This window comes from Kushneria aurantia DSM 21353 (genome assembly GCF_000382245.1).
Lineage (GTDB): Bacteria > Pseudomonadota > Gammaproteobacteria > Pseudomonadales > Halomonadaceae > Kushneria > Kushneria aurantia.
In genome coordinates, this window is the sequence record NZ_KB907891.1 from 1 (window position 1) to 42,005 (window position 42,005).

General features: G+C 61.5%; 47 protein-coding genes, 4 tRNA genes and 1 pseudogene. 23 read left to right on the plus strand and 29 right to left on the minus strand.

Features of this window, described 5'->3' with window-relative positions; all coding sequences use genetic code 11:
- Positions 1 to 400 precede the first annotated feature (400 nt).
- The 9 genes from H146_RS0115855 to H146_RS0115900 form a co-directional block, all read right to left on the minus strand.
- The gene (locus H146_RS0115855) at positions 401 to 1,507 is read right to left on the minus strand and encodes a YncE family protein (RefSeq protein WP_019952872.1); all 1,107 of its coding nucleotides are present in this window, start codon (positions 1,505 to 1,507) and stop codon (positions 401 to 403) included.
- A 215-nt stretch (positions 1,508 to 1,722) separates the two neighbouring features.
- The gene (locus H146_RS19655) at positions 1,723 to 2,772 is read right to left on the minus strand and encodes a YncE family protein (protein ID WP_019952873.1); all 1,050 of its coding nucleotides are present in this window, start codon (positions 2,770 to 2,772) and stop codon (positions 1,723 to 1,725) included.
- Positions 2,773 to 2,998: 226 nt separating this feature from the next.
- Positions 2,999 to 3,565, minus strand: a complete 567-nt coding sequence (gene dcd, locus H146_RS0115865; RefSeq protein WP_026352048.1) for a dCTP deaminase — start codon at positions 3,563 to 3,565, stop codon at positions 2,999 to 3,001.
- Between the two features lie 116 nt (positions 3,566 to 3,681).
- Positions 3,682 to 4,488: an iron-sulfur cluster carrier protein ApbC gene (gene apbC, locus H146_RS19660; protein WP_019952875.1), complete on the minus strand. Its 807-nt coding sequence runs from the start codon at positions 4,486 to 4,488 to the stop codon at positions 3,682 to 3,684.
- A 150-nt stretch (positions 4,489 to 4,638) separates the two neighbouring features.
- Positions 4,639 to 5,049 (minus strand): alternative ribosome rescue aminoacyl-tRNA hydrolase ArfB, encoded by a 411-nt coding sequence (arfB, locus tag H146_RS0115875; protein WP_019952876.1) that lies wholly within the window; start codon positions 5,047 to 5,049, stop codon positions 4,639 to 4,641.
- Between the two features lie 15 nt (positions 5,050 to 5,064).
- On the minus strand, positions 5,065 to 5,526 hold the full coding sequence (locus H146_RS0115880; RefSeq protein ID WP_019952877.1) for a tellurite resistance TerB family protein: 462 nt from the start codon (positions 5,524 to 5,526) through the stop codon (positions 5,065 to 5,067).
- Between the two features lie 478 nt (positions 5,527 to 6,004).
- On the minus strand, positions 6,005 to 6,328 hold the full coding sequence (locus H146_RS0115890) for a YkgJ family cysteine cluster protein (protein WP_033195809.1): 324 nt from the start codon (positions 6,326 to 6,328) through the stop codon (positions 6,005 to 6,007).
- A gap of 68 nt (positions 6,329 to 6,396) precedes the next feature.
- Positions 6,397 to 6,789, minus strand: a complete 393-nt coding sequence (locus tag H146_RS0115895) for a DoxX family protein (protein ID WP_156826865.1) — start codon at positions 6,787 to 6,789, stop codon at positions 6,397 to 6,399.
- 20 nt (positions 6,790 to 6,809) lie between these two features.
- Positions 6,810 to 7,274, minus strand: a complete 465-nt coding sequence (locus H146_RS0115900) for an ASCH domain-containing protein (protein WP_026352050.1) — start codon at positions 7,272 to 7,274, stop codon at positions 6,810 to 6,812.
- 116 nt (positions 7,275 to 7,390) lie between these two features.
- Here H146_RS0115900 and metG point away from each other — a divergent pair, with 116 nt between their 5' ends.
- From metG to nth, 4 genes are all read left to right on the plus strand, one after another.
- The gene (gene metG, locus H146_RS0115905) at positions 7,391 to 9,466 is read left to right on the plus strand and encodes a methionine--tRNA ligase (protein WP_019952882.1); all 2,076 of its coding nucleotides are present in this window, start codon (positions 7,391 to 7,393) and stop codon (positions 9,464 to 9,466) included.
- 75 nt (positions 9,467 to 9,541) lie between these two features.
- Positions 9,542 to 10,339 carry a hypothetical protein gene (locus H146_RS0115910; RefSeq protein ID WP_156826861.1) on the plus strand — a complete coding sequence of 266 codons (798 nt, stop codon included), beginning with the start codon at positions 9,542 to 9,544 and terminating at the stop codon, positions 10,337 to 10,339.
- A gap of 128 nt (positions 10,340 to 10,467) precedes the next feature.
- Positions 10,468 to 11,457 (plus strand): RnfABCDGE type electron transport complex subunit B, encoded by a 990-nt coding sequence (locus H146_RS0115915; protein WP_019952884.1) that lies wholly within the window; start codon positions 10,468 to 10,470, stop codon positions 11,455 to 11,457.
- Positions 11,458 to 11,491: 34 nt separating this feature from the next.
- Positions 11,492 to 12,127, plus strand: coding sequence for an endonuclease III (gene nth, locus H146_RS0115920; RefSeq protein ID WP_019952885.1), 636 nt, complete (start codon positions 11,492 to 11,494; stop codon positions 12,125 to 12,127).
- A gap of 46 nt (positions 12,128 to 12,173) precedes the next feature.
- On the opposite strand, the gene H146_RS0115925 is transcribed toward nth, so the two are convergent.
- From H146_RS0115925 to H146_RS0115935, 3 genes are all read right to left on the minus strand, one after another.
- Positions 12,174 to 13,889, minus strand: coding sequence for a SulP family inorganic anion transporter (locus tag H146_RS0115925; protein ID WP_019952886.1), 1,716 nt, complete (start codon positions 13,887 to 13,889; stop codon positions 12,174 to 12,176).
- A gap of 27 nt (positions 13,890 to 13,916) precedes the next feature.
- Positions 13,917 to 14,234 carry an HlyU family transcriptional regulator gene (locus tag H146_RS0115930; protein WP_019952887.1) on the minus strand — a complete coding sequence of 106 codons (318 nt, stop codon included), beginning with the start codon at positions 14,232 to 14,234 and terminating at the stop codon, positions 13,917 to 13,919.
- Between the two features lie 121 nt (positions 14,235 to 14,355).
- On the minus strand, positions 14,356 to 15,582 hold the full coding sequence (locus H146_RS0115935; protein WP_019952888.1) for an argininosuccinate synthase: 1,227 nt from the start codon (positions 15,580 to 15,582) through the stop codon (positions 14,356 to 14,358).
- A gap of 289 nt (positions 15,583 to 15,871) precedes the next feature.
- Between H146_RS0115935 and rnt the strand changes: the two genes are divergently transcribed.
- Positions 15,872 to 16,534, plus strand: coding sequence for a ribonuclease T (gene rnt, locus H146_RS0115940; RefSeq protein ID WP_026352051.1), 663 nt, complete (start codon positions 15,872 to 15,874; stop codon positions 16,532 to 16,534).
- An 83-nt stretch (positions 16,535 to 16,617) separates the two neighbouring features.
- Here rnt and grxD read toward each other — a convergent pair whose 3' ends face one another.
- Positions 16,618 to 16,962, minus strand: coding sequence for a Grx4 family monothiol glutaredoxin (gene grxD / locus H146_RS0115945; protein WP_019952890.1), 345 nt, complete (start codon positions 16,960 to 16,962; stop codon positions 16,618 to 16,620).
- Positions 16,963 to 17,309: 347 nt separating this feature from the next.
- Between grxD and argF the strand changes: the two genes are divergently transcribed.
- From argF to H146_RS0115960, 3 genes are all read left to right on the plus strand, one after another.
- Positions 17,310 to 18,227: an ornithine carbamoyltransferase gene (gene argF / locus H146_RS0115950; RefSeq protein WP_019952891.1), complete on the plus strand. Its 918-nt coding sequence runs from the start codon at positions 17,310 to 17,312 to the stop codon at positions 18,225 to 18,227.
- Positions 18,228 to 18,250: 23 nt separating this feature from the next.
- Complete coding sequence (locus H146_RS0115955; protein ID WP_019952892.1) at positions 18,251 to 18,445, plus strand: hypothetical protein; 195 nt, start codon at positions 18,251 to 18,253, stop codon at positions 18,443 to 18,445.
- A 207-nt stretch (positions 18,446 to 18,652) separates the two neighbouring features.
- Positions 18,653 to 18,856: a putative motility protein gene (locus H146_RS0115960; protein ID WP_019952893.1), complete on the plus strand. Its 204-nt coding sequence runs from the start codon at positions 18,653 to 18,655 to the stop codon at positions 18,854 to 18,856.
- A gap of 135 nt (positions 18,857 to 18,991) precedes the next feature.
- On the opposite strand, the gene H146_RS0115965 is transcribed toward H146_RS0115960, so the two are convergent.
- Positions 18,992 to 19,067, minus strand: a tRNA-Ala gene (locus H146_RS0115965).
- A 193-nt stretch (positions 19,068 to 19,260) separates the two neighbouring features.
- Here H146_RS0115965 and uvrC point away from each other — a divergent pair.
- The 5 genes from uvrC to H146_RS0115990 all read left to right on the plus strand — a co-directional run bounded on the left by uvrC (position 19,261) and on the right by H146_RS0115990 (position 22,135).
- The gene (uvrC, locus tag H146_RS0115970; RefSeq protein ID WP_026352052.1) at positions 19,261 to 21,078 is read left to right on the plus strand and encodes an excinuclease ABC subunit UvrC; all 1,818 of its coding nucleotides are present in this window, start codon (positions 19,261 to 19,263) and stop codon (positions 21,076 to 21,078) included.
- Between the two features lie 78 nt (positions 21,079 to 21,156).
- Positions 21,157 to 21,705: a CDP-diacylglycerol--glycerol-3-phosphate 3-phosphatidyltransferase gene (gene pgsA, locus H146_RS0115975; RefSeq protein WP_019952895.1), complete on the plus strand. Its 549-nt coding sequence runs from the start codon at positions 21,157 to 21,159 to the stop codon at positions 21,703 to 21,705.
- A gap of 52 nt (positions 21,706 to 21,757) precedes the next feature.
- Positions 21,758 to 21,832 (plus strand) — tRNA-Gly (locus H146_RS0115980).
- A 94-nt stretch (positions 21,833 to 21,926) separates the two neighbouring features.
- Positions 21,927 to 22,000: transfer RNA gene (locus H146_RS0115985), tRNA-Cys, on the plus strand.
- Between the two features lie 48 nt (positions 22,001 to 22,048).
- Positions 22,049 to 22,135: transfer RNA gene (locus H146_RS0115990), tRNA-Leu, on the plus strand.
- Positions 22,136 to 22,176: 41 nt separating this feature from the next.
- Here H146_RS0115990 and H146_RS0115995 read toward each other — a convergent pair.
- The 12 genes from H146_RS0115995 to H146_RS0116060 all read right to left on the minus strand — a co-directional run bounded on the left by H146_RS0115995 (position 22,177) and on the right by H146_RS0116060 (position 30,959).
- A complete protein-coding gene (locus tag H146_RS0115995; protein WP_019952896.1) occupies positions 22,177 to 23,196 on the minus strand; it encodes a phage integrase in 1,020 nt (339 codons plus the stop codon).
- Positions 23,193 to 24,455: a hypothetical protein gene (locus tag H146_RS0116000; RefSeq protein WP_245558767.1), complete on the minus strand. Its 1,263-nt coding sequence runs from the start codon at positions 24,453 to 24,455 to the stop codon at positions 23,193 to 23,195. Before H146_RS0116000 ends, H146_RS0115995 begins: the two co-directional genes overlap by 4 nt.
- 250 nt (positions 24,456 to 24,705) lie before the next feature.
- Positions 24,706 to 25,959 (minus strand): secretin N-terminal domain-containing protein, encoded by a 1,254-nt coding sequence (locus tag H146_RS0116005; protein ID WP_019952898.1) that lies wholly within the window; start codon positions 25,957 to 25,959, stop codon positions 24,706 to 24,708.
- Positions 25,940 to 27,007, minus strand: coding sequence for a zonular occludens toxin domain-containing protein (locus H146_RS0116010; RefSeq protein WP_019952899.1), 1,068 nt, complete (start codon positions 27,005 to 27,007; stop codon positions 25,940 to 25,942). The genes H146_RS0116005 and H146_RS0116010 overlap by 20 nt, the downstream gene beginning before the upstream one ends.
- Positions 27,007 to 27,366 (minus strand): DUF5455 family protein, encoded by a 360-nt coding sequence (locus tag H146_RS0116015; protein WP_019952900.1) that lies wholly within the window; start codon positions 27,364 to 27,366, stop codon positions 27,007 to 27,009. Before H146_RS0116015 ends, H146_RS0116010 begins: the two co-directional genes overlap by 1 nt.
- Positions 27,363 to 28,892: a hypothetical protein gene (locus H146_RS21945; RefSeq protein ID WP_211213353.1), complete on the minus strand. Its 1,530-nt coding sequence runs from the start codon at positions 28,890 to 28,892 to the stop codon at positions 27,363 to 27,365. Before H146_RS21945 ends, H146_RS0116015 begins: the two co-directional genes overlap by 4 nt.
- Before the next feature lie 134 nt (positions 28,893 to 29,026).
- The gene (locus H146_RS0116030; RefSeq protein ID WP_019952903.1) at positions 29,027 to 29,302 is read right to left on the minus strand and encodes a major coat protein; all 276 of its coding nucleotides are present in this window, start codon (positions 29,300 to 29,302) and stop codon (positions 29,027 to 29,029) included.
- A gap of 100 nt (positions 29,303 to 29,402) precedes the next feature.
- Positions 29,403 to 29,501: a tail virion protein G7P-2 gene (locus H146_RS22515; protein ID WP_019952904.1), complete on the minus strand. Its 99-nt coding sequence runs from the start codon at positions 29,499 to 29,501 to the stop codon at positions 29,403 to 29,405.
- Positions 29,502 to 29,513: 12 nt separating this feature from the next.
- Positions 29,514 to 29,861 (minus strand): hypothetical protein, encoded by a 348-nt coding sequence (locus tag H146_RS0116045; RefSeq protein WP_019952905.1) that lies wholly within the window; start codon positions 29,859 to 29,861, stop codon positions 29,514 to 29,516.
- Between the two features lies 1 nt (position 29,862).
- Complete coding sequence (locus H146_RS0116050) at positions 29,863 to 30,051, minus strand: hypothetical protein (RefSeq protein WP_019952906.1); 189 nt, start codon at positions 30,049 to 30,051, stop codon at positions 29,863 to 29,865.
- Positions 30,052 to 30,230: 179 nt separating this feature from the next.
- Positions 30,231 to 30,431 carry a hypothetical protein gene (locus tag H146_RS0116055; RefSeq protein ID WP_019952907.1) on the minus strand — a complete coding sequence of 67 codons (201 nt, stop codon included), beginning with the start codon at positions 30,429 to 30,431 and terminating at the stop codon, positions 30,231 to 30,233.
- A 363-nt stretch (positions 30,432 to 30,794) separates the two neighbouring features.
- Positions 30,795 to 30,959: a MerR family transcriptional regulator gene (locus tag H146_RS0116060; RefSeq protein WP_211213354.1), complete on the minus strand. Its 165-nt coding sequence runs from the start codon at positions 30,957 to 30,959 to the stop codon at positions 30,795 to 30,797.
- A gap of 183 nt (positions 30,960 to 31,142) precedes the next feature.
- Between H146_RS0116060 and H146_RS21505 the strand changes: the two genes are divergently transcribed.
- Both H146_RS21505 and H146_RS20375 read left to right on the plus strand, forming a co-directional pair.
- Positions 31,143 to 31,445, plus strand: coding sequence for a helix-turn-helix domain-containing protein (locus H146_RS21505; protein ID WP_169433494.1), 303 nt, complete (start codon positions 31,143 to 31,145; stop codon positions 31,443 to 31,445).
- A 60-nt stretch (positions 31,446 to 31,505) separates the two neighbouring features.
- Positions 31,506 to 32,399, plus strand: coding sequence for a DUF2726 domain-containing protein (locus H146_RS20375; protein ID WP_019952909.1), 894 nt, complete (start codon positions 31,506 to 31,508; stop codon positions 32,397 to 32,399).
- Here the strand turns inward: H146_RS20375 and H146_RS0116070 are convergent.
- Positions 32,371 to 32,703, minus strand: a complete 333-nt coding sequence (locus H146_RS0116070; protein ID WP_019950557.1) for a helix-turn-helix domain-containing protein — start codon at positions 32,701 to 32,703, stop codon at positions 32,371 to 32,373. The two genes, H146_RS20375 and H146_RS0116070, sit on opposite strands and share 29 nt — an antisense overlap.
- Positions 32,704 to 33,171: 468 nt before the next feature.
- Here H146_RS0116070 and H146_RS22520 point away from each other — a divergent pair.
- Positions 33,172 to 33,282, plus strand: a pseudogene (locus H146_RS22520) (IS481 family transposase); the annotation flags it as partial.
- 207 nt (positions 33,283 to 33,489) lie between these two features.
- Here the strand turns inward: H146_RS22520 and H146_RS0116080 are convergent.
- Positions 33,490 to 34,383, minus strand: a complete 894-nt coding sequence (locus tag H146_RS0116080) for a GntR family transcriptional regulator (protein ID WP_019952911.1) — start codon at positions 34,381 to 34,383, stop codon at positions 33,490 to 33,492.
- A gap of 182 nt (positions 34,384 to 34,565) precedes the next feature.
- Here H146_RS0116080 and H146_RS0116085 point away from each other — a divergent pair, with 182 nt between their 5' ends.
- The 7 genes from H146_RS0116085 to H146_RS20380 all read left to right on the plus strand — a co-directional run bounded on the left by H146_RS0116085 (position 34,566) and on the right by H146_RS20380 (position 41,754).
- Complete coding sequence (locus tag H146_RS0116085; RefSeq protein ID WP_019952912.1) at positions 34,566 to 35,402, plus strand: ABC transporter substrate-binding protein; 837 nt, start codon at positions 34,566 to 34,568, stop codon at positions 35,400 to 35,402.
- 12 nt (positions 35,403 to 35,414) lie between these two features.
- On the plus strand, positions 35,415 to 36,143 hold the full coding sequence (locus H146_RS0116090) for an amino acid ABC transporter permease (RefSeq protein ID WP_019952913.1): 729 nt from the start codon (positions 35,415 to 35,417) through the stop codon (positions 36,141 to 36,143).
- Positions 36,140 to 36,937 (plus strand): amino acid ABC transporter ATP-binding protein, encoded by a 798-nt coding sequence (locus tag H146_RS0116095; protein ID WP_019952914.1) that lies wholly within the window; start codon positions 36,140 to 36,142, stop codon positions 36,935 to 36,937. Before H146_RS0116090 ends, H146_RS0116095 begins: the two co-directional genes overlap by 4 nt.
- A 92-nt stretch (positions 36,938 to 37,029) precedes the next feature.
- Entirely contained in the window at positions 37,030 to 38,214 is a 1,185-nt protein-coding gene (locus tag H146_RS0116100) for a M20 family metallopeptidase (RefSeq protein ID WP_019952915.1), read from the plus strand.
- Complete coding sequence (locus H146_RS19675; RefSeq protein WP_019952916.1) at positions 38,211 to 39,347, plus strand: mandelate racemase/muconate lactonizing enzyme family protein; 1,137 nt, start codon at positions 38,211 to 38,213, stop codon at positions 39,345 to 39,347. Before H146_RS0116100 ends, H146_RS19675 begins: the two co-directional genes overlap by 4 nt.
- Positions 39,344 to 40,501 carry a M24 family metallopeptidase gene (locus tag H146_RS0116110; protein ID WP_019952917.1) on the plus strand — a complete coding sequence of 386 codons (1,158 nt, stop codon included), beginning with the start codon at positions 39,344 to 39,346 and terminating at the stop codon, positions 40,499 to 40,501. Before H146_RS19675 ends, H146_RS0116110 begins: the two co-directional genes overlap by 4 nt.
- Positions 40,498 to 41,754 (plus strand): glutamine amidotransferase-related protein, encoded by a 1,257-nt coding sequence (locus H146_RS20380; protein WP_051091038.1) that lies wholly within the window; start codon positions 40,498 to 40,500, stop codon positions 41,752 to 41,754. Before H146_RS0116110 ends, H146_RS20380 begins: the two co-directional genes overlap by 4 nt.
- On the opposite strand, the gene H146_RS20905 is transcribed toward H146_RS20380, so the two are convergent.
- On the minus strand, positions 41,741 to 42,005 hold a 265-nt coding region (locus tag H146_RS20905), incomplete at its 5' end, for an IS5/IS1182 family transposase (RefSeq protein ID WP_019952919.1). The genes H146_RS20380 and H146_RS20905 overlap by 14 nt on opposite strands.

Here is a 42,005-nt window from a genome sequence, read left to right on the forward strand (position 1 = left end):
TGTCGCCTTGGTTTTCACCTTGAGCCACAACCTCCGGCTTTGCCGGACTCGGTGCCAGGCTTCCCCGGTTACTGCACCGGCTCCCTGTTAACGATGCCACCCTCAAGCACAACACAGGTCTGACTGAGTATTGGGCGTCGCGCTATTTTGGACGCTTACCCACCTGTGCTGCCGAAGCAGGTTCACTTGCGTTGTGTACCGTTAACTTCCTATGGCTTCCTTTAGACCCCACCGTTGGCCAGTGACGCCCTTGCCAGTCGGATTGTCTTCCCCTCAGTCGGGGTGACGACACCTTCTTTCAGGTGTCCGGGTTTGCCGGCTTCGCCGGGCAAACAAAAAACCCACCTTGACAGGTGGGTTAATCACTAATGGCGGCTTCCACACCAGGCGTCGGATCGGTTCAGGGCACCAGATGGATCACCGCATCAGGACCGGGGGCCTTGAGCTCGTCATCCAGCGGCTGTTTGAGACTCAGGTACACGCCCGCCTCGTTGGGCACCTTCAGCAGGCTGTTGGGCATCGGATCGATGACAAAGGAAGCGGTTCGCTCATCGCTTTGCGTATCGAACAGCGTCACGCTGCTGGCGTCGCGGTTGGTCACCCACAGACGGTTGCCATCGAGCAGCAGGTCCAACGCGCCCTCGGCGCTGTCGAGGATAGCGACGATTTCGCCGCTGCGGGTGTCGAGCACGGCAACGTTGGCGCTTTTCTGGTTGGTGACGTAGAGACGCTGGCGATCGCTGTCCAGCGCCAGGTTGGTGGGCCAGTCGCCGCCACTCGGCCAGCGCGCCATGATCTGGTGGCTCTGCATGTCGATGGCGATAACTTCGCCGGCCTTGATGGTGGAGACGTAAACGCGCCCGGCATCCGGGTCGAGCGCCAGCCCGGTGGTCCACTCCCCCAGCCCTTCGACGGTATTTTCCAGCGTCAGGCTCTCACCGTCGATGATCCACAGTACGCTGTGGGTCGCCACGCCGGTGACATAAAGGGTATTGGTGGAAGCATCGACTCTCAGCTGTCGTGGATTGGGACCGTAGAGATCCTGCTCCTCGGCGCGCGCCTTCTCCTCTTCGCTGACCAGCGCCAGATGGCGCACCTCGCCGCTTTCCAGACTGACGGCACTGATGCTCTGATCCAGGGCGTGGCCAACAAAGAGCGTATGGGTCCGCGGATTGAGGGCAAGGCCGAAGGCCTTCTGCTCCAGGTCGATCTGCCCCTCGATCTCCAGCGTCTGCGGATCGAGCCGGTAGATCGTCCCCCCCGCTTCGTTTTTGAAGCCGTTGGCGGCGGCAACGTAAATTGCCTCCTGCGATGGGCTGAACGCCAGTTCGTAAAGCCCCACCGCCGGTTCGACGCGGGCGTCGACCGACTCGCGGTCGGGCGCTGGCTGAGCCGTGCTGTCACCCTCTTCGGCGGCCTGTAGCGGCGAGGCCATCAGCGCCGCCAGAGCCAGCGCGAGAAGCGTGCGGTGAACAAAACGAGGGGCATAAGAAAGCGTGCGAGTCATCCTGAGTCTCTTTCAGAGCGCCCGCTACGTGGCGCGCATGATTAGTGGCAATGATACAACAGCCTCCAATGTAAATAATTCTCAACATTATTCAAGCCTGACTCGTTGTTCATCCTCAGGCGAGATCACTGGCTGCCAACTCGCAGAGCGTCATCGCCAGCGCCCGGGCGCGCGGCACCATGCTGTCCAGCCGCCCCCGCCTGCATGCCGAGCGCTCAGCGAATCAGCGTTACGGTGTTGCCGTTTTCGGCGTCGGGGTTGTCGCGCGAGGCCTTGTTGGTGACCCAGGCGCGCCGGCTTTCAGGGTCGACCGCTACGCTGTTGGGGTGCAGCCCGGTCGCCAGTGTTTCCAGCGTCTCGTAGCTTTCGGCGTCGATCACGCTGACCGTACCGGCATTGCGGTTGGTGACATAGAGCAGGTCGGCCTGCGGGTCGATCGCCACATCCAGCGCGCCGTCGCCGGCGGCCACCATCTCCAAAAGCTCACCGCTGTCGGCATCCAGCACCGCCAGTTGAGCGCTGCCCTGGCCGGTGACCAGCAGCCGGTTGCGCTGCCGGTCCAGCCGGACGTTGATGGCACCCTCCACGCCGGTCTCGAAAGTATCGATGACCTCACCGCTGTCGGTATCGACCACCGCAACATGGTCGTTGCCCAGCAGGGTGGTATAGAGCCGCTGGCCGTCGTCGCTCAGCGCCAGCCCGGTAGGGCGTGGGCCGACGTTTTCGAAGGTATCCAAAAGCGTCATCTGCGCGCCGTCGACCACCCAGATCACTCCGGGGTCGCTCACGCCGGTGACATAGACCCGGCTGCGTTCGGCATCCACCGCCGCCAGCCGCGGCTGAGGCGAGCGGGCGTCACCCTCGGTCTCGCGCTCGAGCGACAGCGTGCCGAGCACCTCGCCGCTATTGGCGTCCATGGCGACAAGCGCCAGGCCACGGGTATCGACGATATAGAGCCGATCGTTCTGCGCATTAAAGGCAAGACCAAAGGCCTTGTCGTCAAGAGGGAAGGTATCCTTTATCTCCAGCGTCTGCCCGTCGAGGCTGAAAATGTTGCCATGGGCGCCGTCGCCGCGACCTCCGGCATCGGCCACCAGCACTCGATTGTCGTCGGCGTCAAAAACGATTTCATAGAGACTGCCACCCAGCTGAGCGCTTTCGGCGACGCTCGGCGCACTCTGCTCGGCCTGTACATTGCCGGCCAGAAGTGCCAGCGACACACCCGCTGCCAGCAGACTGCGCCGAAAAAGACGTCCTGAATTCATAGGGTTCCCCTGCCTGTGATCGCTTGCGGCTGTTTAACAAGTGCCTCGCAATGGCGCGAGGCGATCGACAGCATAATATAAATGAGAATTATTAACATTAATTCTCATTGAGGTTATGCTGCTCTCCGCGTGACGTCCGGGCGAGCGCTACTGATGCGTGGCGGTGCGGAGCTGAAAGGAGAAAGCGGCGGGCAGCAGAGCTGACGTTATCCCGCCGCGAAGGCGTTCAGGTACGTGGCAGGGTAACGCCGCGCTGCCCCATGTACTTGCCGCCGCGGTCCTTGTAGGAGGTGTCACACACCTCGTCGGACTCGAAAAAAAGCATCTGCGCGACGCCCTCGTTGGCATAGATACGCGCCGGCAGGTTGGTGGTGTTGGAGAACTCCAGCGTCACGTGGCCCTCCCACTCCGGCTCCAGCGGCGTGACGTTGACGATGATGCCGCAGCGGGCATAGGTCGACTTGCCAAGACAGACGGTAAGCACGTTGCGCGGAATACGGAAGTACTCCACCGTGCTGGCCAGCGCAAAGGAGTTGGGGGGAATCACGCAGGCGTCACCCTTCACATCGACGAAGCTCTTTTCATCGAATTTCTTGGGGTCGACGGTCGCCGAGTGGATGTTGGTGAAAACCTTGAACTCGTCGCTGCAGCGCACGTCATAGCCGTAGCTGGAAGTGCCGTAGGAGATCACACGCTGCTCGTTCACGTGGCGCACCTGATCGTGCTCGAAAGGCTCGATCATGCCGTGTTCCTGCGCCATGCGGCGAATCCATCTGTCTGCCTTGATGCTCACGGAGATGTCCTGGCTGTTGCGGGGGATGTGGAGGCGCCATGCGCCGTGACCCATGATAGCGGCCACGGCGCTCGGACCAAAGCAGCAGGCCGACGTTCGTCAGCGCTCGGGGGACCTTATTCGCCGAAGCTGATGCTCGGCCCGTCCTGACGCTGCTGGCCACCGAGCTGCTCGTCGATGCGTGCGGTGATTGCCATGAAGGCGCGCGCTGCCTCGCTGTCGGGATCGGCCACCACGGTGGGCCGGCCGCCATCGACCTGCTCACGAATGCTCATCGCCAGCGGCAGTCGGCCCAGCACCTCGGTATCATATTGGGAAGCGATGCGCGCACCGCCGCCCTCGCCAAAGATCGCCTCGGTGTGGCCACAGCTGGAGCAGACGTGGGTGCTCATGTTCTCGACCACGCCCAGCACCGGCACATTGACCTTGCGAAACATCTCGATGCCCTTGCGCGCGTCAAGCAGGGCGATGTCCTGCGGCGTCGTCACGATCACCGAGCCCGATACCGGTACCTGCTGCGACAGCGTCAGCTGAATATCGCCGGTGCCCGGCGGCATATCGATGAACAGATAGTCCAGCTCTCCCCAGCCGGTCTGGGTAAGCAGCTGCTGAAAAGCGCCGGAGACCATCGGGCCACGCCATACCATGGCGGTTTCGATATCCACCAGCACCGCCATCGACATCATCTTCAGGCCATGCGCCTCGATCGGCCGCATGGTCTTGTCATCCACCATGGTGGGCCGGGTGCCGGGTTCGATACCCAGCATCTGCGCCTGGCTGGGGCCGTAGATATCGGCATCCAGCAGCCCCACGCGGTGTCCCTGGGCGGCCATCGCCAGCGCCAGGTTGACCGTTACCGTCGACTTGCCGACGCCACCCTTGCCGGAGGCCACGGCAACCACATGCTTGACCGTTTCGAGCACTGTTCTCTCCTGCAAAAACGCTGTATGGGCGGCATTATAACGTGCCACCGCGGGTCAATCCCAGGTGAAACAGTCGGAATCAAGTCAGGATCAGTCGAGACGCCATCCGCATGCCGCGATGGCACAACCACAGCCGAATGCTCAAAGCCCTTATTCCCGCACGCGCCCGCGCAGCGCCTTCTTCTGCCCGCGCTGCTTCTTTCCCTCCAGCCGGCGCCGTTTGGCCGCCCGGCTGGGCGCCGTCTTTCTGCGCGCTTTCTGCACGTAGAGCGCATCGCGGATCAGTTGACGCAGCCGCGCCAGCGCCTGCTGGCGATTTTTCTCGCGAGTGCGATGCTCCTGCGCCTTGATGACCACGACACCGTCGCTGGTGATACGGCGGTCGTTGCGCGCCAGCAGGCGCGCCTTGCAGGCCTCGGGCAGGCTGGAGGCGTGGATATCGAAGCGCAGATGTACGGCGCTCTCCACCTTGTTGACGTTCTGGCCACCGGCACCGCCAGCGCGAATGGCATGCAGGTCGATCTCGCTGTTGTCGATCGACAGCCCGGGCTTGATCTCCATAAGTGGTATGGGCGGTTATGAAATTCCCATCTCCTTTTGAACTTCGAGCTTTTGCATAATGAAGTCGGCATGATCGACATAAAGCAGCTCGGCGAGTTTGCGTACCCTCGCCTCCTCATGAGGATCGAGTTCACCGTCGGCGTAGGCCACCCGCCACAGCCGCCCCACCAGCGCCACCTTGTGGTCATAGTCGTACTGATCGTTGATCAGACGCACGAACTGATAGTAATCGACCGACTCATCGACCTCGCGACGCGCCAGCTCGACCAGCTCATCAAGGGCGCTGTCGTCCAGGCGAAAGCGCTGGCGCAGCAGCTCACGCAGCGAGCGCTGCTCGCGTTCGTCGACATTGCCATCGGCACGTACGATCTCGCAGAGCAGCGCCGCCACCGCCAGCTCCAGCGTCATTTCGCGATTCTCGGCGCTCTCGGGACGGCCGATGACGCGCTCGAAAAATTGATTGAGCGATTCCAGCACCCTGCTCTCTCCTTGCCGGTACTTGCGGTGCACTTCGACTCGTAACAGCCTGGAAGACGAGGCGGCGCGGCGACCGTCTGACTCGCCGTCGAGTCCGAAGCGACAAGGGGCCGAATCGGCACTTTCCGATCCGGCCCCTGATAGTAACGCTGCAGTCGCCCACAGCTACAGTCTTCCTTCTCGCTCGGCGTCAGATCAGACCCAGCAGCGAGAGGATAAAGAAAATGACGACCGCCAGACCGATCAGATAGATAATGCTGCGCATGCCGACCCCCTGTTTCATCCATGAGTATCGGGCAACACGCCCGACGAGTTTACTACCACCTGAGCAGCAGTCTAGTTCGGGATCACAGCGCGGGCCAGTCGTGCGCCACAAAAGCCGCGGCCGCCCGCATTTGCCGGGAGTATCGGCGGTATCGATCGCGCCAGCCCCGGGCCATGGGACGCCTCTTGAGCAGGTCAGGGGCGTTGGCAGCCGTCACAAGTGAGCGGGCAGTCCGTAAAGCGCCCGCTCTTCCAGACATTCGACGCTGTCGGTTGTGAAGTCGCGACACGACTGCGGACGGCGCGAATAGATCGTGCAGAGCATGGTGTTGCGGTCCACCGCCGCACACCAGCCCTCTTCATCCTGGCGCATCACGGCGCCGCCCCACTCGTCCTCATCGATCAGATCGCAAGGCACCCCGCGGACCAGATCTTCATCATCGAGCATCACCAGCAGCCGGCAGCAGCACGCCTCGCAGTTGAAGCAGCTGACGCCATCAGGCGTCTCGATGGATTCAAGGGGGATATCACCGGACATGAACGCAGCCATCATCGATCACTATGGGCCGGCCATTGTACACACCGCCAGCCAGGGCGCGGTCCTGTTTACGACACGCCGTGATGCCGGTGACCGATCAGGCGAGAACTCCACGCGATGCAGGTGATCAGCAGCACCTGCAGCGGCAGGCGCAACAGCAGCAAAATCTCGGGCACGTGCGGGAAATCCTTGGCATGCCACCACATATAGACGTTGGCCGGCGTCACGCACAGCGTCAGTGCGATCAAACCAATACCGGCAGCGCGGCGATAGCGCGGCAGCAAAATACCGATGGCGCCCAGCAGCTCGAACGCCCCGGTAATGAAGACCGCGGGCATTTTGAAGGGCAGCGAGGGGGGAATGATCGAGGCAAACGCCGCCGGCCAGACAAAGTGGGCAATGCCCCCAAGACAGAACCAGCTGAAGACAACGGCCAGGCCAATGCGTTGCCCGCGGCTCATGACGGGAATCGCGTCATGCCTCATGGAAACACCTTTTCGAAATGCTCGAGCACCAGTTCGGAGGCATCAGTAAATTCAAGGCCCAGCTTGGCCGCTTCATTCCGGAAAAACCGCAGATGCTCGCGATGCCACCATGTAAGGCTGCCATCCCCTTCACCTTCAAGGGCAGCAAACGCTGGTGTTACCTCATCAAAACGGCAGGTCGTGACAGAGGTCAGCGCGACGATGCATACCGGCACATCAAAGCTGTCCAGTACGACGGTAAGCTGTCCCACTTTTGGCAGAGGCTCGCCTGCGGCAAGATACGATGCCATCCAGCCGCAGCTGGCCCGTTTGATGCCGCTGTTGATCAGACGAGCGCAGGTATCGATCACTTCGGGGGCATCGCCAAACGCCTCCGCAATCACCCGAGTTTGTCGGGATTGCTTATCGTGTCCGGAAATATCCCGGTAACGCTGGAAAAACCGCCACTGTGCCGGTGTCACGCTCAACGCCTCCAATGATCGATGCTACAATCGCCGGTCAAATTTACAGTCTATCCACCCTTGGGCGCAGTCGATACCGGCGCCCGCGGGTTCGTCACGGGAATCTTCCAGCCACCATGTCGAACAACGCCAAGCGCCAGATTCTGGTGACCAGCGCCCTGCCCTACGCCAACGGTTCGATCCACCTCGGCCATCTGCTCGAGTACATCCAGACCGATATCTGGGTGCGCTTTCAGAAAAGCCGCGGCCATGAGTGCTACTACGTCTGCGCCGACGACGCCCACGGCACCGCCATTATGCTGCGCGCCGAGCAGGAAGGCATCACTTCGCAGCAGCTGATCGACCGGGTCAACGCCGAACACCAGGCGGACTTCGCTCGCTTTGGCGTCGACTTCGACAACTACTACTCGACCCACTCCGAGGAGAATCGCCGCCACAGCGAGCACATCTACACCGCGCTGCGCGACAACGGCTATATCGCCAGCCGCGACATCGAGCAGATGTACGACCCACAGCGCGGCATGTTTCTCGCCGACCGCTTCATCAAGGGCACCTGCCCCAACTGCCACACCCCCGATCAGTACGGCGACAACTGCGAGGCGTGCGGCGCCGCCTATACACCGGCCGAACTGATCGATCCGGTATCGGCGATCTCCGGCGCCACCCCGGTGGTCAAAAGTTCGACCCACTACTTCTTCGAGCTGCCCAAATTCGAGGCCTTTCTCAAGGAGTGGACCCGCTCCGGTCGGCTCCAGCCGCAGATCGCCAACAAGCTGCAGGAGTGGTTCGAAGATGGCCTCAACGACTGGGACATCTCCCGCGATGCCCCCTACTTCGGCTTCGAAATTCCCGACGCCCCGGGCAAGTATTTCTATGTCTGGGTGGACGCGCCGATCGGCTACATGGCGAGTTTCCAGCAGCTTTGTGAACGCGAAGGGATCGACTTCGAACACTTCTGGCAGCGCGACAGCGACACCGAGCTGTACCACTTTATCGGCAAGGATATCGTTTACTTTCACGCCCTGTTCTGGCCGGCCATGCTGGAGGGTGCCGGGCTACGCACGCCGACCGCCGTCAACTGCCACGGCTTCGTCACCGTCAATGGCGCCAAGATGTCGAAATCACGCGGCACCTTCATCAAGGCGGAGACCTTCGAGCAGTATCTCGAGCCGGAAACGCTGCGCTACTACTTCGCTTCGCGGCTGACCAGCGGCGTCGACGATCTGGATCTTAACCTCGGTGACTTCACCAACCGGGTCAACGCTGATCTGGTGGGCAAGGTGGTCAATATCGCCAGCCGCTGCGCCGGCTTCGTTAAAAAGAGCGGCGGGCGACTGTCGGCCGAATGCAGGGAACCGGAGCGGGTACAGCGCTACATCGACGAGGGCGAGGCGATCGCCGCCGAGTTCGAGGCGCGCGAGTTTGCCCGTGCGGTGCGCCGCATCATGGCGCTGGCGGACGACGCCAACCAGTTCATCGCCGAGGCCGAACCCTGGGTGCTGGCCAAACAGGCGGGCCGCGAGCTGGAAGTGCTGGATATCTGCTCGCTGGGTATCAATCTGTTCCGCCAGCTGATGGTCTACCTGGCGCCCATCATGCCGAAACTGGCCGAGGATGCCCGCGCCTTTCTCAATCTCGACACCCTTGACTGGGAGAGCCGCCGCCGGGTGCTGCGCGACCATCCGATTGAGAAATTCAAACCGCTGATGACCCGCATCGACAGTGCCAGCATCGACAACATGATCGAAGCCTCGAAGGAGGATCTGGTGGAGGAGAAAAAACTCAAGGCGGGCGGCGGCAGTGCCGATAAATATCAAGAGGACGAAAGTACGGCCGATACATTCGAACCACTGGCAGAGCAGATCGCCATCGACGACTTCGCCAGGCTCGATCTGCGCATCGCCCGGATCGTGAGCGCCGAGTATGTCGAAGGCGCCGACAAGCTTTTGAAGCTCGAGCTGGATATCGGCCTCGAGAAAAGAACCGTTTTCTCCGGCATTCGCGCCCAGTATGCCCCCGAGGCGCTGGAGGGCCGGCTGACGGTGATGATCGCCAACCTCGCGCCGCGCAAAATGCGTTTTGGCGTCTCCGAGGGGATGGTGCTGGCCGCTGGCGGCCCCGCATCACAGGATGACGGCATCTATCTGTTGTCACCGGACAACGGCGCTCGTCCGGGGCAGCGCATCAGCTGATTGCCGGCTTACGGGTCGGGAAGCCACGGGCGTCGGGCGCTGCCACATAAAAAGAGATCGACAAGGTGGAGTGTCATGGGGCATCAAATGCTTCCCGCCCTCTGCGGTGACGAGGGTGAACAGGACTCCGGCGTGCCGGGCCTGTTTCTTTTGCAGTTACAGCCGCTTGATGATGACGATTACAGCCCGCTGCTACTGGTCGAATGCCGGGAGTATCGGACTGTCGAGGAAGCCGAGGTGGTACAGGCCTCGCTGACCTTTCACTATCGGGTGCACTCCCCGGAAAGCAGCCAAGAGCCGCCCACCGAAGGAGAGTTCTCGGCGTCCTACTGCTGCCATCATCACTGCGGCAAACCGGCGGTCAGGCTGACCAGCAGTGACATCGACTCGAGTGGATACTGCGTCGTCGACCCGGACTGGGTCGCCGGCCGTGGCGTGGGCACTTTCTTCATGAACGAGATCGTGCAGTGGGTCCAGCAGTGGCCCAATGCCACCGTCATGCCGGTATTGCTCGACCGACTGGATGCGTTGGGATCGGGGGCTCGGCGGCGCAACCGCTTCTACGAACAGTTCGGCCTGCGCTTCGAGGTGCGCCGCCCGCAGGGGCGGGAAGCGGCATCGGCGCCAATCAGCGCCGGCGAACTGAAACCGCTGAGCGACAGAGCCGCCGAGCGCCTGGCCACCCAGGTGACGCGCCTCGAGCTGGAAGCCTATCTTTCACACCAGGTCGACCAGCAGGCGCGCATGGCGGCGCAGATCAGGGAGCTGCGCAGCCAGTTAAAAGCCCATGACGAGAGTCACGAACGGGCCAACGCCTCGCCGCTGCGCTGGGCGTTGGCGATACTCTGGTCGCGGCTCTGGTACGGCAACTAAGCGGGGGTGGGCCCAACCGGCGAGAAGACGTCGGACACTGCGCTCCCCCACATCGACTTCGAAACCCTCAGGCTCTGCGCGTATAATCCTGGCAATCTGCCCTCACCATCCGGGCTGCCAGGAGCCTTATGAACGCGCCCGCGACTATCCCCGTCAGCGAGATTGATCGACTGCTGCCGCAGACCCAGTGCGGCAAATGCGGCCATCCCGGCTGTCGCCCCTACGCCGAGGCCATCGTGGCAGGCGAGGCGATCAACCGCTGCCCGCCCGGTGGCGAGTCGACCGTGGCGGCCCTGGCGGCGCTGACCGGCCAGCCGGCGCTGCCGCTGGAGGTCGAGGCAGAAAGCCCGAAGGCGGCGCTGATCCGCGAGGCGGAGTGCATCGGCTGCACCAAATGCCTCCAGGCCTGCCCGGTGGACGCCATCCTCGGCGCCGCCAAACAGATGCATACCGTGATCGAGGCCGAGTGCACCGGCTGCGAGCTGTGCGTGGCGCCCTGCCCCGTGGACTGCATCGACATTATTCCCCATCCGGGATGGCAGGCGTGCGACAGCGAGCATGAACGTGACACCTGGCTGGCGCGCCGCGCCGAACTCGGCCGGCGACGCTTTGAAAACCGCAACGTCCGCCTTGCCCGCCAGCGCGAAGAGAAGGACGCGCGCCGCCGCGAACGCATGCGCGCCCGACGCGAGACCGCAGGAAATTCACAGCGCGTCACCACGACCTCTGCAAGCAGTGCGCCGGCATCAGGCGCCCGCGCCCGTCGAGCGGCCATCAGCGCCAGTGTGCGCCGGTTGGAGAAGCGCCTTGTCGCCAATCCCGACGACCGCGACAGCCAGGCCGCGCTGGAGCACGCCCGCCAGCAGCTGGCGGACATCGCGGCGCAGCGCGACAGCGCCGACGAGGCGTCATCGGTGGGCGAGACGCAGCCGTCACTCAATTCACTACGCATCGCCCGCTCCGCAGCACGCCAGACGGTAGTACGCGCCGAACGCCAGCTTTCGCATGCCGAGCGTCGCGGCAGCGAGGCGGACTGCGCCGCCGCACGCGAGCAGCTCGAACGCGCCGAAAAAACCTGGCGCGAAGCATGCGACGCCCTCGAACAGGCCCATCGGTGATGCACCACCGCGCTTCATGGACAGCGAGCCCTGCATGAACAACGAAAAACGCCGCGAAATCTTCCGCCGCCTGCAGGAAGCCAACCCGGAACCCACCACCGAACTGAGCTGGTCGACCCCCTTCGAACTGCTGGTCGCCGTGGCACTCTCGGCGCAGTCCACTGATGTCGGCGTCAACAAGGCCACTGCACGGCTCTTTGCCATCGCCAACACGCCCCAGGCGTTGCTCGAACTGGGACTCGAAGGGGTCAAGGAGCAGATTCGCACTCTCGGGCTCTACAACAACAAGGCCAAAAACCTGATCAAGATGTGCGAGCTGCTGGTGCGCGACCATGGCGGCGAGGTGCCCAATAGCCGCACCGCACTGGAGGCGCTGCCGGGAGTGGGACGCAAGACCGCCAACGTCATTCTCAACACTGCCTTCGGAGAGCCCACCATCGCCGTCGATACCCACATCTTTCGTGTCGCCAACCGCACCCATCTGGCGCCGGGGAAAAATGTCGATCAGGTCGAGCGAAAGCTGCTCAGGGTGGTGCCGACACCGTACCGCCGCGACGCCCACCACTGGCTGATCCTGCACGGCCGCTACACCTGTATGGCACGCAAGCCGCGCTGTGGCAGCTGCGTGATCGAGGACCTGTGCGAGTACAGGGAGAAGGTATACAGCTGAGCACGGATCTTTGTCAGGGCGTCAGCACATCGCGATAGCGCGCCGCTCACTGTCCGGGGCGTTCGGCCAGCGCCTGCCAGGCCGCCTCGGTAGAGAAAAACAGCCGGTGGCGATGCTCGGCCATGAACTCGGTGTTGCGCAGCTGGTCACGTACCGGGCCACGCAGCTCCGCCAGGTAGAGATCGATGCCCTGATCGCGCAGACGCTCGTCCAGCTCCTCGAGGGCGTGCAACGCGGCACCGTCGATATGGGTCACGCTGCTCAGCACCAACACCAGTGCGGTCACCTCGTCGCGTTGGCTGAGATGCTCGTTGAGCCAGCGCTCCAGCGCGCCCATGTTGGCAAAGTGCAGATCGGCGTCGGGGCGTACCATCAGCAGATGCGAGCGGGTCTCGACCTCGAAGCGCTCGACATTACGAAACTCGCCGCCCGGCAGTTGACCCAGTTCGGCGATGTGGGGGCGACTGGCACGCGCCAGCAGCAGTCCGATGGCGATCCCGACGCCGATCAGCAGCCCCTCCATGACGCCAAACAGCAGCACACCGGCGAAGGCCCCCAGCCAGGCGATGCCGTCGGCGCGCGAGTAGCGCCAGGCACGCCTGAGCGGACCGGGTTTGATCAGCGGCAGCGCCGCCTGAATGACGATGGCCGCCAGCACCGCCTGGGGAAGTGGCGCGAACAGACCGGTTGCCAGCAGCAGCACCACCACCAGCGCCAGCGCCGCGAACAGCGACGAGAGCGGGGTGCGTGAGCCCGCCTGGTCATTGACCACCGCACGCGACAGCCCGCTGGTGACCGGAAAGCCACGCGTCACGGCGGCAAGCAGATTGGCCGCCCCCAATACCCACAGCTCGCGCTGGGTATAGAGCCTTTCGCGGTTCTGCGCGGCCAGCGTCTGCGCCACCGAGATGGCACTGACGTAGTTGATCAGAGCGATCCCCAGCGCCGGTAGCCAGAGCGCGGTAAGCATATCGAAGGAGAGCGGCGGCAGCGTCGGCAGTGGCAGCCCGGCGGGCACCTCGCCGACTCGATTGATACTGCCGTGCCACAGCGGCGCGGCGATCAGTGCGGCGATCAGCACCAGCAGCGGCCCGGTGCGCCCCAGCACCGCCGCGACCCGCTCGGGCAGCCCCAGCCGGCGCAGGCCGGGGGTCAGCCAGCGGCGCAGCAGCAGCAGCAGCGCCAGCGAGACGCCACCGAACAGCAGCGCCCCGGGTACCATATCGCCCAACCCACTGAACAGGGCGATCAACCGCGGCAGGAAATCGCCCGAGCTGCCCTGAATGCCCAGCAGATCGCTGAGCTGTGACATCACGATCATGATCGCCGAGGCGGTGGTAAAGCCCTGCATCACGCCGGGGCTGACGAAGTCGATCAGCCGCCCGAGGCGGCAGAAATAGAGCAGCAGCAGCCAGCCGCCCACCAACGCCGCCAGCATGGCAGCGGCACCGGCGTAGCGCGCCTCGTCGATGCCACTGCCGGCCAGGGTCTCGCCTACCAGCAGCGAGGTAAGCGCCATCGGCCCCAGCGACAGCACGCGGCTGCTGCCGAACAGGGCGTACAGCAGCAGCGGCGCCAGCGCGGTATAGAGCCCCGCCTGCAGCGGCAATCCGGCAAGGCTGGCGTACGCCATGCCCTGCGGCACCAATAGCGCGGCGGTGATCAACCCGGCCAGGATGTCGCCCAGGCGATCGCTCATCGACAGCCGGCGCCAGCTGTCGAGCGCCGGAAAAAGGGGGGCCCGTTCGGTTTCGAGGCTCAAGGCGCTGCTGCTCCCTTGGTTGTGTCGTCAGCTCGGATGATGCGGGTTATTGAACAACTGTTCACCCTGTTCATCGATATAACGTTCAACCTTGGTGCGGGTCAACTCGATACAGCTGTCGCGGTCGGGCAGCATGTCGGAACGCTCGAAGCGCTGCTCCTGCATATGGCCCTCTTCGCTGCGGCGAATCAGGGCACTGACGCGATACTGACCGCCGCTATTATCCGGCAGGGCAATGATCTCGTAACCCTTGTAGTGGATCGGCTCCGCCGCCTCGGCGCTCTTTTGAGGCGTCCTGTCACCGGCGCCACCGCCGCGCAGCGCTTCCAGCAGTTTCTTCAACATCGACCGCTCTCCCCGTGTTGTTGGCTCCAGGACACGCCTGATGGCGGTCCTGCCAAAAATAAGCCCGGCGTGAAAGGGGCCGCACAAGGGCGGCCCCATTATCGACACGCCCTCGCAGGCGTTACTCGTGCGTCCGCCCCTTGCCGGCAGCGATGCGCAGGCGCAGCGCGTTGAGCTTGATAAAGCCCTCGGCGTCTTTCTGATCATAGGCACCGGCATCGTCTTCGAAGGTGGCGATCGAGGCGTCGAACAGCGAATCCGGCGACTGACGACCCACCAGGATCACGTTGCCCTTGTAGAGCTTGAGACGCACCTCGCCGTTGACCACATGCTGCGATTGGTCGATGGCGGCCTGCAGCATGCGCCGCTCCGGACTCCACCAGTAGCCGTTGTAGATCAGCTCGGCGTAGCGCGGCATCAGCTCATCCTTGAGGTGCGCGGATTCGCGATCGAGGGTGATCGATTCGATGGCGCGGTGGGCGCGCAGCATGATGGTGCCCCCCGGCGTTTCGTAGCAGCCGCGGGATTTCATGCCCACATAGCGGTTCTCGACGATATCCAGCCGGCCAATGCCGTTCTCGCCGCCCACCTTGTTGAGATGTGACAGCACCTCGTGGGGACGCATTGGTCGGCCATCAATGGCAACGATGTCGCCGCCTTCGAAGGTCAGATCGATATAGGTGGGGGTATCCGGCGCCGCCTCGGGGCTGACGCTCCAGCGCCACATCTCCTCCTCGGCTTCGCCCCAGGGGTCCTCCAGCACGCCCCCTTCATAGGAGATGTGCAGCAGATTGGCATCCATCGAGTAGGGGGACTTCTTCTTGTTTTTGGCGTAATCCACCGGAATATCGTGGGTTTCGCAGTAGTTCATCAGCTTTTCACGCGAGTTGAGATCCCACTCGCGCCACGGTGCAATGACCCTGACCGCCGGTTTGAGGGCGTAGGCGCCCAGTTCGAAGCGTACCTGGTCGTTGCCCTTGCCGGTAGCGCCGTGGGCGATGGCATCGGCACCGGTCTCGTTGGCGATCTCCACCAGTCGGCGGGCAATCAGCGGCCTGGCGATGGAGGTGCCGAGCAGGTATTCACCCTCGTAGACGGTGTTGGCACGGAACATGGGGAAGACATAGTCGCGCACGAAGGTCTCGCGCAGATCCTCGATATAGATCTCTTTCACCCCCAGCGCCTGTGCCTTGGCACGCGCCGGCTCGACCTCTTCGCCCTGCCCCAGGTCGGCGGTAAAGGTGACGACTTCACAGCCGTAGGTTTCGGCCAGCCACTTGACGATGACGGAGGTATCCAGCCCACCCGAGTAGGCGAGGACGACCTTTTTGACAGCAGACTCATTCATTGCAGACACGGGCTCCTTTCGGGATGCGAGAGCATTTCATCGAGTATTCCACCAGTATATCGTTCGCGCCGTCCGGCGAACACCGCGACTCGAGCAATGGGAGGCGCCCCCGGGGAGTGCTACACTCACACTTTCGATAGCCGAACCCACCCGCGATCAGAAGGCTTGCCGTGCCGGTTATAACGCAAGCGGGCGACGCCCTCCGACAAAGCGCTCCCGGCGCCCTCTCCATGTCACTGCCAGCCGTGTCACTGCCAGTCATGTCACTGCCAGCAGCGAGGGGCGACACATGAGCGATAGCACACCGTCATCGATGTCGCGCCGCTTTCGCGGCTTTCTACCGGTCGTGGTCGATCTCGAAACCGGCGGTTTCAATGCCCGCACCGATGCCATGCTGGAGATCGCCGCGGTCACGCTGACCATGGACGACCAGGGCTCTGTGCTGCCCGACGAGACCTTTTTCTTTCACATCGAGCCGTTCGAGAACGCCAATGTCGAACAGGCGGCGCTCGACTTTACCGGCATCCGCCTCGACAGCGCGCTGCGCCAGCAGCAGGCCGTCAGCGAGCGCCATGCCCTCGATGAGATATTTCGCCCCGTGCGCAAGGCGATCAAGTCGCAGCAGTGCAACCGCGCTATCCTGGTGGGCCACAATGCCGCTTTCGATCACGCCTTTCTCAATGCTGCGGTGGAGCGCGCCGGGATAAAACGCAACCCCTTCCATCCTTTCTCGAGTTTCGACACGGCCACTCTTTCCGGACTGGTGTACGGCCAGACCGTGCTGGCGCGCGCCTGCCGCGCCGCCGGCATCGCCTTTGACAACCAGGAGGCGCACTCGGCGCGCTACGACACCGAGCGCACCGCTGAGCTGTTCTGCGCCATCGTCAATCGATTTCGCGATCTCGGCGGCTGGGAGTTGGCGGTACGCGAACAGAGCATGGACGCCGAGTAGCCCGCCATTTCGGCATATCGAAAATGAAAAACCCCGACCGCATAGCGGTCGGGGTTTTGCCGTTGGGTGGTCACTCGCCGGAATCAGGCGTCGTCACTGGACTCCGGCGCGGCACCGGCGGCCTGTTTGACCATCGGCGCCAGCTCACCGTTTTGATACATCTCAACGATGATATCGCAGCCTCCTACCAACTCGCCGTTGAGCCACAACTGTGGGAAGGTAGGCCAGTTGGCGTATTTGGGCAGCTCGGCGCGAATATCCGGGTTGTCCAGAATATTGACGAAGGCGAAGCGCTCGCCGCAGCCCATCAGCGCCTGTACCGCCTGGGCCGAAAAACCGCACTGCGGCATCTGCGGCGTGCCCTTCATGTAAAGCAGAATGCTGTTTTCGCTGATCTGCTGCTTGATGGTGTCGAGAGTCTCGCTCATGTCCGGTCTCCGTGAGAAAGGCCTGTAGCACAGTCTCTGGGTGAGTGTCGTTAGCCATTATAGAGGGATATGGCGATGCCACCAGCCCGCTTCAACTCCCCCCCGGCGGTGCATGTTGCGCCCCGTCGCGGCGCTGGTTAGGATGATTTTCGAACAAGCGTCAGACGCCGTGCCGCACCCTCTTGCCCTTCCGTGCGGCGCGGCGTCTTTCATCAGGCGTCGCCGGCTTCGAGCGGCGCTTTTTCGTTGCCGGCGCCGCCCGCTTCCGGGCGCTACGCCTACCGCGCTTATTGCAGCCCACTGCAGTCATTCAGGAAAGGAACACGATAATGACAGGAGCCCAGGATATGGCCCTTCGCCATTTTCTCACTCTGATGGATCTCGCTCCCCAGGAGCTGAGCGCCCTGATCGAGCGTTCGATCACCATCAAGCGCGAGCTGGCCGAAAAGGGTCCGGTCTACACGCCGCTGACCAACCGCAGCCTGGCGATGATCTTCGAAAAATCCTCGACCCGCACCCGGGTCTCCTTCGAAACCGCCATGACCCAGTTCGGCGGCCACGCTATCTTCCTGTCGCCGCGCGACAGTCAGCTCGGCCGCGGCGAACCGGTGGGCGATACCGCCCGGGTACTGTCGGAAATGGTCGATGCGGTGATGATCCGTACCTTCTCGCACCAGAGCATCGAAGACTTCGCCGATGCCAGCTCCGTCCCGGTGATCAATGCCCTCTCCGATGACTACCACCCGTGCCAGTTGCTGGCCGATATCCAGACCTGGATCGAGTGTCGCGGCGCGGTGAAGGGCAAGATCGCCGTCTGGGTCGGCGACGGCAACAACATGTGCCATTCGTGGATCAACGCCGCCCGTCAGTTCGACTTCAGGCTGCGCATCGCCTGCCCCGAAGGCTTCGACCCCAGCCGCGAAATCATGGAAGCGGCCGGCTCGCGGGTAGAGATCGTGCGCGACCCGCTGGCCGCCGTCGAGGGTGCCCACCTGATCACCACCGACGTGTGGGCCTCGATGGGTCAGGAGCAGGAGCAGGCCGAGCGGCTGGCCGCCTTCGAGGGCTTTCAGGTCAATGAAGTGATGCTGGACCGTGCCGACGAGGAGGTAATTTTCCTTCACTGCCTGCCTGCCCATCGCGGCGAAGAGGTCAGTGAAACACTGCTCGACGATCCGCGCGCTTTCGTCTGGCAGGAGGCCGGCAACCGCCTGCATGCTCAGAAGGCGCTGCTCGAATTCCTGCTGCTGGGTCGAATGAACTGAAAGACGGATAGAGGAGCGCAGTCGTGGAGAGCGGAGACGAACTGGTGGTGCCGCGCGAGGAGCTGCCGGAGCACATCGACGTAGGCGCCATTTTCCACCTTGACCTGCGCCACGAAGACGGCACTTTGAGACGCTGCGCGCTGCTGCTGCGCGAGACAGGACCGCTGGAAGCGCTCTGCGACGTGCTGGCAGTGGAGAACCACGCTCCACCACCGTAGAGAAGGTATGACGAGGGCTAAAGGCGCGCCGACACTGGCCGATAACCGATATAACGGTACCGCTGTATCGCGTCGGCATCGAGCTTCTCGATCAGGGGCCATCCTCCAGGCGAGGGCGGCCCTGACGCGTCACGCCACCGGGGGAAGCCACCATTACCCCGGTACCTTCCTCGCCCTGAATGGCGGGACAACCCAAGGAGCAAGCCTATGGATATGAGCGTCAGCGCCACGGTGGATACCGCCATGGCCCTGCAGCAGCACAACACCGCCTCTGAAGTACAGGCCAACCTGCTGCGCAAGTCGCTGGACACCCAGGAACAGCAGATGTCACAGCTGATGGAGTCGGTGGCGCCGCAGCCGCAGCTGGCCACCGAAGGCCTGGTGGGTACGCAGATCAACACCACCGCCTGATCGGATGGTGTTTAACGAAGGGCCGCCTGCGGGTGGCTCTTTTTAATATCTGACCGAGCCCATGGGTTTGGTATGTGCCATGCCTATAAAAAAACCGCCGCAGCATGAGGCTGCAGGCGATTTTTTTGATGTCTCTGGTGGAGCCTAGCGGGATCGAACCGCTGACCTCGACACTGCCAGTGTCGCGCTCTCCCAGCTGAGCTAAGGCCCCATGAACGCGGCATATATTATCGGCGCATTGCTTCTTGGTCAACCCGCCAGCGGCGAAGCAACACCCTGCCGGGCCGTGCAAGACATAAAAAACACCGCTAAAACAGGCACCCGGCCGGCGTCGAAACGCTTATCTGTTAAAATGGGGCTATAGCAACATCGCAACCGAGGTGCTCATGAGCGATGAAGCGGTCGTGAGCTTCGACCCGCGCCAGTTTCTCAAAACAGTGACCGAGTCGCCCGGCATCTACCAGATGCACGATGCCGACGGTAATGTGCTTTATGTGGGCAAGGCCAAACGCCTCAGGGCCCGGCTCTCCAGCTATTTTCGCAACACCGGGCTCAACGCCAAGACCCGCGCACTGGTCAACCGCATCGCCGATGTACAGGTCACGGTTACTCGCAGCGAGACGGAAGCACTGCTGCTGGAGCAGACGCTGATCAAGCGTCAGCGCCCGCCTTATAACATCCTGCTGCGCGACGACAAGTCCTACCCCTATATCTTTGCCAGCGACCGCCACCCCTACCCGGCGCTGGAGTTTCGCCGCGTGCGCCACAAGCGCGGCGATGGCCGCTACTTCGGCCCCTTCACCAGCTCCGGCGCGGTACGCGAGAGCCTGGCGCTGATGCAGAAGGTGTTTCGTATCCGCAACTGCGAGGACACGGTGTTTGCCCACCGCAGCCGTCCCTGCCTGCAGTATCAGATCGACCGCTGCACGGCGCCCTGCGTCGGCTATATCAGTCAGGCCGCCTACCGCCGCGATCTCGAGCACGCCGTGATGTGCATGGAGGGCAAGAGCGAGGAAGTGACCCGTCGGCTTTACAGCGATATGGAAGCCGCCAGCGAGCGGCTCGACTTCGAGCAGGCCGCCTTTCTGCGTGATCAGGTACAGCAGCTGCGCCGCCTGCAGTCGCAGCAGTCGGTGGATACCGGGGGTGGCGATGCCGATGTTTTTGCCCTTGCCGAACGCCCCGGCGGCCTCTGCGTTACCGTACTGGTCATCCGCCAGGGGCAGGTGCTCGGCTCGCGCCACCACATGCCGGAGAACGGCCTTGATCTCTCATCGGAGGCATTGCTGACCAGTTTGGTCAGCCAGTACTACCTGGGCCAGGACAACGAAATTCCTGCCGAGGTGCTCACTTCCCACGCGCTGGACGATGCCGAGCTGCTGCAGGAGGCGCTTGCCGAGAACGCCGGCCGCCGGGTGCGCATTGCCCATCAGGTGCGCGGTCATCGCGCCCAGTGGCAGGAGCTGGCGCGCACCAATGCCGATCAGCACCTCGCCTCGAAGCTGGCCAGCCGCCAGCAGCTCAGCGACCGCTTCGAGGCGCTGGGCCAGACGCTGTCGATGGCCGAGCCGCCTCACCGACTGGAGTGCTTCGATATCAGCCATAGCCAGGGCGAAGCGACCGTGGCCTCCTGCGTGGTGTTCGATCAGAACGGTCCGATCAAGTCCGACTACCGCCGCTTCAACATCGAGGGCGTGGCCGCCGGCGACGACTACGCCGCCATGCGCCAGGCGTTGACCCGTCGCTACAAGCGGATTCAGAGCGGCGAGGTGCCCCGCCCGGACGTGCTGATCGTCGACGGCGGCAAGGGCCAGCTCAATATGGCCCGCGAGGTTTTCGAGGAACAGGGCGTCTTTGACATCCTGCTGCTCGGCGTGGCCAAGGGGACCAGCCGCAAGCCGGGGCTGGAGACGCTGTTTATCGATACCGTGGAGCGCAGCATGACGCTGGAGGGTGCCTCCGGTGCGCTGCACCTGATCCAGCATATTCGTGATGAAGCCCACCGCTTTGCGATTACCGGCCACCGCCAGCGCCGCGACAAGGCACGCCGCTCTTCTACCCTGCAGGACATTCCCGGCATCGGTCCGCGGCGACGGCGTGAGCTGCTGCGCCATTTCGGCGGCCTACAGGGCATTCAGAGCGCCTCGAAGGATGACCTGGCCAGAGTACCCGGCATCAATGAACGTCTCGCGGCTCAGATTCATCAGGCGCTGCATGGCTGATACCGCCATGGGGCGTTAGAATCCGAGCAGGACAGACAAGCAGGGACGTTCTTCCACTGGTCAGGACCCGATAGCGTCATGAGCATACCCAACATACTGACACTGGTACGCATCATCCTCATACCGCTACTGGTGGTGGTCTTTTACCTGCCGGTCGAGTGGAGCCGTTTTGTGGCGGCGTTGATGTTTACCACAGCCGCAGTGACCGACTGGTTCGACGGCTATCTGGCACGCCGCTGGAACCAGACCACCCCCTTTGGGGCCTTTCTCGATCCGGTCGCCGACAAGCTGATCGTGGCGGTGGCGTTGGGGGTATTGATCGAATACTACGCCGATCTTGCGTTGACGCTACCAGGACTGGTGATCATCGGCCGTGAGATCGTCATCTCGGCACTGCGTGAATGGATGGCCGAACTGGGCAAACGCGCCAGCGTTTCTGTTTCCAGCATCGGCAAGTACAAGACCGCCTTTCAGATGGTCGCGATCATACTGCTGCTGGCCTTTGCACCCGGCAGCTGGCTTGCCCAGCTCGGCCTAGTACTGCTCTACCTGGCGGCGGTACTGACGTTGTGGTCGATGTGCAAGTACCTGGCTGCCGCCTGGCCTGAACTGACGCGCTCCGTATAACGACGGAATTTGACACTTTTGCGGCAAGTAGATAGAGTACGCACCGCATCAAGCGGGAATAGCTCAGCGGTAGAGCATCGCCTTGCCAAGGCGAGGGTCGGGAGTTCGAATCTCCTTTCCCGCTCCATGCATTGACTTCTTTCAGAGGTTGCCGGAAACGGATCGCGAGGGTCGGGAGCTGGTACGCCAGCCCGGTCGATCTCCTTTCCCGCTCCCAAAGAGGCTGGATGGCAGAGTGGTCATGCAGCGGACTGCAACTCCGCGTACGCCGGTTCGATTCCGACTCCAGCCTCCACTTCTCTTACCCCCGATCTTCGGTCGTACTTATGGCCACCGCTCTCCTGCCCGGATGGCGGAACAGGTAGACGCAAGAGACTTAAAATCTCTCGACCGTATGGTCGTGCCGGTTCGATTCCGGCTCCGGGCACCAGTTTAATCAAGCACTTACCCTACCCTATTCTTTCGCAACGCCTATTCCTTTTCGTCAGGTGTCGACATTGTGTCAACGCCGGGACGCGGGCTGTATTTCACCGCTTCGATCAGATGGTCAGGCGACAGGTGTGCATAGCGCATGGTCATCTGAATGGTCTGGTGACCCAGAATGCGCTGCAGGGTCAGTAGATTCCCGCCGTTCATGATGAAGTGGCTGGCGAATGTATGCCGCAGGACGTGGGAACGCTGCCCTTTCGGCAGGATAATGCCGGTACGCTCGAGCGCGAGCGAAAAAGCCCTGTAAGCATCCTGGGGAAACAGTCTGCCACTGCGCGGATGATCCGACCGAAGGCGGTCATAAAAGGTACTGTCGATGGGAACGGTTCGAGAACGGCCATTCTTGGTATGGACGTAAGTCACGGAACAGTTGCGGACATTCTCGGCACGCAGGTGTTGCGCTTCGCTCCAGCGGGCACCGGTATAAAGGCATAGTTCGGTGATCGTGAGGACATTACGACTACGCGATGCACGCAGCTCCCGGAACAGGGTGTCGATCTGTTCCTGATTGAGCCAGGAGAGTTCACTGGCGGGGAGGCGAAGAGCGCTGACAGCTGCAAAGGGGTTCTCCCCAGCCCACTCTTTCATTCGGATCGCGACGTTGAGCACGGCGCGCAGATAAGCGATGTCGTGGTTCACCGTGTTGGCTTTCAGCCCTCTTTGCAGGCGCTCGGCACGCAAACGCGCCACATCGGTCGGCGTAATCGATACCACGGGCGGATTGCCCATCTGGTCGGCGAGAACGCGAAGTTTCTGGAGCCTTACATTGCCGTCCTTGAGTGAGCTGCCGTGTACGTCATACCAGAACTGAGCGAGATCACGCAGCCGGCGACGGTCTCGCTTGCGTGGCTGGTATTCTTCTCCAGCAGCCGCACGCGCCCGCACCGCGTTTTCGAAGCGCTTGGCTTCGGCCCGAGTACGAAAGGTTTTCCTGATGCGACGGCCGCTCCGGCCCTCGGGTTGGATATCCACCTGCCAGCCGCTGGTGACCTTTCGAATCATGCCGCCCGGCCCAGTAATCGCCGTTCTATGAGTTTCTGTTCCAGTAGTTGCCGGAAGGCGTCGCGGTCAATGCCCCGTCGTCGGTAGTAGGCGGCGAGGTCGTCCCAGAAGCCGGACCGTGTCAGGCATTTCATGGCCTGCCGGACGGTGAAGCCCTGGCGGGCGTAGATGGAGATCAGATTGCCGAAGGCGAGGCAGACGTTCTTTTCGTTACCGAGGCCGGGGGCCTTGCGTGCCCTTTTGTAGAGGAAGTCGGGGCCGCTGGCATAGAAGCGGGCGTCCTCCTGCAGGACCTGCCAGACAGGGTCGATGAGGTCGCGGCTGTGATCGAGGCGGTAGCCCTGCAGGGCGGTGCGCCAGAGACCGGAGAGGTGCGGCACGGTGTCGATGAAGCGACGGAAACCGTGTGCCATGTCGAGGCATTCACCGGTGTCGACATTGCAGGGAGTGCCCTGGGCGTATTCCCGCAGCACGGACTGATGAAAGCGCATCTCGATGCGCCAGACGGGCTTTTCCGGGTCATAGGGGGCGTCCAGCGGATCATCGCCGGTGGCGTCCTGCCAGATGCTCTCCCAGAAGTGGTGCTTGTCAGTGGCGTGGGCCTGTTTGGTCTTGTTGTAGAGGCAGCACTGCAGGGCCCCGGCGGTGCCGAACATGTAGGTCTCGCCATCGCCGTAGGTGGTGGCCAGCGTGCCCACATCGTCGAAGCTGGCGTGCTGGATGCCGTCAATACGCATGACCTTTTTGGAGCGGGTCACGAAGCGTTCCATGAAATCGCGGGGCGGCTCCCAGCCCTGTACGTCCAGCGCCAGATGCACGGCACAACCGCAGGGCTCGACGGCGGCGAGCATCCGGGCGGCGATATTGTCCATGAAGGCCTGGAGCGTGTCGGGGTCGTGCTCATGGATGAACTGCGGGGAGAGTTCGACCTTGAGATGGGTGCCGACGGCGTCGAGCTTCACGTGCCGCGCGTAGAAGAAGATGATGACACCCAGATCATTGTTCTGCAGGCGGTAGCGAAAGCCGGAATGGCGAGCACCGGCCCCGACCGACCAGCGGTGGCCGAACAGTTCCATGGTGGCCCCGCGCCCCTCGGCGTAGACTTCCATGATCTCCTGAAACTGCTGCTGACAGGGCATCCCGGCATAGAGTTGGCGCACGGTGTCGACGCCGGCGTGCAGCAAGTGCAGGTTGTCGAGCTGGCGCTGCCCCTTCGGGGAGAGCAACAGGCGGCCCTTCGGGTCCTGTTCGTCCCTCACCAGCGACTCGTATGAATACCGTTCCCACCTTTTCATGAAGCCCCCATAGGACCTGTATAGGTCGAAAAATGCCCGTGACGTTCAAAGACGGTCTGCGACAGGTCACGACCGGTTTTCTGGTTACTCTGCGAGACGTGTTACAGGGAAGGTCTCGCCTCGTTCATTACGGCCACTTCCTCCAGACGACCGCGCGCTGATTGCCGGTGGCATGACGATATGTCGGTGCGCGACGGTCATCAGTCGTCAGCGGCTACGTATTAGCGCCGGCAACGGTCGGCAACACGGTAGCCCGAAGCAGGACGTAGAGCTTGCGGTGCTGGTAGCTCCTTGAGGTCGAGCGAAACAGACCACCGATCAGCGGCAGATCAGAGAGCACGGGCACGGAAGCGTCGGAGTCGGAACGTTCCTCGGAGACGAGGCCGCCGAGCAGCAGGGCCTGACCGGAGCGTATCTGTACGGTGGTGGTGATAGAGCGCTGATTGGTGACGATGTCGGAGGCCTGCACACTGCTGGAGACGCTGTCGGCGTTGGTATCAATGGCCATGACGATCAGGCCATCACTGGAGACCACGGGCAGCACGTCGAGGCGCACGCCCACGTCGCGGCGTTCGATGGTCTGAAAGGGGTTGGTAACGTCGGCGGCCTGCCCGGTCAGGCGACCGGTGACGATGGGGACGTTCTGGCCCACCGAGATGATGCCGCGCTCGCCGGAGAGAGTAAGCACCTGGGGCGTGGAGAGAATACGGGCGCTGCTGTTGCGTTCGATGGCGCGCAGGGCAACAGAGAGGATGCTGCCGTCGAAGATGCCGAAGGAGCCCCCGGCATAGGCCAGTGCGTCGCCCAGCGCCGAGGTGTTGAAGCCGCCGGCGAGATCGCTGCCATTGCGGGCACGACCGGCGGCGAAGGAGAAGTCGAAGCTGTCGCCCTCGGTGGTCTCGAACAGGATGGCCTGTATCAGAACCTGATCGCTGGGCCGGTCGATGGAGGGCAGCAGGGGTTCGAGGCGGTCGAGCTGCTCGGCGGTCGCGGAGACGAGCAGGCCATTGCTGCCGCGCAGAAGCTGTACTTGAGCGCTGCCGGTGGCGCTGTCGGCATCCAGAAAGGAGGCGATCAGCGGCTGGGCATCATCGGCGCGGATGCTGTCGAGGGTGAAAACGCGGGAGACGATGGGCGGTGCCGGGGCGGAATCGGCGGCCACGTTGCGCATAAAGTCATTGCGGGCCGGCGTGGTGGGCTCGACCACGGGCGGGGTGCCGTCGCCGATGCGGTAGCCGTTGGCGCGCAGGACGCCGCGGAAGAAGTCGGGAAGCTGTGCCTCGCTGACGTCGTCGGCCCATGCGGTGACGGTGCCGGAGACGTCGGGGGCGACGACCAGCGGCCGGCCGGTGTGGTCGGCGTACCACTGGACGAAATCGCGCACGTCGGTGTCCTGCATCTCGATAGGGATGGCGTGGGCGGTGCCGGCGACAAGGCCGAGCAGGATGCTAACAACGAATTTCCGCATGTTGATCTCCTTGCGAGAGGCTGAGGCGGCAGGCGTTGACCGGGGTGAGCGTGTAGCCCTCGAGGGCGAGGTCATCCGAGGTCAGGGGCTGTTGATTGCCATCGACAAGGCGATAGCGGCGGTGCTCTCCGAAGCGGGCGTAGCCGGTAATACGGGCGCCCTCGAAACGGGTCATGTCGACGGGATCGGCGGTGTCGGCGACGGCCCGGTCGCGCTGGTCGTTGATGCGGTCGACGAGCAGCACCGAGGCGGTCAGCAGGATGCCGAGAGTGAAAGCGGCAAGGCCCAGCAGCGGACGGTTGAAGCGCTTCCAGTAGATGCGGGTCATCTTCATGTAGAACCTCGCGTTCCGTGGTACCCGGAAGACGCCATGCGTGTGCCATGGCGGCAGCAGCATGAAGGTGCGGTGCGGGTAGTTGTCGGAGAAGGCCTGTTTGGTGTCGTAGGCGGAATAGAGGCTGCGCCCGGTGTAGGTCCAGCGTTCGACAACAAGGCTGGTGGGGCTGTCGCCGTATTTGACGATACCGAGGTGGACCTTGGGCATCGGGAACTTGCCGCCGGCGAAGGTCGACCAGAGGGTGCCGATAATCGGCAGGGAGAGACGATCGAGGCGGCGGCAGTAGACGACATGCTCGGCAAGCGCGACGCGGGCCTGCTTGTCCATGATGGACAGGTCCTGAATCAGGAAGATGATGTCCCAGCCGAGTTTGCGGGCGTGCAGGAACCAGTCGATGACAGCCTGGCGTGACTTGTCGGCCCATGAACGGGAGTTGAACCATGTGCCGCACTCGTCGAGGACCAGCAGGCCGTTTTTCGATTCGTCGTAACTGTCGGTACCGCGCCCGATAGCTTCGAGATCGCCGAGGGTGGGCTTGTCGGGAATGCGGTAGCAGGTGCAGCGGCGGGACTTCTCGCCGATGAGCTGATCGAGCTTCAGATCGAGGTTGGTGGCCACACGGCAGTTGTGATTGAGCTTGTCGCGAATCTTGCCGACGGCGACGAGGGTCTTGCCGGCGCCGAGCTTGCCGGTGACGACATAGACGGCCATCAGACGCCCCCCAGACTCAGGACGCGATCCTTCACCTGAAGGGTGAAGACGGCGAACTTCGCCATGATGATGGCCGAGACACAGGTGGAGAAGTTCTCGGGCAGAATGCGAGAGATGCCGTCGGAGAGCATGGGCGGCATGGAGACGACCAGTGTGCCGATGAGGGCGTCGATGGCGGTTGCCATGATGGTAATGAAGGTGCCCAGCAGGCCGATCTTGACCAGCAGCCAGCCGAAACGTACAACCTGAAACCAGAGAAAGAAGCGAACGGCCAGCTGAGCGAAACTGAAAAAGGCGGCTTCCAGCAGAACGCCGAAGCGGGGGACAAGGCGCAGGATCAGACCGATAAACCCGATCATGACGACGCCTCGCTGTTACGGTAGCTGAGCGCGATCATGGTGATCTGCCATGCGGTGAAGAAAAACAGTATCCACGACAGGGCCGCGCGGATGAGGTCGAAGACGCGGCACTCGATGGTGAGGGTGTGGCCCTCGAAGGTAATCTGCAGCGGGGTGCAGGCGCCAGCGTTGGGAAGGTTGGGCATCCAGCCGGTAACCAGCTGCCGGACACTGTTGAGTGCCTGGCCAATCAGGCTGCCGTCATTGTTGAAGATATCGCGGTACTGGCCTTCGAGATCGCCGCGAACGCCGTCGTATTCCTCGCCAAGGCCTTCCATAACCTGATCCGAGATGCCCTGCCCGTTGAAGCTGCTGCGAATGTCGGCATCGGTGGGTGCCCCCTGCTGGCTGGTCAGGGTATTGCCGAGATCGTCGAAACCCTGGTTGATCGAGTCGTCAACGGTGTCGAGATCGTTGGAGAGGCGGTCGTTACCCCCGTTGACAGTGTTTTCGAGATCGGCAATATCACCGGAGAGTCGGTCGGCACTCTGATCGACGGCTTCTTCAACGCCTGACATTTTGCTGGCAAGGCTGTTAAAACGGTCGTTGATAGCATCACGCACCTTACCGATGGCGCTGATGACACCGGAGAGATCGACACCGCTGCCGCCTGATCCTCCACCGCCTGATGAGCCACCGCCACCGGATGAGCCGCCATCGCTGCCGCCCGATCCTCCACCGCCTGATGAGCCACCGCCATCGGAGGAACCGCCATCGCTACCGCCCGATCCTCCACCGCCTGATGAACCACCGCCACCGGAGGAACCGCCATCGCTGCCGCCGGATCCACCGCCGCCTGATGCGCCACCGCCCGATGAGTCGTCACCATTACCTGAGTCGCCGCCATCATCCGGGTCGCCGCCGTTGTCGTCGCCAGCGCCCGGTATGAGCTCGGGTTCGTTGTCATCGGGAGGCTCGACAGGCTCACCGGTAGAGGAGGCATTAAAATCGTCGGTATAAAAGCACTTGCCAGCGGGAGCGCTCTCGCCTTGCGAGTTGGTGCTGGTACACATCCCAACACCGCCGGCTGAACTCACACTGCAACCGCCTACATTGAAAGTACCCTGGCCATACTGGCTTTCGGTGACCAGAAAGGTTTTATTGCTGCCGCCATATTGGGACTGACACTGTTCGTCGGTTTTAGGAACGCCATAAATTTTTTCACCATCATCGGGAGGTTTATCAGCGGGATATGGATCAGATTCCAAACCATAAACAAAATTCGCATTAGCTCTATAATGGCTAATTTTATCAGAATTAGAGAACAAACCATCAGACTCATAACCAACGGTAATGTACATATCATACACATAATACCAACCGCCGTAAGAAGAAACGTAATCACGAATTTTTTTCCTAACACACGACTTAGCTTCACCGGAAGAAGAATATGATAAACACTGCATGAAGGAAGAACGTACAGAAGCATCAACATCATACGAAAAAATAAAAAGGGATAAAAAAGAAAAAACAAGAATAATTCTCATATCACCACCCCCGAAAAACAGCACTGGCGCAAAGGGTGTCGAAAATAAAAAAGGAGAAAGCCGGCTTTTCCATTTTCGTCATCCTCTGGCTGATAAGGAAAAGGGGCCGATCCCGACCCCTTGCCTGATCCCGTTCAGGTCGATTTGTTGGCGAATTTCTTGAACAGACCGATTGCCAGCAGGGAGCCGACCACGCCGATGACGACGGGCCATGCCTGGCTGGCCATGTCGCCGGCCTGCGACTCCAGGGTTGAAAAGGCCTGCGAGTACGAGGCGGAAGCACCGCCGGAACCGCCGCCTTCAGCCGCCTGAGCGGCACCGATGCCGGCAAGGGTAAGCGCGCCGGCGGTTGAGAGTTGGGCTGCCTTTTTCTGGGACAGCGCACGGAGGTAGGCAAGTTTGTTTTTCATGTCGAGATTTCCATAAAGCGCTTGAATGCAAGCATTGAGTATCCCCACGCCCAACCGAGGGCATAGGCACCGAGCAGGGAGCCGATGAGCTCTACAACACTCATCGCTGGCCCCCCTTTATCGCGCCGAGCCCGAATACCGCCACGAGCCCGATGCAATAAATCAAGAGCCACAGACTTTCGAACTGGTCGGGGTCCATGGCATGTGTTCCTTATTTCTTGGCACTGGTGTCAGCGCCCTGTGCGGCGGCGCCCTGGGTGTTGGTGCCGGTACCGGCCTGGGAGCCTTTCGGGCGGCGCACGGCGGTCGCGAAGAAGGTCATCTTGCCGCCGGAGGGGCGCATCTCGGCGTCGATCTCCAGATTGCAGGGCATGTCGGGGGCGAACTGCCGCAGCTGTTCAAGCATGTCGTAGGGAGCGGCGATGGTCATGACCTGGTGGCCGATGGCGTTGTCGGCCTCGGGAGAGGCCGGGTTCATGGCGATGATCTTGGCGCCTTTGGTGCCCTCGACTTCATAGCGGCTGGCACCGATAACGCGGGCGGTGATGGTGTTGATCATGTCAGTAGTCCTCGTTGGCGTGGGTGTGCGTGGCTTCACGGTGTTGGCAGTAGTGAGCGAGCACGGCTAGCTCGGTGGATTGCGGGCATTCGCCCCGGGTGAGTTGCGTGTAGTATTCGGCCTGGCCATAGAGCAGCGCGGCATGGCCGTAGTCCCGTCCGTAGAGGCAGCGGGCGGCGCGCTCCCTCAAGACTCGGGGCTCCGGGCAGGTGTCTGCCTGCCCTGCCCGCCGGCCCATCGGTCGTGATGCACGGCAGTCGTCACCGCCGCCCCCGTCAACCCGTGCTGCGCAGGGTATGACGGGGGCGGCGTCGCCGACTCGGAAAGCCGTGCGACCGATGGGCGACGGGTGACGGGCAGGCAGGAAAATCATGACTCGGAGGCAGATGCGGGAGCGCTGCCGGTATTCAGAGGCGGAACGTCGCCGCGCTCGAGACGGTCGAGGCCGTCCCTGATGATCGCTTCGCCCAGCATCGAGGGCGTGGTGTGATGGGTGCCGACCTGTATCAGCAGGCGGGAATGAACATCGGGCGTCACGAAGACGCGCACGGGAGTCTTGCGCTGGGTCATGGGAGGATTCCTCTCGGTGGTTGACGTCGAGCGGCTGAATGGCCGTTGGGGCCGGTATAAAAAGCACCTGTCCGCCGGGGTGCGGTGGGGTGAGCGGGCAGGTGAAGGCGGTATCAGGACGGGTATCGCCATAGAGGCGATAAAGAAAATCCTCGATATCTTCACGGCATGCGAAACCGTAAACGGAAGCACCATCGCCATATTCATGGGGTTCTGCGACAACATCAGAAGGAAGGTCGCAGATGTCGAAAACAGCAAGCTGCCATGTGCCATACAGCAGCGACTGTCGAATCGAGCCCCTGACACGGCCACGGACAAGAAAGGAGAGAGCGTCGCTGGGAGCAGGCATGGGACGGAAGGTGATCATGGCAGCACCTCGTCGTCGTCGAGGCATTCCACCTGGAGCAGGGCGAGGTTGATCAGAAGGCGCTTGCCGATCTTTCGGGTCGGCAGATACCCACGACGGATATGGCCCTCGACGGTGTCGACGGACAGGCCGGAGAGGTCAGCGAAGCGTTCCTTGGTCATCAGTGGCACCGGGGCCGGGACCTGTTGTGCTTTTGGCGTTTCCATTGTCGTAGGGCGCCTTTGGTTGTCTGTGGTAGGCTTTTCAGATGTTCCTATGTGTTTACATTAGGAGCCGGGGTGATACGACGAATGTGGGTACCACAATCAGAGTATATACGATAACTATCGTATAGGTGATTGCGCTTGTCAACGGAAAAAAGCTTCTCTGAAAAACTGCGTGCGATCAGGGATGCGCACGGGCTGGGAAGGAAGGCTCTCTCAGACGAGACAGGCATCCCGATCAGAACAATCGAAGGGATCGAGCAGCGAGGAACGATTCCTAGGACGGACATTGCGCAAAAAATCTGCAAGAGATGGCCGCAGTACTCTCTATGGCTGATGACTAATCAGGTGGACGAGGCTGCTGGACAGGTGAGCCCAGAGATAGAAGCAACAAAAGATCGGCTTAAGCCGACCGGAACGGATACCGAATCGCAAGGCGAGTAGCCGAACGCTGGTACCGAGGTACAGGGAAATAAGTTATGGGTGGGGAAGGGAGGGGGGATAATGGAAGCATGGGAAGGTGCTATAAATGGAATGATGATTGGTGGCATAGGCATAGTCATCGGCTCGTGGTTATCAATGTGGCTGGAGCCAAAGAATAAAAAGCTTAACAAGATCAGGATATGGCTATGCGGTGCTGTAACCGTTTGCGCCATTATTTTCGTCATCAAAGCGAACGTTATTTTGCCATTGTTGATGATAGGGCAATGGCCGTTGCTGGGCTTGGCAGTTTCTACACTGGTTACTTATTCAGCGATGGTTGTCGTTGTTGAGCCGGTGTTGTCAACATGGAGCTGGAAGTTCGGAGTCGGCGTAAAAGCGCTTCAGGATATAGCAGAGGAAGTGAGCAAAAAGAAAGAAGATGGAGAGGAAAAGGAGCCGACGATCAGTGACTTCAAAAACAATAAAAGCGATATCAAAGGCAATGAAGGCAAAAACCTGTCAGAAAGGCTAATGGACGAGGGTGAGGCATATCGCGTACGCACCTACATGATGTCGCCAACCGAAAGGCGAGTGTTCGAGGCACTGGAAAGAGACTATAGCCAATATTTCCATATCTTTTGTCAGGTTCGGGTTGTGGATATCGTACAGCCCAATATGAAGAAGCATTATAGCTGGAGCAAAGAGTATAAAGCGCTTTTCCGTCAGCTATCGCAGTGGCACTTCGATTATGTCATCTGCACAAAAAAGGATTTCAGAATCAAATATGCGATAGAGCTGGACGATCCCAGCCATGAACGGGCAGATAGAATAAAGCGCGACCGCATTCTCAATCAGGCATGTGAAACGGCCGGCCTGAACCTGATTCGAGTCAGGCTGGACGATCAAAACCGACTGATACAGACATACCCGACAACGGAGGAAGGGGTTAATCCTCGCTCAGCTGCTCAAGGCTGATGCCGAATGCAAGCGCAATCTTTTTGAGAGTGTCACGACGAGGCGCCTCCGACTTCTCCTGCTGGGCATAGGCAGACTGACTGATACCGATGCGCTCGGCCACTTCTGCCTGGGTGAGCTTCAGGTATTTACGCCAGGCGGCCACCAGAGTAAGCCCATCGTTGACGATCATGCCCACGACTTCGTTGGGAATGAAACCGGACTCCGGCTGACCGGCCATGTAATCGGCGTAGGGAATGACAACAAAAGCAGGCGCGCCGTCAGGACCGCTGATGATCTGAAGGTTTTCAGTAGGTACGTTCATCGCGCTTTCTCACTTCCTGAATCTGAATAATCTGGATGCTGCCATGCCAATCAAACAGCACTCGGTAGCTGCCGGCCCGCAGCCTATAGCCGTAACGGTGGCGCTTAAGCGACTTGACGTTGTGGACATCCGGCATGTCAGCCAGTTGCTGGACAATTGAAAATGCGTCGTATCAAAATGAAAAATGTCGACCAAGCGTCAACGCCAACAGCAGGCAAAGGCGAGCATTGACTGCATAGCATCGTGGCAACTATATGATATGGCAGAAAAAGAAATTCAAAGACATTCTTCCGTATCGGGCTTAAAATCTCTCGACCGTATGGTCGTGCCGGTTCGATTCCGGCTCCGGGCACCAGTTTGAAGTTGACCCTGTCCACTACTGGTGGATGGGTTCTGCCTCATTAGCACGACCACTTTTGAGTATTCAGTCCCGGACTGTGATGGTAGCTTGTCGCGCCAATAAAGGATGCGCTATGGGATAGCATCCCTCAGTTGGTGCGCTTGAGTTTGCATCGACTCTACCAGCGTCACGGCATTTCCAGGCTTCCGGACATGAAAACCGAGGCCGCGCCGAAGAAGGCGCTCAAGAGCTAACTCCTCGATTCTGCCGTAACGCCCCGCCGGTATGGTCGATACTCTGACCCAGCGCCCGCGATGCGCCGAGTACCAGTGCGGTATTGCCGTGCAATCCGAAATCCATCTTGCGTCCTCTTTGTCTGTGATCTCCGCGCCAGCGTATGCAAGACGTGAGCGCGAAGATTGGGCCAATGTGGCCATGAGGGCGTCTCAGCCGGTGAGATGCGTCGAGGCGTGACGTGCATGATCGAGATGGTGGGCGAGATAGCGTGAGGCCAGCCTGCGATCTCCCTCGCGCAATGCCTCGATCACCGAGAGATGTTCCTGGCACCAATCGGTAACGCGGCGGCGGTTGGTATAACCGAGATACTCGAGCATCCGGCGCTGCTGATTCTGACTCTGGATCGCCTGCAGGAAGAGCGCGTTGCCGCTGGCGCGCACCAGTGTCTCGTGGAAGTTGGCGTCGATGCGAAAGAGCATCGGTCCGGGCAGGCTGGTGGTATTGGCAGGCTGTAACAGCTGCTCATGCTGAGTCTGGAGCGCATCGAGAGTCGCCATGTCGATGACGAAGCCCGGTAGCAGCAATGCCTGTGGTTCCAGTGCACTGCGGTACTCGTAGCTTGCGATACGTGCTTCTTCGGTATCGAGTCCGGTACGGAACGTCCAGCCTTGGCCAGGGTTGCGTTCGACCAGTCCTTCATTGGCCATGCGCGTCAACACCCTTCGCATTGCCGGCGCATTCGCACTGTAGCGGCGTAAAAGATCGACCTGGTTGACCGTCTTCGCGAGCCGGCCGCTGACATGATCCTCCACGATGGCCAGATAGAGCGCCTCGTCGGGAGAGGGAGGCAGCGCCAACGTCAACGAGTGAACTTCACCGCGGGCGCGCTCGAGCACGTAGCCCTGATGGGGTACGGAGCGAACGACACCATGTGCCTCGAGCAGGCGCAGCGCTGCGCGTACCGGGGTGCGTGAAACGCCAAGATATTCGGCCAGGCGCTGTTCGCGCAGCGGGTCACCCGGATCGAGCAGATGCTCGTCCATGTAGCCCAGCACACGCTGAGCCAGCTCGGCCTGTCGTCTGGAGCCGTAGTTGCCTGTCATGGCATCGATTCGCCTTGCACGGGAATGAGAAAGGATTTTTGACATAGACCTTGGTTGTAGTTTTTTGCGGCAGTCAGTTGACATCACCATTGTACAAAAAGTATCGTCAAAAACAATCGAGGTCTGCACAGACGGATCACGATCCGGATAACTTCAATAACAAGCCAACGGAATTCATTGCCATGACACCAAGCATCCTCCGCACTCTAGCGCTGGCGGCTGCGCTGCCGCTCTCAGCCGGTTTCGCAGCTGCTGCCTGCGCCGCCGATGTGACCCCACCCGACTCCTTGGTCAACGACGGCCAGTTGACCTACGGCGTCGCCGCGACCTTCGCACCGTTCGAATATCAGCAAGACGGTAAGCTCGTCGGCTTCGATATCGAGCTGGGCCAACTAATTGCCGATCGCATGGGTCTGGAGGTCAATCCGTTCAACGTCGATTTCAAAGGGTTGATCCCGGCCCTTCAGGGTAAACGTATCGATATCATCAATTCGGCGATGTACATCAATGACGAACGCGCCGAGCGCGTCGATTTCGTGCCCTATCTGTGGGTCGGCAACGAAGTGATCGTGCGCAAGGGCAACCCGGCCGATGTTGCCGGGCGTGGAGAGATCTGCGATCACACCGTCGCGGTGACGCTTGGTGGTATCTCGGAGACCCAGGCGCGTGGCGATGCCGAGCGCTGTGAGTCAAGTGGTGAGGGAGAGGTCAACGTGATGACATTTCCGTCGGCCCAGGTCGCCGCGATGGCGGTACGCCGCGGCCGCGCCGACGCTTTCTACGATTCCACGCCGGGTGCCGCTCACCTTCTGAAGACCCTCCCGAACGTCTACGAGATCGTCGGCGATACCTTCGAAGCCAATACCCAGCTCGGCATTGCCGTGCGCAAGGGCGACGACGCGATGAAGACTGCGATTCAAGAGGCGCTCGTGCAGATCGCCGCTTCCGGCGACTACGAAGCCTTGCTCGAGAAGTACAAGCTTCCGCATAGCGCGGCACTGCTCCTCAAAGACGACTGACCGGAACTCTTCATGTCCGATGCGCTCTCCATAATCGCCGGTTATCTGGTCTCGTGGACCTTCTTCGAGGCCGCGTTGATGACGCTGGCGCTGACCTTGCTGGCGATGTTGTTTGGCATGCTGCTGGGGATCATATTTGCGCTGATCCAGGAAAGCCGAATCAAGACGCTGCGCGGTGTAGTCTTGATCTACTTGTGGTTGTTTCGCGGTACACCGGTACTTCTGCAGATCATCTTCGTGTTCAACGTGCTCCCGGTGTTTGGCATCGTCCTGTCTGGCTTCGTCAGTGGCGTCATCGCGCTGTCGCTCAACCAGGGGGCCTACATGACCGAAATTTTCCGATCTGGGCTTCAGGCCGTTGGCAAGCAGCAGCGAATCGCCGGTAGCGCGCTGGGTATGAAGCAGTCCCAGGTCATGCGCTTCGTGGTGTTGCCGCAGGCGTTGCGCATCGTCGTGCCACCGACCGGCAATCAGTTCATGGGCATGCTCAAGGAGAGTGCCCTGGTGTCAGTGATCGCTGTGCAGGAACTGCTGTTGGTCGCCGATCAGACCGCCAGCGCCAATTTTCGCTATCTCGAAGCGTTATCGACGGCCGCCATCTATTACCTGGCGCTGACCACCATCTTCATGGTGATTCAAACCTACATCGAGCGCTGGCTGGCACCGCGCAAGCACGGTGCCAAGGTGAGCTGGACCCAGCGTCTGCTTCGAATGACCGCCCAGCCCCGGAGCTCCCAGTGAAGGACGAAATCAATAGTGCGCTCTCGTTTCGCGAGGAAGCCTCGACGATAGACGTCGTGCCGGGGAAATCTCTGTTGAGTGTCAAGCACGTGAGCAAGGCGTTCGATGACCAGTGGGTGCTCGACAACGTCAGTCTCGATGTCGAAGTCGGCAAGACTCAGGTCATTCTCGGGCCCTCCGGTTCCGGCAAATCCACACTGCTGCGCTGCATGAATCTGCTCGAGCCGATTGACGCCGGTGCCATCTGGTTCAGCGGCCAGGAAATCTCGGCCCAGCTCGACCGCGCACATCTCGTTCGGCGAGAACTGTCGATGGTGTTCCAGCATTTCGAGCTGTTTCCACATCTCAATGCGCTCGAAAACATCATGCTGGCGCCGACACGGATCAAAGGCATGAGCCGGGTCGAAGCGCGCGAAAAGGCGATGGTGCTCCTCGAGAAGGTGCGCATCGCCGACAAGGCCAGCCTCTATCCGGATCAGCTTTCCGGAGGACAGCAGCAGCGTGTGGCGATCGCCCGGGCGCTAGCGATGGAGCCCAAGGTGATGCTCTTCGATGAACCGACTTCCGCGCTTGATCCGGAGATGGTCAAAGAGGTGCTCGATGTCATGACTTCGCTGAGCGAAGCCGGAATGACCAGTGTCGTGGTGACACACGAGATGGCGTTCGCTCGCGAAGCCGCCCAGCGGGTAGTGTTCATGGAGCAGGGGAGAATCGTCGAGGACGTCGACAAGGACGCCTTTTTCTCGGGCAACGTCGGCGAACGTGCCCAGCTATTCATGAGCAATATGCTGTAGCCAAGATCCCATCTCGTGCCTCATCACGCCAGAAATCATGCTGGTGTCGCCCTGCGATGCCCTCCGCCCCCTTTTCGATCCGGAATCACGCTATGTCCTCCCGTACCGAACTGCCTGTCGTCTCCGATCTTAACGTCGTCTCGCTGCTCGAAACGCTGGTATCGCTCAATACCGAAAATCCGCCGGGACGTGAGCTCGAGGCGGCCAGGTTTCTCGCTGGCGTGCTCGAAAGTCTCGGCTGTGAAGTGACACTCGACGAATTCGAGCCGGGGCGGGCCAATGTAATCGCGACCTACGTCAACGGTCCCGGGCCGACCTTCGCGTTCAACACGCATATCGACGTGGTACCGGCCGGCGCGGATTGGGAGTACGACCCGTTCGTCGCTCGCATCGCCGACGACAGGCTCTATGCGCGGGGCGCCTGCGATGCCAAGGGCCCGCTTGCCGCCATGGTGATGGCGGTCGCGGATCTGATCGCGAGTCGCGATCGGTGGTCCGGTACGCTGATGGCAATCTTCGTCGCCGACGAGGAGGTCGGCAGCGCGGGCGCCAAGCATTTCGCCGCGATCACCGAGCAGGCGATCGACTACGTCGTTGTCGGTGAGCCGACCTCCAATCAGCCGGTAATCGCACACAAAGGCAGTCTGCGCCCGATCGTTCGTATTCACGGCAAGAGTGCTCACTCCGGCACCCCGGATCTCGGCATCAATGCGCTTTACGAGGCCGCGAAGCTGGTTGGCTTAGTGGAACGGACCCATCGGCAAGTGAAGTGCCACCACCATCACCTGGTCGGCAACGCCAGTCTGACCATCACCCGACTCAACGGTGGGCATGCCGACAACGTGGTGCCGGATCGTTGCGACCTGATGCTGGACCGGCGCATGGTCCCGGGGGAGTCGGAGGCGCAGGTGCGTTCCGACATCCAGGCGATGCTCGATCTCGCCGCCAACGAGTTCGGGCTGCACACCGAGATCGTCGAATGGAAAGCGACCACCGGTGGTGCCAGCGAGACCGAACAGAGCCATCCGGTCGTCGCCGCCACCGTCGAGGCCGCGCGCCGCGTAGCCGCGAACGGAGAGGTGAATATCGGTGGCTTCCAGGGTGGTTGCGATCTGGTCCACTTCCGCAAGCTCGGTGCCAATGGCGTGGTTATCGGCCCAGGCTCGCTGGCTGTCGCGCATCAGCCGGAGGAATTCGTGCCGTTGGCCGAACTTGAGTCGGCAGTCGGTCTCTACCGCGATATCGTGCTGGGACTGCTGAAGAGAGCAGCGGTGTGATCGATGCCCGCTACTATCGTGCCATGCTCGTCTACGGCAATGGTGTAAAGCTGCATACCGCCGTCTCGGGCGCGATCGATGGACTCTCCGAACGCTATCTGCGTATTCAGTGCGGCTCAAGCGTCGGTATTGGCGCCATTCGCGCCAATATCGCTTATCTGAGCGGCGTGTCTGAGGCTGAGCTCGACGCGCAGATCGTCTCCGCCTGTCGCTGGCTGGGTTCGTTCGATGCCAGCGAGCCGGCGCGTCGCGCGCTCGATATCGACTTCCCGTTCAGCAATCCGGTCAAGGCGCTTGTCGAGCTGGCGCTGCTTGATCTCGAAGCCCGCCGCGCCGGGCTCTCATTGGGACGCTATCTGCGTCAGAGCCACGTGCTGGATTCGCTCCTGCCGATGGCCGAGGCGCCGATCCTCGCCAGCAATCAGACGCTTTTTCACGGTATGCCTGACGCAGTCGTCGCCCAGGCCCGAGGCTACGCCGAGCGAGGCTTCGGCGAGCTCAAGCTGCGGGTGGGCTTTGGCGACATCGACAGTGATCTTGCGCTGCTGGCACGAGTGCGTGAGGCAGTCGGTGCAGATATCGATCTGGCGATTGACGTCAACGGCCGCTGGTCGCTCGAGCAGACCTTGTCGGCATTGCCGCGCCTTCACGAGGTCGATTTAGCCTATCTCGAACAGCCGTTGACAAAAGGCGAGTGGACGAGATTGGCGCGGCTCTGTGAGCACACAGAACTACCGATCCTGCTCGACGAAGGGCTGTCGTCAGACGATGACATGCAGCGTCTGAGCCAATTACCGCGTCAGGTCGGCGCGCATCTCAAATTGGTGAAGGTGGGCGGCTTTGGCGCGCTCTCCGAACTCTACTCTCAGCTCCATTTCGAGAATCGCCCGCGCATGATCGGACAGATGAATGAGGGCGGGTTGGCCACGTCCTTCACCGTCCATGCCGCCTGGGCGCTGGGAGAAACCCGCGGCGAGCTCTACGGCGCCGATGGCATCGCAGATGACCCCTTTCCGCTGGTCGATTACGCCAACGGTTTCGCCAGCGTGGAAGACAGATCGACCGACACCGTCTTCCGTCGTCTCGACGCGCTGGCCATCGACTCATCCATTCTCAACGAGGTATCCCAATGACATCGGCTTTATTGCAGGGACGCGAATCCGCCTTCCCGCGTGACGAATATCTCTCACGTCAGCAGCGCCTGAGTGCGTTGATGGGGGAGAAAAAAATCGACTTGATGGTGATTACCGGGCCCGAAAATATCTTCTATCTTACCGGGCAGCAGACGCCAGGCTACTACACCTTCCAAGCGCTGCTGATGCCTCAGAATGGCACGCCGAAATTCATCATTCGTGAGCTCGAGTCGCTCAACTGCCGTGCCAACAGCTTCGTCGAGGAGATTCTGCCCTACGGTGACGGCGTCGATCCGCTAGCACTGCTTGCCGACCAAATCCGTGGTTTCGGCGCCGAGCGCGTGGCGATCGACAAGCGCGGCTGGTTCCTGCCGATCTCCACTTTCGAGACGCTCGTCGGCCAGTGTGGCGAGATGCTCGACTGTGCCGGAATTGTGGAGTCTCTGCGTGCGGTCAAGAGCGAAGCCGAAGTACGCTGCATCGAACAGGCTGCCGGTTATGTCGATGCCGGCATGCGCGCCGGTATGGAGGCGGTGCGCCAAGGCGCCAGCGAGAACGACGTGGTCGCGGCAATGATGTGCGAAGCGATTCGCGCTGGCTCCGAGTACATGGGAATGGAGCCGCTGATGTCGAGTGGTGAGCGAAGCGGTGTGCCTCACGGCACCTGGCGGCGCCGCCAATTTCAGTCTGGCGATCCGGTATTTCTCGAAATGGCCGCCTGCCACAACCGCTATCACGCGGTACTGATGCGGTCTGCCTGGCTGGGGGAGCCGCCAGAGCAGGCCAAGCGCATGATGGATACCTGCCAGCGGGCTCTCGCCGCTGCGCTCGATGTCTTCAAGCCGGGCAATACCTGCGCCCAGGTGCATGAAGCCGCTCAGGCGGTGATCGACCACGCCGGCTATACCGACTGCTATCGCAAACGTACCGGCTATAGCGTGGGAATCTCGTTCGCGCCCGACTGGGGTGAGTGGCAGGTGGCGAGCCTGTTTAGCGGCATCGACCGAGTACTCGAGCCGGGCATGGTGTTCCACATCCCGCCGGCGCTGCGCGACTACGGCAATTTTACCGTCGGTGTCAGCGAGACCGCGGTCGTCACGTCGGACGGGCATCGCGTGCTCGGCAGCGTCGATCGCGATCTGCTCATCGTATGAGCGCCGGACCGCGCTGGTTGGTGCACGAGCCACAGGAGTTCGACGCGGCACTGGCGCTGGCGACACTGTGGCTTAGCGCAGAAGGCTCGGTGACGTCCGGATCGATCCATTGTCTCGACGAGCCTGGCGAATCGCCGACCGCCAGGGACCCGGCGCTTCACCAGTTCGTGACTCGTGGCGGACGGCTCGAACATAACGCCTGGCTCTGGCTCGAGCGCGCTGGGGGGACTATCGCCGATCAGACGTGCCTGATGGCGCCTGCCGACATTGATGATCTACCAGCGAACGCCGTCGTGCTGGTGGCGACGAGTGTCGAAGCAAAGGCGCCACCGCGACAAGGTATCGACGTCATCGATCTCGTCGGTGACGGTGACGGTGACGGTGACGGTGACGACCAATGGTTTCTGGTCCAGCGCTCGAGCGGAGATGTGTTGCTACGTGCATGTCGTGACGTCTTCGGCAGGATCGTTGCCCGTCCATGGGCAGCGATGGTGAGAACATCAGAAGACGGCGCATCGGGGCTTCGCGTGGCCATCGCCGGAGAGTCCGAGCATCTGCGTCAACGCTATCCCGGCGTACTGGCAGCGCTTGGCGACGCGGTCGATGCGCTAGGTATCGCCGTCGAGGTCGACATCCGCTCTCCGCGGGCACTGTCGGCCGCCGACGCAGCGACGCTGGTCGGTGATGTCGACGCGCTGATTTTGCCGGGTGGGTGCGACAATAGTCAGGTGGCGGGCATGATCGCTCTGGCCGGTGCGGCGCTCGATGCCAACCTGCCGACGCTCGGACTCTGCTTTGGCATGCAGGCGATGGCGACGGCAGCCATTCGCACCCGCCTTGGGATGATGGATGTCGCGCTAGAGGAGGTAGATCCCGAAGCCTCCGAATTCGCCGTCGTCGGCATGCCGGGGGAGAGCGGCGGCCTCCGACATCGGCTTGGCGAGCATCGGAGCCGAATCATCACCGGATCGCGTCTCGCCGCGATTCACGCGACGCCGACGCTCGACGAGCGCATGAATCATCGCTATCGACTCGCCGATTGTTGGGAAGCGCCATTGGCGGATGTCGGGATCATAGTGTCGGCACGTTCTACCGACGCTCGCGAGATCGCCGATGTCATCGAGGCGACGGATCGGCGTTTTTACCTCGGTTACCAGGGCCACCCCGAATTGCTCAGCGCGCCGGAGCGCCCCCATCCCGCTTTTACCGCGCTATTGAGCGAGGCGCTAGATGGTGTCGTCACGAAATTCTAAGCCACAAAACAAGGAAACGAATCTGGGCGGCGGCGAGAAATGACACCAGATTTTTCGCATAGCGTGTCGCAATGCCCCGCCACTGTTTGATGTGCAAGAACGCATTTTCGACAAGGTGGCGCTGACGATAAAGGTGTTTGTCATACGCGCGCTGAGCCTTACGATTCTTGCGTGGCGGTATTTGCGGCTGCATGCCTTGCTGCTGAGCCTGCTCGACGATGGCGTCACTGTCGTAGCCCTTGTCGGCTAAC

Excerpts from the sequence above, each read along its gene's own strand:
- H146_RS0115855 (WP_019952872.1), bottom strand. The coding sequence starts at position 1,507 with ATGACTCGCACGCTTTCTTATGCCCCTCGTTTTGTTCACCGCACGCTT.
- H146_RS19655 (WP_019952873.1), bottom strand. The coding sequence starts at position 2,772 with ATGAATTCAGGACGTCTTTTTCGGCGCAGTCTGCTGGCAGCGGGTGTG.
- arfB (WP_019952876.1), bottom strand. The coding sequence starts at position 5,049 with ATGGAGATCAAGCCCGGGCTGTCGATCGACAACAGCGAGATCGACCTG.
- H146_RS0115890 (WP_033195809.1), bottom strand. The coding sequence starts at position 6,328 with ATGTCCGGTGATATCCCCCTTGAATCCATCGAGACGCCTGATGGCGTC.
- H146_RS0115895 (WP_156826865.1), bottom strand. The coding sequence starts at position 6,789 with ATGAGCCGCGGGCAACGCATTGGCCTGGCCGTTGTCTTCAGCTGGTTC.
- metG (WP_019952882.1), top strand. The coding sequence starts at position 7,391 with ATGTCGAACAACGCCAAGCGCCAGATTCTGGTGACCAGCGCCCTGCCC.
- H146_RS0115910 (WP_156826861.1), top strand. The coding sequence starts at position 9,542 with ATGGGGCATCAAATGCTTCCCGCCCTCTGCGGTGACGAGGGTGAACAG.
- H146_RS0115915 (WP_019952884.1), top strand. The coding sequence starts at position 10,468 with ATGAACGCGCCCGCGACTATCCCCGTCAGCGAGATTGATCGACTGCTG.
- nth (WP_019952885.1), top strand. The coding sequence starts at position 11,492 with ATGAACAACGAAAAACGCCGCGAAATCTTCCGCCGCCTGCAGGAAGCC.
- H146_RS0115930 (WP_019952887.1), bottom strand. The coding sequence starts at position 14,234 with ATGTTGAAGAAACTGCTGGAAGCGCTGCGCGGCGGTGGCGCCGGTGAC.
- H146_RS0115935 (WP_019952888.1), bottom strand. The coding sequence starts at position 15,582 with ATGAATGAGTCTGCTGTCAAAAAGGTCGTCCTCGCCTACTCGGGTGGG.
- rnt (WP_026352051.1), top strand. The coding sequence starts at position 15,872 with ATGAGCGATAGCACACCGTCATCGATGTCGCGCCGCTTTCGCGGCTTT.
- grxD (WP_019952890.1), bottom strand. The coding sequence starts at position 16,962 with ATGAGCGAGACTCTCGACACCATCAAGCAGCAGATCAGCGAAAACAGC.
- argF (WP_019952891.1), top strand. The coding sequence starts at position 17,310 with ATGGCCCTTCGCCATTTTCTCACTCTGATGGATCTCGCTCCCCAGGAG.
- H146_RS0115960 (WP_019952893.1), top strand. The coding sequence starts at position 18,653 with ATGGATATGAGCGTCAGCGCCACGGTGGATACCGCCATGGCCCTGCAG.
- pgsA (WP_019952895.1), top strand. The coding sequence starts at position 21,157 with ATGAGCATACCCAACATACTGACACTGGTACGCATCATCCTCATACCG.
- H146_RS0115995 (WP_019952896.1), bottom strand. The coding sequence starts at position 23,196 with ATGATTCGAAAGGTCACCAGCGGCTGGCAGGTGGATATCCAACCCGAG.
- H146_RS0116005 (WP_019952898.1), bottom strand. The coding sequence starts at position 25,959 with ATGCGGAAATTCGTTGTTAGCATCCTGCTCGGCCTTGTCGCCGGCACC.
- H146_RS0116010 (WP_019952899.1), bottom strand. The coding sequence starts at position 27,007 with ATGGCCGTCTATGTCGTCACCGGCAAGCTCGGCGCCGGCAAGACCCTC.
- H146_RS0116015 (WP_019952900.1), bottom strand. The coding sequence starts at position 27,366 with ATGATCGGGTTTATCGGTCTGATCCTGCGCCTTGTCCCCCGCTTCGGC.
- H146_RS21945 (WP_211213353.1), bottom strand. The coding sequence starts at position 28,892 with ATGAGAATTATTCTTGTTTTTTCTTTTTTATCCCTTTTTATTTTTTCG.
- H146_RS0116030 (WP_019952903.1), bottom strand. The coding sequence starts at position 29,302 with ATGAAAAACAAACTTGCCTACCTCCGTGCGCTGTCCCAGAAAAAGGCA.
- H146_RS22515 (WP_019952904.1), bottom strand. The coding sequence starts at position 29,501 with ATGGACCCCGACCAGTTCGAAAGTCTGTGGCTCTTGATTTATTGCATC.
- H146_RS0116045 (WP_019952905.1), bottom strand. The coding sequence starts at position 29,861 with ATGATCAACACCATCACCGCCCGCGTTATCGGTGCCAGCCGCTATGAA.
- H146_RS0116055 (WP_019952907.1), bottom strand. The coding sequence starts at position 30,431 with ATGACCCAGCGCAAGACTCCCGTGCGCGTCTTCGTGACGCCCGATGTT.
- H146_RS0116060 (WP_211213354.1), bottom strand. The coding sequence starts at position 30,959 with ATGACCAAGGAACGCTTCGCTGACCTCTCCGGCCTGTCCGTCGACACC.
- H146_RS20375 (WP_019952909.1), top strand. The coding sequence starts at position 31,506 with ATGGAAGCATGGGAAGGTGCTATAAATGGAATGATGATTGGTGGCATA.
- H146_RS0116070 (WP_019950557.1), bottom strand. The coding sequence starts at position 32,703 with ATGAACGTACCTACTGAAAACCTTCAGATCATCAGCGGTCCTGACGGC.
- H146_RS0116080 (WP_019952911.1), bottom strand. The coding sequence starts at position 34,383 with ATGACAGGCAACTACGGCTCCAGACGACAGGCCGAGCTGGCTCAGCGT.
- H146_RS0116085 (WP_019952912.1), top strand. The coding sequence starts at position 34,566 with ATGACACCAAGCATCCTCCGCACTCTAGCGCTGGCGGCTGCGCTGCCG.
- H146_RS0116090 (WP_019952913.1), top strand. The coding sequence starts at position 35,415 with ATGTCCGATGCGCTCTCCATAATCGCCGGTTATCTGGTCTCGTGGACC.
- H146_RS0116100 (WP_019952915.1), top strand. The coding sequence starts at position 37,030 with ATGTCCTCCCGTACCGAACTGCCTGTCGTCTCCGATCTTAACGTCGTC.
- H146_RS0116110 (WP_019952917.1), top strand. The coding sequence starts at position 39,344 with ATGACATCGGCTTTATTGCAGGGACGCGAATCCGCCTTCCCGCGTGAC.
- H146_RS20380 (WP_051091038.1), top strand. The coding sequence starts at position 40,498 with ATGAGCGCCGGACCGCGCTGGTTGGTGCACGAGCCACAGGAGTTCGAC.